The sequence below is a fragment of the Marinomonas phaeophyticola genome (assembly GCF_026966905.1).
GTDB classification, from domain to species: Bacteria; Pseudomonadota; Gammaproteobacteria; order Pseudomonadales; family Marinomonadaceae; genus Marinomonas; species Marinomonas phaeophyticola.
In genome coordinates, this window is the sequence record NZ_JAPUBN010000024.1 from 57,672 (window position 1) to 115,342 (window position 57,671).

The window sequence follows — 57,671 nt, forward strand, 5'->3', positions numbered from 1 at the left end:
TTGCAATAAAGGTAAGATGACATGTCCTCCTCCAAAAACCAAACTGCCCGCTTGGTAATAATCAAAAAAGACAGTCAAAATGAGAGATGAGAAGCTAACAAAGCTTAGCAGAAACAAGACAATAGCCAATAGCCCAGATACATTAGCAAAACGTACCTCTAAGCGTTCTGCGGCCACCTGTTTTCCCTGAACAGGTAGCAAGCTACCCACTATTCCCATAATAAATAGCAGTATGACGGCCCCATACCCAAACGACCACACAGTTAGAAAGACTACAGAGACCATAGCTATTATGCGGGTAGTCATGTCCTTACAAAATTGCTTCCACATGGAATAACACGCATCAGCGACAACCACTGTCGCCAGCATGGTTAAAGCATGCATCCAGAAAGCTAAAAAAGCATTCGTTTGTAAGTTAATATTCCCCCAGACTAGCAGCAACATCAGACACACGGAAGGTAGGGTAAAACCAATAAAAGCGGCCATGGCGCCACACCACCCCGCTCTATGGTAACCAATAGCGAATCCCACTTGGCTTGAACCAGGCCCTGGCATCACCTGGCTTAACATCACAAATTGCGCATAGCTTTCCTTAGATAACCATTGTCGATTTTCTACAAACTCCTTATGGAAGTACCCTAAATGCGCAGCAGGACCGCCAAAGCTAGTACAGCCAAGTATAAAAAACCGTGTAAACACCTCTAATATCAAAGTCATGGGAGTTGACCCTACCTTTATAGACTTAAATAGCTTCTATTAGATCAAATAAATATGTCAGTTTTATGATCCAGCATTGACTCTGCCATATTAAGGCATGGAGACTAAAATTTGCCTAACAGGAGCAGGTAAACCTAGAGCTAATGCGGCTTCTTTTGAATACCATTGATACTTACCACTCTCAAAAACAGCGCCATCAAAATCGGCTAGAAAGCACATAGGCTGGATCATTAAATGATAGTGACTAAACGTATGTCGAAACGGCTCTAAGCGCTCTTCAGAAGTCAAACGACAATGAAACCGTTGCTCTGTTTCTAAAATAAGCAGATCCTCTGCATTCGATTCAGGCAAGCTCCATAGCCCTCCCCAAATACCAATAGATGGACGCTTCTCTAATAACACTTGCTGTTCAGTATTCTTCATCACCAACATGGATATCGCTTTTGTTGGCTTTTCTTTTTTTACTTTTTTGATAGGAAAATTGGTTGGTAAACCCATTTTCAAGGCCGCACAATCTTCTTTTATAGGACACAATAAGCACTGAGGTTTACTGCGAGTGCATAAAGTAGCCCCTAAATCCATCATGGCCTGAGTATAATCTCCCGGCCTGTCTGCAGGAACATACTGTTCTGCCACATCCCACATCATGGTTTCTGTTTTCTTTTCTCCGGGCCAAGTCGATACCGCATGGAAACGCGCTAACACTCGCTTCACATTGCCATCAAGAATAGCCGCTTGTACGCCTCTAGAAATAGACAAAATAGCCGCCGCGGTAGATCTGCCAATTCCAGAGAGCTCACACACACCTTCTACCGTTAAAGGGAACTCACTATCATATTCATCGACCAGTTTTTTTGCGGCTTTATGTAAATTTCTCGCTCTTGCGTAATATCCCAAACCACTCCAATGGGCAAGAACTTCATCTTCAGATGCTTTCGCAAGATCTTCCACGGTCGGGAAGGAAGTCATAAAACGTTGGTAATAAGGAATCACAGTAGTGACTTGAGTTTGCTGTAACATGATTTCCGAAATCCAAACTCGATAGGGGGTTTTATTTTGTTGCCAAGGTAAATTTTTACGACCATGTAGGTCAAACCAGGATAAGACTCGTTCCGAAAAGTGTTCAGCAGGGATCATTTCACTCTCACAGCAAAAGGGAAGACTCACTTCCCTTTTGCGACTTAGTATTTGAATAGGTTATTTATTTAATAAACAAGGAATTAATCAAACAGACCTTTAAGGCTGTTTTTTAGTTTTTCTTTGGCTTTATCTTCTTCCTCTTTTAGTTTTGCTTTGGCTTTTGCTTTCTCAGCATCGAGCTTTTCTTGAGCTCGTACTTTCTCGGCATCTAACTTTTCCTGAGCACGCGCTTTTTCAGCGGCTAGCTTTTCTTCTGCTCGAGCTTTCTCCGCCTCCAGCTTCACTTTTGCTCTGGCTTTTTCAGCATCCAATTTTGCATTAAGTTCGATTTTTGCAAGATCCGCAAACACCTTACCAAATCCCGCTAAATCAGGGCCACATAAACCAGCGGGATCATCACTAAAGTTACCTTTGCAAACAACAGGAAAAGCCAATTTGGTAAAGGTGTCTTTTACTCGACAGGCATTATCCAGCTCACTACCCGCAAACGCGATATTAGTACGATAGTCTAAAGATTTGTTTGGTAAGGAGATCACACCATCCCCCGTTACTTTCAATGTAACCGCCGCAATCGTTAAGCCCGGGGTTGAGATCTCCCCATCAACGATATGTGCCGGAAAGGTTAATCGTTCAAAGGGGGTATTTTCTCCAAAAGAAGATTTAGCAAGCGACTCATTGCGCGTAACCGCAATCCCTTCACAGACAGCCTTGGTTAGATTCATACCAACCAAAGCGCCGTCATTCACCTCAACCAGCAAATCACCACTTAATGACCCCATCAGACTCTCAATAGAATTGCCTGTAAGATCCAAGTTACCATTAATAAACGTACTACCCGCTATTTTCTCTAACTCCATAAAGTCATTCAATAAAGGTTGGATTTGCACATTCTTCACATCTGGATAAACGCTGATTCTCGGCGTGTTTTGACGAGCATCTAGATTCGCATTCAACATAGCGCTACCAGAGTACAAATTCACATTAAGAGGCTCTAGTTTTACTAATCCATTGGATTGCGTCGACTTAGCGGTGATTGAATCAAGTTTCAAATTCAATACTTTTAGGTTTTCTAACTCAATACTGACACGCCCATTCAACTGTCTAATTAATTCAATAGGAAGCAGTTCGGCCACCTCTGAAGACGTTGGTGCTGGAGTTCCTGAAGGGACTTCTGTTGCCACTTCATCAGACTTTGTTGGCAAATAACGATCAACATCTAATGCGTTACCTTTTACTGATATATCCCAATACAGTGGATCGAGATTCACCTGAGCAGTCGTATTTAACGTGGTTTGATCCAGGTTCAAAGTCAACGGACTAATTTGAATCTTCTTGGATGAGCCTGATACAGCCAATGAGGCAGACACATTCGTCAACGCCGATTCATCACTCATTTCAGGCAACGCAATGGCTAACTTAGCTAGCAAAGTACGTGGATTCATATCCGCCAACTCAAGCGATCCATCAAAAACAGGCTCACTCAATATTTGATAAGCATTGATAGACGTCGAAACCGTCGCTCCCATACTGGTCAACTGAGCTTTTTCGATTAATATATTTTCTTGGGGTAAATCAAAATCAACTTGCTTAACGGTAACGGAAGCAACCAAAGGAGATACGGGTAAAAACGCCGCTTTGGTTTCTGTTTTTAAAGTTAACCCTTCTAAAGAAAACGCTTCTTTTTCTGGAAAGATAGATAAATTTGCACCGAGGGTAATGTTGGATTGTATTTTTTCTTGTCCAGATAAATCGCTTTTCTCTACCGCCACGTTGAGCAACATTGGCCAAGCTTCATCCCAGCGAACATTGTTCAATTCCAGATCAAGCGCGGTTTTTAATAGCATATTATTTTGTTCATCACGATATTGTAGCTGCGCATTCTGAACCAATAATTGATCAAGCTGAATATTGGGTAAAGATAAAGGTTCTGATGGCGATTGAGAGCCATCTGTACTCGTTGAAGGTACATTTTCTACGGCGACATCACTCTCTGTAGCGGCATTACTCCAGTTCGGATTACCTTGTTTATCCACCGATAAATTGGCTTCTAAATCAATAATTTTAACCCTGTCTACTTGAACTGTCTGGTTTAATAAAGGCATGATAGCCAAACCAAATTCCACTTTACCAAACTTCACTAACTCAGACTGAGAACCTAGAGCCACACCGACATCGGCCAGTTCCAACCCTAGCCAAGGGAAAAACGACCAGCTGATATCACCGTCTAATCGTAAAGTGACATTCGCTTGCTTACTCGCAACGTCTTGTAGCTCCTGTTTAAAATCATTAGGGTCAATAAAAACCACAACATAAATAATGGCTACCACGAATAAAGCCACTATGGCTGCAATCCCTAAACCTAACCGCTTCAACCAAACCATGTTATTCTCCACAAATCATTAAACGCATTTTTAAAGGTCTATTACGAAACATACTGGGACCTATTTACTACAATATTTGTTTATTAAAGCATATTGAAAACATCCTCTGCACCCACAAACACAAGAAGAGTTCAAAAGAGAGTCACTTTAAGATAGAAGCCTAGAGAGCTCCGTTCTATAATAGCGCTATTATTGTAGGCTACTTATCGGAACTTTTATAAAATAGCTTCACATTACCTTATTTTAAACACGGAGAATCCATTCATGTCCGACCGTATTGCCAGTGTTGAACGCAACACTCTTGAGACTCAAATTAAAGTAACCATCAACCTAGATGGCACAGGTAAATTCAATTGTGAGACAGGAGTGCCTTTTCTTGATCATATGCTTGACCAAGTAGCGCGTCACGGTTTAATTGATATGGATATTCATGCTGTAGGTGATCTACATATTGATGCGCACCATACGGTAGAAGATTTAGGTATTACACTAGGCCAAGCCTTTGATAAAGCCGTTGGTGATAAGAAAGGCATAAAGCGTTACGGACACGCTTATGTCCCTTTAGATGAAGCGTTATCTCGTGTTGTCATCGACTTTTCTGGCCGCCCAGGCTTAGAAATGCACGTTCCCTTTACACGTGGCTCCGTAGGTGGCTTTGATGTAGACCTATTTTCTGAATTCTTCCATGGATTCATTAACCACGCCAAAGTAACTCTGCATTTAGATAATCTACGTGGAAAAAACACGCACCACCAAGCCGAGACTATCTTTAAAGCATTCGGTCGTGCCTTGCGTATGGCATTAGAAGTCGATGAGCGTATGGCTGGACAAATGCCATCAACTAAAGGTTGCTTATAAAGGTTTTATCATGACAAACCCAAAAAAATCCGTTGTCGCCGTTATCGATTATGGCATGGGAAACTTACATTCTGTCGCCAAAGCCCTCGAACATGTTGCTGACGAAAATACCCAAGTCATAGTAACGAGTGATCCTGCTGTTATCGATGCGGCGGATAGAGTTCTGCTTCCTGGCGTTGGGGCCATTCGTGATTGCATTGGTGAAATGCATAATACGGGGCTTGTACCTAGTATTCGTAAAGCCATGTCAGAAAAACCCTTTCTCGCTATTTGTGTGGGCATACAATCATTAATGTCTCATAGCGAAGAAAATAATGGCGTTGAATGTTTAGATCATTTCCAAGGCAATGCTCTCTTCTTTGGTGAAAGCCATGTTGACCATGACGGCAGCAAATTAAAAGTGCCTCATATGGGATGGAATCAGGTTTCACAAAAAATGGCTCACCCTTTATGGGAAGGCATTCCAGACAATGCCCGCTTTTACTTCGTCCACAGCTATTATGTTGTACCAAAAAATAAAGATGAAATCGCTGGCACCTGTGATTATGGATTAGAGTTTTGTGTTGCCTTAGCAAAAGACAATGTTTTTGCCGTGCAATTTCACCCAGAAAAAAGCCATAAAGACGGTTTACAGCTGTATAAGAACTTTATCAATTGGGACGGCAAACCGTAACGGTTAATCATCCTTCTTTAAAACCATTTTAGGAGCCGGAAATGGGCTTAGCAAAACGCATAATTCCTTGTCTTGATGTTGATAATGGTCGAGTCGTTAAGGGCGTGCAATTCCTAGACATTCGCGATGCGGGTGATCCAGTTGAAGTTGCCAAACGTTATGATGAACAAGGCGCAGATGAAATTACATTTTTAGACATCACCGCCAGCTCTGATAACAGAGAAACCACAGTACACATGGTAGAAGCCATTGCCAGTCAGGTATTTATTCCGCTAACCGTTGGTGGCGGCATCCGTACCTGTGAAGATATACGACGCATGTTGAATGCTGGTGCTGATAAAGTCGGCATTAATACGGCAGCGGTGTTTAATCCAGACTTTGTCCGTGAAGCCGCACAACGTTTTGGCTCTCAGTGTATCGTCGTCGCAATTGATGCCAAAAAAGTCAGTGCTGAAGGTGAAGCCGACAAATGGGAAATATTCACCCATGGTGGCCGTAAACCTACCGGACTGGATGCCGTTGAATGGGCAAAAAAAATGGTGGCCTATGGCGCAGGAGAAATCCTTCTTACTAGCATGGACAGAGATGGCACCAAAAACGGCTTTGATCTTGGCGTAACTCGCGCTATCAGTGAAGCCGTTCATGTTCCTGTTATTGCTTCTGGTGGCGTTGGCAACTTAGAGCATTTAGTCGATGGCGTCATAGAAGGGAAAGCAGATGCGGTACTAGCGGCCAGCATTTTTCACTTTGCTGAATACAGCATCCAAGAAGCAAAAGAAACCATGCAAGCAGCAGGCATTGAAATGCGCTTGTAGAACCACATTCTCCGATCAGTTAAGGTTCATTAAAAAAAGTACTTACTCTTAACAGTAGGTGCTTTTTTAGTGCTTCCACTCAAGTTTCTTCAGTAAAATACCAATAAATACCACTTTATAAAAGTGGCGCTAAAACGAATGTCGTCTTCTGAAGTGTCATTTTTTATCCCCTCACCCTGACACTTCTTACTTATTAAAACCTTAGTTCTTTCTCAGAGCGCAAAAAACAAGACAAAACCTTGAATAAGAAAAGCCTCATATTGTGTGCAACGCATTTTCTTTTAGAGTACTCCGCTCGCTCATTAAGACTATCTACTATTACTAAGCGAAATATCTCTTAAAAATCATTCTTTAAGCCATATGGGGTTTTGTTATGAATACTGTTTCCGTACCACAAGAAAAGCTAAGCTGGGTATTATTTGGTATCCGCGCGAGTGTTTTTCTTGTCTTAATCATGTGGACCTTGGATAAATTAATAAATCCAGGGCATACAGCTGCTGTTTTCAAAACCTTCTACGCCATCTCAGATATTGGACCATCCTTGATTTTAGCGATGGGAATAGTACAAGCGGCGATTGTTATCAGTTTCTTAATTGGTTTTCAAAAACGCTGGATGACATTGATTATTTTAGTTCTGCATTTAGGGTCAACTTTGGCGCCAATGGCTCGCTATTTTGACCCATTTGCGAACCTATTATTTTTTGCCGCTTGGCCTATTTTAGCCGCCATTGTTGGGCTTTATGTTTTACGGGATTTCGATACAAAATTCTCAATAGATAAGCCAGCACAATAACGCGGAGATAAACAAAAGAGTGACTTTATTTACACGGATAAATTAAATCACTCTTTTATCGATAAAAATACATTCACATTTAAAGTCGTCTTTTCTTAATATTCTCACCATACAATGAATATCCTTGTGCCAAAACGATGGCCAAAAGAATAAATAACCTCGCGTAATCAGCAATGAATGTGAAAGCGATGGCTTACACTCTTGCCGCTTTGATTCACTCAAGAGTACAATCGGCAAAACTAATATTAAAATGCCTTACCTAAAAAGGAATATGATTTGACTACTCCGCTGTCCACCGCCTTAACGGCACTCGATGCATTCTGTCAACAGAACAAAAATGCAACACCACTCACTTTTCACCGAGGAGTCGAGCGCGAAGCACTGAGAGTCAAGAAATCAGACGGTAGAATCTCCCACCTTCCCCATCCCAAAAAACTAGGCTCAGCATTAACACACAGTTCCATAACCACAGACTATTCTGAATCGTTAATGGAATTTATCACTGGCGTTCATCCAAATGTTGAAGGGGTGATGTCTGAGCTCAATACCATCCATCATTTTGTAAACCACACGTTGGCAGAACAGGATGAATGTCTTTGGCCAGCCAGTATGCCTTGCTACTTGGAAAGCAACGCCGATGTGCCAATTGCAGACTACGGTACATCCAATGTAGGCAAATTGAAAAAAGTATATCGAGAGGGCTTATCAAACCGTTATGGCCGTATCATGCAGTGTATTGCCGGTATGCATTATAATTTCTCTTTTGATAAAGACTTTTGGACTTTCTTACAGTCCTATAAAACAGGTTCTGTTAACAGCAACACGCTTCAAGACTTTAAATCAGACAGTTACTTTGCCCTAATTCGTAACTTTAGACGTAATTCTTGGCTGTTGTCATATCTCTTTGGTGCATCACCAGCCGTTGATAAAAGCTTTTTTCAGAAAGGTACAGACAGACTCAGTACATTAGCGGAGCATACCTATTTTGGAGAAAATGCAACGTCCCTTAGAATGAGTGATCTAGGTTATCAAAATAATGCCCAAGCCGATTTGTTCGTCTGTTACAACGAAGTAAGCACCTACATTCAAACCTTAAAAAAGGCATTAAAAACGCCCTATCCGAAATACCAGCAGATCGGTCTCAAAGTTGATGGGCACTATCAACAGCTAAACACCAATATTTTACAGATTGAAAATGAATACTACAGTGACATTCGACCTAAGCGTGTAACGGAATCTGGAGAACACCCAAGTACCGCATTACAATCCAGAGGCGTTGAATACATAGAAGTCAGGATTATGGATATCGACCCCTTCTCTTCTATCGGTATGTCTAAAAATACCTTGTACTTTATGGATGTATTCTTAGTTTTTTGTATGCTAGATAGCGACAACCCTTTGCTTGAAGAGGAATGCCATGCACTCAGAGAGCTACAACAGGAAATTGCGACACACGGCAGAGATGAGAGTTACCTCTTTGATTTTGGAAATGGCAATGTCTCACTGAAAGATCAAGGTCTAACTCTACTTGAAAAATTACAACAGGTTGCGCAGTTCTTAAGCCAACAAACAGGCAACGAAAACTACATTAAAGCCATTGAAGTCGAAATGCAGACCTTTAACGAGACGAGCTCATTACCTTCAAATAAACTGTTATCGTTAGCTGAGGGCGCTGGCAGCTATACTGACGCCATGCTTGAGTTAGCAAAAAAACAACAAAAACAATGGCTTAGTATCCCAGTATCAAAAGAAGAAAGTGACCTATTTGCACAACAAGCAAAAGCATCGTTAGAAAAACAAGATGCAATTGAGGCGGCAGATACACTGGATTTTGATACTTACCTAACCGAGTATTTAACACCTCAGTAATAGCAGAAAAGAGACGCCTGAAGGGATACAGTTTATCTTATCCCTTCAGAGACAAAGCGAGATCATTTGGCTAAATAAAGCTAAGAGGAACGCATTGACTACTGCTGTGCTTCTTTTGCTTCTTTGGTAAATTGGCTAAGGTCTAACCATTCACCTAATTTATTTCTTAACGTATCCAGTCCATCGCTAGACAAGCCAGAGAAGGTTTGTACCGTTCCAATTACACCACGTTCGTTGAGGTTCTTTTGAACTTGTAACATGGTCGATTTAGCTGGTCCACGTTTAAGTTTATCTGACTTAGTCAGCAAAACATGTACTGGCATTTGGTTCGCCTGAGCCCAATCAAGCATTAGCTCATCAAACTCTTTTAATGGGTGGCGGATGTCCATCACCAAAACAAATCCTACTAACGAACGTCGGTTCATTAAATAGTCTTGCATATGGGCTTGCCAGTTGACTTTCATGGCAACGGGTACTTTTGCAAACCCATAGCCAGGTAAGTCAATGAGTCTGCGTTCATCAACATTTAGACCAAAACAATTAATTAATTGTGTTCGTCCAGGAGTCTTAGAAGTTCGAGCTAATTTCTTTTGGTCGGTTAATGTATTTAATGCCGTCGACTTACCAGCATTGGAGCGGCCAGCAAAAGCCACCTCCAAACCTTGGTCAATTGGGCATTGAGAAAGTTTTTCAGCACTTTTAATAAAATAAGCTGAATGAAAAATAGGATCAAAGGGTGTCATAAGTTGATATTCGTCAATAGAGTCTGATTAGCGTTCACGTTTTTCATTTGGTTGTATATAATGCCTATTAAATTGTTTATTTACCATGCTTTAACTCGGTACTTCTTGATTAGTCTACTGCAGTAGGTAAGTATACAGGTCATATATCGTGTTGTTTTGTCATGCCAGTCAAAACAAACACATTTTTATTGATATGTCAGGGGCAGTAAATGAAAAAAGTATTAGTAGGTATGTTGGTCGCAGTTGGCGCAACATCAGTAGCAATGGCGCAAGGCAATGCCGATGCAGGGAAAGAATTAACAGCCGTTTGTGCAGCATGTCATGCCGCCGATGGTAATAGCCTAGCACCTACCTTTCCAAAACTTGCTGGCCAGCAAGAGAAATATCTTCTTAAGCAATTAACGGATATTAAATCAGGGAATCGTAAAGTTACTGAAATGACCGGTTTACTCGATAATTTAACCGATCAAAACCTAGCAGACATCGCCGCTTATTTTGCCAATAACTCCGTTGTAGTTGGTCAAGCTGATGCCGCACTAGTCGAAGCCGGTAAAGCAATCTACCGTACGGGTAACCCTAAAACAGGCGTACCAGCATGTACGGCATGCCATGGACCTACAGGACAAGGGCTTGGTTCTGCAGCATTTCCTGCTCTAAGTGGTCAACATGCGGACTACACCAAGTCACAGCTAAAAGCATTCCAGACACAAGAACGTTCAAACGATCCAGCAAATATCATGCGTGGTATTGCATTTAAGATGAATGATCGTGAAATAGAAGCCGTAGCGAGCTACATTCAAGGTTTATATTAAACCGATCGATACGTAATGCATGCGATTTTCAGAACAAACACCTTTAAATGAAGTGCCATTGAGGGTGTTTGTCGTAAGCATTACGTAAAGTTAACGAAAACACGTGCTATAAACTCCTATGGCAAGTCATATTTTAGGTAGAATTTTATAAATAATTAATACACTATTTATTGACATCATTTGGAGAATTCAATGAAAAAACTGTTTTTATCTTTCGTGCTTACATTTTTATTACCAACGCTGGCTATGGCGGCGGAATACAGTCCTGGTAACGGTTATACTCTTATCAAATCCCCAGTAAGAACCGCTTCTCCGGACAAAGTAGAAGTAGTCGAAATTTTTTGGTATGGCTGCCCTCACTGTTTCGCTCTTGAACCATTAACTCAAGCTTGGTCTGCAGATCTTCCTGAAGACGTTGACTTCAAATTCCTACCCGCGGTATTCGGCCGTAATTGGCTAGCACACGCAAAAGCGTATCATGTAGCCGACATATTAAATGTTGTTGATAAAACTCACGTAAATTTATTTAATGCTATACATCTAGATAAGCGTCGTTTGAATTCAGAAGACGATCTTGCTGAATTCTTTGCTCAGTACGGAGTAAGTGAAGAAGAATTCAAAAAGCAGTATGATTCTTTTGCCGTTAATAGTCGCTTGAAACAAGCTGATGCGAAAATTCGAGCGTATGGCGCACGTGGAGTACCTGGCTTAATCGTAAATGGAAAATATTTAGTGACGGCAGAGACGGCAAATGGTAGTAATAACATCTATAATGTCGTTGACTATTTAATAGAACAAGAACGTAAAACAATGTAGTTAAAGTGAGGAATAATGTCAGATCCAGCAACAACACAGCTGATAGAGACGCTCCGAAAAGCCGTTTCTAGAACAAGTATGATGGCAGAAGGAACGGACCCTCAACTGGATCTGGCGTTAAAAGAAATACGACAAACCATTACGTCTAACTCTGATGCAAATGCCATAAGCGCTGTTTTAAAAGCATCAGAGCCCAAATTGATAAAGGCGGATGAGGCGCGAGACTTTCGAGCTAAAAAGCTGCGAGATACGCTGCACGACCTTATCGACCTTTTAGAACGTTTGCCCAGTCACACGGTTCCTCAGAAACAAAAAAAAGACCTCTTAACAAAAATACGTAGTCAATGGCAGTCTATTTCGCATTGGCCGGAATTAGTTGAATCGTCTATATCTCTTATAGAAGCAACCCTACTCGTTGATAACGAAGCAAAAAACGGAAAACGCTCTCTATTTAAGAAACTCTTTTCAAAAAATGGCAATGAAAGTACGATCGCAGAAAAAAACGTTTCTGGTATTTTGCTTGATGTTTCTCAGACACTGACGTCACTGTTAGATAATTTATCCTTGCCAGAGAATTTTGATGATCAAATAAGTGATGTGAAACTGTTTTTAAATGACTCTAGAAGTTTAGAACACATTCCAAAAATGGTTGCAGAAACAACCAATTTAGCCATGATAGCCCTTGGTAAGAATCAACAAGATCTGACATCTTACCTTAGCCAGCTCAACTCTCAACTTGCCTCCATTAACGCCGGAATCGTTACCAGTTATAAAAGTCAACGAACACTGACCTCTACTCGTCACGATTTTAATTCAGAATTGCAAAAGCAAGTTTCAGAAACCACGACGGCCGTCACTCAAGCAACAGACCTTGGCAGCTTGAAAAATTTAATAGAGACGAAACTAGAAACCATATCGTCTACTATGGATACCTATCAGAAACAAATGTTAGATCAAGAGAAACAAGCTAGCCAATCTATTTCTCAATTAAGAAATAAAGTTAGCAGAATGGAAAAGGACGCATCTACGTTACGGTTGAACCTCCAACAAAAATTGGCCCAAGCTATGACAGATAGTTTGACCAACCTACCAAATAGAGCGGCCTATCAAGATTCAATTTTACCCATCTGCAATATGAACAAGAAAGCAAGAACCCATTTAGCGCTTGCCGTATGTGATATAGACCACTTTAAAAGCGTTAACGACACTTGGGGTCATCTGGCTGGCGATAAGGTTCTAAGATTGATTCCTAGGCAAATACGCAGTGCGCTAACAGAAAAAGATATGGCGTTTCGTTACGGTGGTGAAGAGTTTGTGATTCTACTCCCAGATACCACACTAGAAACGGCAAAAATGAAAATGGAAGCCATTCGTCAAGCGGTTGAAAAGATGCCATTTAACGTCCAAGGCGTTCCCGTTCCTATTACTATTTCAATAGGAATCGCATTATTAAAAGCCGATGAGACTCACGAAGGATTATTTGAAAGGGCGGATAAGAGTTTGTACCTAGCAAAAGAACAAGGTCGGAACAGAGCCATTTTTGCCCAAACTTAACAAAACGCCAGGTTTCTAGGTAGGTTTTCCCATAAAGCAAAAATAGCTATCTGATTCGCTAACAGATTAAGGTATCCTATTAATATTATTTACCTATTTATTTAAAGACTGCGTTTTTACCAAATATTAAACAGCGCATGAACGCAATACAGCCATAGGATTGAGTTTAGTTATGCAAGATTCGTCAAACAACACTACCCACTTTGGATTTAAAGAAATCCCAACAGACGAAAAAGTGGATGCGGTTGCTCAAGTATTCCATTCCGTAGCGGCCAAATACGACATAATGAACGACCTTATGTCTGGTGGCGTCCATCGATTGTGGAAAATGCACACTATCAATCAATCTGGAGTCAGAGCGGGCAATAAAGTACTTGATATTGCTGGCGGCACAGGTGATTTAACCCTTAGATTCTCTCGAATCGTTGGCTCTACAGGGCAAGTTATTCTTGCCGATATTAACGACTCCATGTTGAAAGTAGGCCGTGATAAACTGGCTAATAAAGGCGTTGTTGGTAATGTAAAGTTCGCCCAAGCCAATGCTGAAGCCTTACCTTTCGCAGATAACACCTTCGACTGTATTACCATTGCCTTCGGTTTAAGAAATGTGACCGACAAAGACGCCGCGCTTAGGTCCATGTACCGAGTTCTAAAGCCCGGTGGCAGATTACTGGTATTAGAGTTTTCTAAACCAGAGTCCGAATGTTTATCAACTATTTATGATCAATACTCTTTCAGACTGCTGCCCTTTATGGGGAAAATCATTGCGAATGATTCAGAAAGCTACCGCTATCTTGCTGAATCTATCCGCATGCACCCAGACCAAGAAACATTAAAAGGCATGATGGATTCTGCAGGATTTGAACGCACCTCGTACCAAAACCTCACTGGTGGTATCGTCGCTTTACACAAAGGGTTCAAATACTAACTATGTGGCAAAACCTTATACGAACATGGCGAATTTTTCATGTCATTATTCGCTATCGACTAGATACCTTTATCCCTGTTGAAAAACTACCTTGGTTCCTGAAATACACCTTTGGCGTACTATCAAGTAAAGGAAGGGGCAATTTACAAGGTTCCAGAGGGGAACGCCTCCGTCTGGCACTCGAATCCCTTGGCCCCATATTTGTTAAGTTTGGCCAGCTGCTATCCACTAGACGCGACCTTTTAGATGACGATTTAGCGGATCAGCTGGCTAAATTACAAGATAAGGTTCCGCCTTTTTCTGGAGAGCAAGCACAAGATATCATTGAGCACTCTCTCGGCGCGCCCATCGCAGACTGTTTTGACGAATTTGCGCTAACACCTCTAGCGTCTGCCTCCATTGCTCAAGTGCATACGGCTAAGCTAAAAACCGGTGAAGATGTCGTTATAAAAGTGATTCGTCCTAATATTGAGCCTACCATAAAGCAAGACATTGGTTTGCTGTATACCCTCGCAAAATTACTCAACAAATACAGCAAAGACGGTCGCAGGTTAAAACCGATTGAAGTCGTCAGTGACTATGAATACACCATCCTTGATGAATTAGATCTAGCAAAAGAAGCGGCTAATACCGGTTTATTACAACGTAACTTTCATGAGTCTGATTTACTATACGTCCCTCAAGTTTATTGGGATTATTGCCGCCACAACATCATGGTTATCGAACGCATCGAAGGCATTCCAGTCGCTAATATTAATGACCTCAATAACGCTAACGTAGACATGAAATGCCTTGCAGAAAGGGGCGTAGAGATTTTCTTCACGCAAGTTTTTGACCACAGTTTTTTCCATGCCGATATGCATCCAGGCAATATTTTTGTGGACCCAAGCAAGCCGGAATCCCCCAAATACATTGCCATTGATTGCGCCATTATGGGCAGTCTCACTGATGAAGATAAAAACTACCTAGCACGTAACCTCCTAGCCTTTTTCGATCGTGATTACCGAATGGTGGCGCAACTGCATGTAGAAAGTGGTTGGGTACCAAAAGACACCCCCGTGCATGCTTTTGAAACGGCGATCCGTAGTGTTTGCGAACCTATGTTTGCTAAGCCGTTAAAAGACATCTCATTTGGTCAGGTGTTAATTGGCCTCTTCCAAACCGCTAGACGTTTTAATATGGAAGTACAGCCACAGCTTGTTTTACTCGAAAAAACGCTATTAAATATCGAGGGCTTAGGTAGACAACTGTATCCAGACCTAGACTTATGGGTAACCGCAAAACCTTTCTTAGAACGTTGGATGAAACGCCAAATAGGGCCACAACGGGTCTTTGATGAGATAAAAAAACAAGCACCTGAATGGGCGGGACAACTGCCTCAAATCCCTAACCTTATTTACTCCGCGTTAGCGCAAGCCAGTAAACAAGAAGAAAGAGCGATTGCGCAAACGAATGCTATCTTGAGTCTAAATAGAGAATTAAAACGTAATCGCCGCAATACTCCATTCAAAGTATTAGGTATATTAAGCATTATCAGTGCATGGATTGTGTCTGACCCAGTGGCACTAAATCATCTAGCCAGTGCCGATATAATGGGCTTAGGACTTTTTATTGCAGGAATATACCTGTTAGTATTAAAACCGTAACATTTGAGAGACTATAATGAGCACCGATATTTTAACCGAATTAGCGAAGACGCTTGAACAACGAAAGTTAGCATCATCTGATTCATCTTATGTTGCTAGTCTGCACGCTAAAGGTTTAAATAAAATTCTAGAAAAAGTGGGTGAAGAGAGTATTGAAACCATTCTTGCCGCCAAAGACGCCATCAACTCTGATGACAAGACTCATCTTGTTTACGAAACAGCAGATCTGTGGTTCCACACTTTAGTTATGTTATCTCATTTAGATTTAGGTCCTGAAGACGTCTTAAATGAGCTAGCTCGTCGATTTAACTTATCTGGCTTGGAAGAAAAAGCCAGTCGATCTCAGTAGGAGAAACGTTATGCTTGGTGGAATTAGTATTTGGCAACTGCTTATTGTTTTAGCCATTCTTATCCTTATTTTTGGTACTAAGAAATTAAAAAACTTAGGATCGGATCTAGGTGGGGCGGTAAAAGGGTTTAAAGAAGCCGTGAATAAAGAAGACATGGATGAAGAGAAAAAAGCGGACACTCAAAGTAAAGTCATTGAAAATGACAAAAACGATAAGAGTGCCTAATCTGTGTTCGATATAGGTTTTTCAGAACTTCTCATCGTATTTATTGTGGGCCTACTTATTTTAGGCCCAGAACGACTGCCCCATGCAGCCAAAACAGCAGGTTTATGGATAAGGAAAATTAAACGCAGTATTGGCTCTGTTCAACGTGAAATCAATGAACAGCTTGATAAAGAAGAATTACAGCAAAAAATTCAGGAAACGAATCAGCGTATTATGGCGGAGTCTAATGCCATTCAAAATACCATAACACCTCTTCCTGAAACGGCAAACCTAGACCAAGAGCCGACAGCTCCAGAACCAACGACTACAGAAAATAGCTCTGCGTCTAACGTCGAGGCAGAAGTCAAAAATGACGCCGCTACTCCGTCAGAAGCATCTGCCGTAGAAAAACGGGTAGAAACCGAAAAAAGTTAATTTTTTATTAGACATTCATTACAGGATGCCTCTCTAATGAGTCAGAACACTACTGCTACTACACAGACACCTTTAGTTGCGCATTTAATTGAATTACGTAATCGTTTATTAAAAATTGTTGTTGTTATTCTGGTGCTGTTTTTAGGCCTATACGTTTTCGCAAATGACCTTTATTTAATGGTGTCAGAACCTTTAAGATTGTTATTGCCTGAAGGCAGTTCTTTAATTGCTACCGAAGTGGCCTCCCCTTTTCTGGCGCCTTTAAAACTGACATTTGCAATTGCGGTGTTACTGTCTGTACCTTTCACCTTGTATCAAGTTTGGGCCTTTATAGCACCCGCGCTTTACAAGAATGAAAAACAAATCGCCATCCCTTTATTAATCTCAAGTATTTTTCTTTTCTACTCAGGCGTGGTTTTCGCGTATTACGTAGTCTTACCATTAATCTTTGGTTTTTTCACTTCCGTTGGTCCAAGTGAAGTCACCGTAATGACAGATATCAATCACTACTTGAACTTCGTATTAAAGCTATTCTTTGCCTTCGGTGCGACTTTTGAGATCCCGGTTGCCACCTACTTGCTGATTAAAGCGGGGGTCACTACCGTAAAATCACTGTCTGCAAAAAGGCCTTATATCATCTTAGGCTGCTTTGTTATGGGCATGTTATTAACCCCCCTGATATTTTCTCGCAAACATTATTAGCCATTCCAATGTGGTTGCTATTTGAAGTTGGACTGATTGCTGGACGCTCTGTTCCTGTCGAGCAGGACGAAGAAGAGTCCACGGAAACACCACCCGCGCCCTAAGTCGTCATTCTAACAAGTTATAAAAAAAGGGACCCTGTGTCTCTTTTTTTATAACTGCACTTATCTAGCCTATTCGATTTGAAATTACTATTAAGACGGCGCTTACAGACAAAAATTAGTCGAGTACATATCACAGATAACCGCATTCACCATTATAAGATGATTCCACGCTTTCTTTGAAAACCGTTGAACTCTTATTTAGGATAGTCTAATGCAAACACTTGATAACCCTATTGAAATAGCCTCTTTCACCCCTTATCCAATCAAGCATTTACCTTTGGATATCCGTTTAAATGATACCTCATTGAGTATTATCTGGGACGATAATCATCAGAGTGAGTTTCACTATCTTTGGTTACGAGATAATTGTCACTGTAGCGAATGCATCACCCAATTAACAAGAGAGCAAATGTTTGAAATTTGCGATGTGCCATTAGACATCAAACCAACTGATGCCTATCTCACTGAAGAAAATAGATTAGTGATTAACTGGGACAATCCTTCTCATACCAGTCAATTTCACCCAGGTTGGTTACGCAGCCATTGCTATAGTGAAGCCAACTTAAAAGCGAAACAATGGTCAGCCAAAGTATGGGATAAAGAACGTATTAGTACAGAGTTAGCGAGCTATCAAGCGCAAGACATCTTACAAGATGACAAGGTGTTATTAAGTTGGTTAAGACAGCTAAGAGACGATGGACTGACCTTGATCAAACATGTTGCTACAGAAAGCGATTCACTGATTGAAATAGCCAATCGTATTTCATTTATTAGAGAAACGAATTTCGGTACTGTCTTTAATGTACGAGCCAAAGCCGATGCAAACAGTGCCGCCTACACAGATCTTCGCTTGCCATTACATACGGACTTACCTACTAGAGAGCTGCAGCCAGGACTACAATTTCTCCATTGTTTAGTAAACGATGCGACTGGAGGAGAGTCTATTCTAGTGGATGGCTTTAAGATTGCTGAACATATGCAAACTTACTACCCGGAAGAGTTTTATAGCCTTAGCACTTTTCCTATGTCCTTTTACAATAAAGACAAACACAGTGATTACCGTTTTCGAGGCACTGCGATAGTGACGGACTCTGATAATAAGGTGGTCGAAGTTCGCTTAGCCAATTTTTTAAGAGGCCCTATCGATGTTCCCGCTCAACAAACCCTGCCCCTGTATCATGCCTACAGACGCTTTATCGAATTAACTCGAGACCCTAAGTTCCAGTTCTTTTATCGTCTTAATGCAGGCGACCTCATTGTTTTCGATAACCGTCGTGTATTACATGCCCGCAATGCCTTTAATTTAGAGCAAGGGCACAGGCACCTTCAGGGATGTTATGTCGATAGAGACGAACTGCTTTCACGTATCCGAGTACTTGAAAGAGAATAAGGCCCCGTCTTAATATCCGATCAAATAGCATAGTGCTCTTTGAACACCTCAAAGGCACATGTTATTTGATTAATAATCGATAACCAGAAGCGGTAATACCGTAACACTCTTTATAGCGACGGCTAAAATGAGCAGTAGAACTAAAGCCACTTGCCATCGCAATTTCAGAGATACTCAAGCTGCTATCGGCCAATAATTGCTTTGCCTGTTCCAGGCGTAGCCCTAAATAATAGGCAGAAGGAGAACACTTAAAGTACTGGTTAAAAAGCCTTTCTAATTGCCGAACAGAAAGACACAATACAAGCGCAATGTCTTTTGACGATAACGGCTCTTCAATATTTTTGGACATTAACGTTAATGCTTTCAACACCTTAGGATGGTGAATATTCATTCTTTTCATCCAATCCATTTTTTGATTGTCAGATGGCTTCCGCACTCCTGTTTTTATCAACTGATCACACACTAATTTAGCCAACTCAGCACCACAGTACTCCGTAATCAAATACAGCACCATGTCACTTGCCGCCGCACCACCAGCACAGGTAATGCAGTGACCATCTATCTCAAATAACTCATGGGTCACTTCTATTTGAGGATACGTCTCTTTAAACGCCGGTAAGGCTTCCCAATGAAGTGTGACTTTACGTCGCTCTAACAACTTAGCCCGCGCCAATAAATAGCAACCGGTATCTAACGCGCCAATTACCCCAGTTTTATGTTGCAGACGTTTTAACCATTGAATAGTGTCTTCGTTAATATGGTGCTCTGGGTGGAAACTGGCGTTTACAAATAAATTCCTAGGTCGATCCACCAAATGCAAATTTTTACAGGGCTGCAATGCCATGCCATTGCTGGCCGTAACTAACGCATCATTTTCACTTAAACATTGCCAACGAAAGACTTGCCTCTGGGCCAAACGGTTAGCAATACGTAAAGGCTCAATGGCAGACAGCAGAGACACCATTGCGTACTCAGGCAAGAGCAAAAAGGATAAGGTGAAAACACCGTCATCATCGGCAACCAAGGATGAAGTCTCACTTGGAGCATCAATAGTCATGTATTTTTCTCTCCATAAAAAATACGACACACCAGAGCAGCATGTCGTATTTATTAGCAAGCTTCAATATCCGAACATGTTCATTCAAGCCTATGATTTTGCTGTTTTTTATTGCTTATTAGCGTTCCTAGTTTCTTCAAATAGAGATTTCAAAACCCCCAAGGTCATAATGATAATAATAAAACTTAAAGGCAGAGCAGCCGCAATATTGGCTGTTTGCAACGCGCTTAACCCACCCGCGACTAACAGTGCCGCCGCAACGAAGCCAATAATTACCCCCCAGAAAATACGGAATGTTTTAGGTGGCTCTTCATTACCCAAAGATAAAATCGTCGTTAGTACCAAGGTACCAGAATCCGATGAGGTCACAAACCAGCTCATTAACAAGAACACCATCATGGCGGAAACTAACCAACCCACAACACCATCACCAAAGATGCCATCAGAACTGGCAAACAAAGCCGCTGGGAGGTTCCAAGCATTAACCAAATCAATAATGCCTGCGGTACCCACACCATTTGTCGCCACGAGTTCTTGATACAGAGCCGTTCCCCCAAAGATGCCTAACCATACAAAAATGATAACCGTTGGCACAAGCAATACCCCGATAATAAACTCTCTCAAAGTACGACCACGGGAAATACGAGCAATAAACAAACCAACAAACGGTGCCCAAGCAAGCCACCACCCCCAATAAAATACGGTCCATCCATTTTGCCAATTTGCTGGGCCTTCCTCTTCAGGAAACCATAACCCCATAGGCACAAAATTCACCAGATAGTCACCTAAAGAATCAGCGAAAACCCCTAATAACCAAGTGGTTGGCCCCCCAAACAAGAAGAAGGCAATAACCACAATAGAAATGACAATATTCCATTGAGAAATAATCCGAATCCCTTTACCCACGCCCGAAAGTGCCGACAAGATAGACACAATAGAAATAATAACAATCAACAACAGCTGGGTCGTAATACCAGAATCAACACCGATAAGTCGTTCTAAACCAACGGACATCTGACTCACGCCTAATCCTAAAGACGTTGCAACGCCGAAAACACAGCCGAGCACACCGAAAATATCCACCGCGTGGCCAATTGGCCCATAGATGCGATCACCAATAAAAGGATATAAAGAAGAACGTAACGCTAATGGCAGTTTTTTACGATAGGCAAAATAAGCAAGCGACATCCCCACAATCACATAGACAGCCCAACCATGAAATCCCCAGTGAAAAAAGGTCACTCTTAATGCATCCACCGCTCGGTCATAATTTATCTCACCCGCGCCAGCCATATCAGCATAGGGGTTATTGGGGTAGCCAAAAGCCCCACTGTTATCAAGATAGAAAATGGGTTCTGCTACCCCAAAGAAAAGAATACCAATACCGATACCCGCCGAAAACAGCATGGAAAACCAAGCAAAATTACTAAAATCAGGTCGACTGTCATCGTCACCGAGTCGAATACGGCCAAAACGGCTAAACACAATGACAGCGCACACAGCGATCAGAAAAACAATCGTCACCATGTAGTACCAACCAAAAGTCACTTCAATCCAAGTTCTTACTGCGCCAAAGAGTGATCCAGCCAACTCAGTATTTGTCGCTGTAAATAAAACAAACAATAGCACCAATACGGTAGACGAGATGGTCATACCTTTGTGCATGCCTTTAAACAGTCCAGATTTTGCTAATTTCTCCGCTTTAAATACCCCCGACTCAGATGACTCAAAACCGGATTTCAAATTAGACGACATAAGCATGTTCCCCATTTATAATAATTGTTGTATTTCTTTTGTCTGTATAGCAAGGCTCCATTATTAAAAGCGTCCTTGCTTTTAATGCTTTTTTACCGCGATTAAAACCGCGCCATTAACGCTGTATCCCCTTTTCTTCACGGTATTCTTTCAGTGTCTGCATAATCCGAATTAAGCAGTCATCCCTCTCTTGAATCAAATCATTGATGGAAGCACCGTTCGCCTGAGTGAGACAACCGGCAACCATGTCATCTTTCAACTGTTGGGTTAATTTTGGGGCTTTTAATCGGGTCCAAGGGGCTTCTAATGATTCTTCAAAATGATCCAATAAATGCGCCATGCCGCCTTGGCCGCCACCTAAGTGATACGTTAAGCAATGTCCCATAATGGCCCATCGTAAACCCGGTCCATAGGCAATCGCCTTATCTATGTCTTCCACAGAGCATTCATTGTTTGCCACCATATGCAGCGCTTCTCTCCATAGCGCTTCTTGCAAACGATTGCCAATAAAGCCAGGCAGCTCTTTATCCATTTTCGCAACTTGTTTTTCGGTTGCTTCATAGAAGGCCGCCGTCCAGTCCACGACATCTTGACTGGTTCTTTCGCCACCACAGACTTCACAAAACGGAACTAAATAAGGAGGGTTAAATGGATGTCCTACCACAAACCGCTCTGGTTGTTGAGTAAGATCGACGGCCATATCCGTCATGGCAAACCCCGAAGTGCTCGAGATAATGACAACTTCAGGTGGGGCAATGCGATCAAGCTCAGCAAATAAGTTTCGCTTCGCATCCAGTCTCTCCGGTGTACTTTCTTGTATTACCTCAACCCGATGAACCAAGTCTTCCAAGGTATCAACAAAGCTCAAATTTTGCTTACTTGCGCCTTCTCTAAGCCCTAGCTTAGTCATCGTTGGCCAAATAAGATCCACCATTTCTAGCAGCTTTGCTTGCGAATTCGGACCAGGATCATACGTGACAACCTGCATTCCCATGCGCAAATAGTGCAATGCCCAGGCACCACCAATTACGCCAGTTCCTATGACACCCACTTTTGTTACTTCATTTGGATTAGGACGAGTCATTATCTATCTCCTAGCTAAATCGTTATTGAGTGCCGCGTAAGCGTAATTTTTCACGAGCTTGAGTAGGGTTAAGAATGCGCCCCCCCATATTTTCAATGATATTTACTGAACGCTCGACTAATTGACCATTAGTGGCTAATACGCCCTTACCAAGATACAAATTGTCCTCTAATCCAACCCGTACATGTCCACCCAGTAAGGCGGATTGCGCCACCCAAGGCAGTTGATTACGACCCAAGGCAAACGCCGTCCAATTTGTATTTGCTGGCAACATGTCCACCATTCCCTTCAGTAACGCAAAATTAGGGGGAGTTCCCCATGGAATCCCCTGACATAACTGAAACATAGCGTTATCGTCTAATAGGCCCTCTTTCATCATTTGCAATGCAAACCACAGATTACCGGTATCGAAGATTTCTAATTCAACCGTTACCCCAAGCTCCTTAATGCGAGCCGCACCGATACGAAGCATGTCCGGTGTTGATACATAAACAAGGTTACTGTCGCCAAAATTCAAAGAGCCACAGTCTAATGTGCAAATTTCAGGCTGTAATTGTTCCACATGAATTAAGCGCTCATGGGCACCCACCAGATCCGTGTCTTGAGTAAAGGCCGTTGGGTTCTCTTCAGGACCAATGTATAAGTCTCCTCCCATTCCCGCGGTCAAGTTGATAATGATGTCGCAGTCAGACGCCCGTAAACGTTCACAAACTTCGGCATACAATTCAACGCGTCTTGAACCCTGAGTCGTTTCAGGATCTCGAACATGTATGTGGGCAATAGCCGCTCCAGCATTCCATGCTTCAATAGCCGAGTTAGCTATTTGTTCAGGGGTAACGGGGACATTGGCATTGCGTGCGGCGGTATCCGCTGCGCCATTGACAGCGCAAGTGATAATGACGTCTTGATTCATCATTTAAGGCTCTTTTATTAGTTCAATACATACTAAAGCGACAACATAGCGATCGCTCTAACCATCAACGCTAATAGAAGTTACAGATTAAATAAGTTAATTTTTGCCTAAAATCGATGTTTCTTAGCCCAAAAAACCTTCGTCTTGTTTAAAAAAACAACAAAGCCCAAAATGGTCTGACATCCTAAAAATAGAAAAAACATAACGATAGGAAAACGTAACAATAGGAAAAAAAATAACAAGAGAAAACATAAAATCGCGTTCTGAAACTGCACTAACGCTCTTGACTTGGTTTCTTTGAAAACGCCTGTTGATAACTACGAGTAAAATGAGACACGGAAACAAAACCACAGGCAATCGCAATGGACGTCACGCTGTTTCTTGTTTGTTGCAGCATCCAGCGGGCTTTTTCTAGCCGAAGATGACGATAGAATGCCTTCGGCGTTTGCTTTAGATGGGATTTAAATAAGCGCTCTAACTCTCGTCCTGAAACCCCAACATGCGCCGCCAATTCAGCAATAAGTAATGGCTCTTCAATGTTTTGTTCCATAAGCTGCACGGCTTCAATTAAATTTGCATTACGGCTATCTAATCGTATTTGTAACGAACGCCTTTGAGGTTCCGTATGAGCCCTTTGATGGGTATAAACCAGCTCATCAGCCACCAGAGTTGATAGCGCTTTACCATATTGAGTCGAGATCAAATAAAGCATCATATCCAACCCAGACAATGCACCTGGGCAAGAAAAACGCTTTCTGTCTATCACCAACAACTCTTGCACAAACGTTACCTTAGGAAACGCGGCCACTGTACTTTCGTAATTTTCCCAATGCATAGTGGTTCTATAACCATCCAATACCCCAGCCGCCGCCGCAATATAGGCCCCCGTATCTTGACAGCCAATATCGGCACCATAATTATTTTGTTGCCGAATAAAGCCCAGTAAAGCGGCCGTAGTCCATAACCAAGGATCACCACCAGAACAAATGATCAAGGTTTCACAGCGGTCAACCTCTTTAATACTGGCATTGGTCATGATCTCTATACTGTCACTACTGCTGATTAACCCTCCCGTCTCAGAGACCAACAACCATTCATACAAGACGCTATCACTGGTGCTATTCGCATGTCGCAAAGGGTCTAACATGGACGTCAAGCCAAACAGAGAAAAGCCAGGAATTAATAAAAAATGAATCCTTTGCGGCCCAGACTTTAAACGATCTCCAAACACTTAACCCCCTACCTTTGATGATTGAGCCTATTCAACTCCGTCTAAAAAAATCAATTAGTATACGCATTTAGACAATTGGTTTTTCATTTTCAACTTATGATTAAGTTCCTAACACCCACTTTTCACTCTCTAGGAACCCAAATGCCTCAAATGATCAATTTATTTGAAAGTGATGTACTCACTGACTGGATAGACTATAACGGCCATATGAACGATGCCTACTACGTCGTCGCTTTTAGTAAAGCAATTGACGCTTTCATGGTTCACATCGGCCTCAACGAAGACTTTCGATCAGAACATCAAGTCTCTATCTACACACTGCAAAGCATGGTGCAGTATTTAAAAGAAGTTATGGAAGGCGAACCTATCATTATCAAAGGCCAGCTTTTAGAAAGCGACAACAAGAAACTGCGCCTCTATATGACCATGTACCACGGTAAAGCCAACGACGAGCTCGCCACCATGGAAACCTTACTCTTACATATGAATATGGAACTTCACAGAGCCGCCCCCTTCCTACCCACCACAGCCACCCTAGTGGAATCAATGCAAGACAGCCACAATGCACTGGAAGCACCAATGAACGCAGGTAAAGGGATTAGTTTAAAGCGTAAGTGAAAATGCTAACTGAAGATAAGGAAGGAATAAACCAAGCTCTCAATACTTCGTAAGTGCTTGGTTTAAAAGAATGTCAAATATAGAGAGCTTAAATATGAACCTAGTCTACTCTGAATAATAAAGACTATTACAGATAAGCTTTTATAACATTCAAATGAATGAAACACCTAAAGAAAGAAAATTTGTTGTTACTTTCTGTTTTATGTATATTCAGATTTATAACTCTTAAAATAAGAACGCTATGAATGCTGAACAATTCAAATTACTTATAAAACAGGTAAAAACAGCAAAAAAATTGCCTGATGCGATCTATTTTCATAAAGATGCCTTTATTGATGTACCTGCTGACTTAGTCAAATTTATTAAAGTGGTCGCACAAGCCTTAAAAGTAAATGAAGAAGACTATGACCTTATAAAATTATTTAAAAATGAGTTCAGACTTTCTCTTTTAAGTTATCCTGCTTTCTATACAGATTCATACCCATCATTAAAACAAAGCGTCAGTGTCGACCTAGTAAAACTCAGTCATAAAGTCACTAGGTATGAAAATACTGACAACCCTCCTATTTTGCATCGCAAAGAAACCATGATTTCTCCTAGCAGCTCCTATTATCAGTTGTTCTGTGATATTACCAATGAAGGAGAACATGCAGGGTTGTATGAAAGTACACGCATGATAGGCTTTAAAAACTCATGGGAACGTTTAATAACTAAAAAGGGGTACGAACTTCTCGATGGGCGATTATTTCGCTGTTCAGCGATTCAGACGACAGAGAACAATAAAGTAATAGACCGTCATTTAACCGCGATTGTGCGCCATGAGCTTTCATCACCATTAAAAACACTCGCTAAGAATGGGTTTCTATCAGGAAACTATTCTATTTTTGATTATGGCTGTGGTCGTGGCGATGATTTAAGAGAGCTAGAGGCTCATGATATTGATGCTTTAGGCTGGGACCCAAACTATAGGCCAGATGCAGATAAAGTAAGATCTGAAATTGTAAACCTTGGTTTTGTCATTAATGTTATAGAAGATAGAGATGAGCGAGTTGAAGCATTAATTAGCGCTTGGGAACTTACTGAGAGACTGCTTGTTGTCTCAGCTATGCTAGGAAACGAGTCCCTCATCAGCCAATTCCAACCCTATAAGGATGGTGTAATAACTAGTCGTAACACCTTCCAAAAATACTATACGCAGGCTGAGCTTAAAGCCTTTATAGAGATGAGTCTTGATGAAAGTGCTATAGCCGTTGCGCCTGGTATTTATTACATATTTAAAGATAAACAGCTTGAACAACACTTTCTACAAAATAGACATCAACGTTCCTATAAGTGGCAGTACTTAACAGCGCCAGAACCTGTAAATGAAGAACAAGCTCGTATTTTATTCACTCAACATCAGGCACTTTTTGAATCCTTTTGGTTAGCCTGCTTAAAGTTTGGTCGCTGTCCTGCTAATAATGAATTCGCTCAAAGCGACAAAATAAAAGAAGTCATTGGCTCAAATAAAAAAGCACTGAAACTCATTTTAAACTGGTTTGAAAAGGATGAGCTAGCAACAGCGGAAACGATGAGAAAAGAAGATTTACTACTTTACTTTGCACTTGCCATGTTTGAAAAACGCAAGCCTTACACACAACAACCCGACGATTTAAAACGCGATATAAAAGCCTTTTTCGATACATACAAAATAGCGCAACACCAAGCAGCAGAGCTGCTCTTTCAGATAGCTGATAGTAAACTGATAGAATCTTTGTGTTTAGAGGCGGCAAAGCTATTACCTGCTAGTAAAATAGACTTCGAAAATGAACAGCCACATTCTCTGACCTTACATAAAGACTTTATAACATTACTACCATTAGTACTTCGTGTTTATATTGGCGCAGCACTACAAATGTATGGTGAGCTTGATGATATTCAACTTATTAAAATTCATATACATTCAGCTAAAGTAACACTGCTTGGTTATGAAGGGTTTTATGATACCCCTCTTCCACAGCTTAAAGAGCGTGTGAAAATAAAAATGGCAGATCAGGATGTAGATTTTTTTGATTACTTAGTTGAAGAAAAACGACCGCTACTACTTAATAAAATTGACTATATTGATGATACGTTTGAAGATTACAAAAAACAAAAGGCGTTTAATAAACGCCTTCAATTAGAACTCAGTAACTCCAGCAATACTGGTGAATTTTTAAACCAAGCTAGCCTTTATGCAATGTTAGAGACGAATCATATGTCGTTGAAGGGGTATCGCTTTTATCATTCCAATAAGTAATAACTAGTCCAACAAGCTCATCAAAGATATGAGGCTCTGTAAAACCTACTTGAATTGCGTGAGTTTCGCCTTCAGTTTTGACAATTCCATGACCATAGCCAAGCAAGTTTTCGGCTCCAGATTCGCCTAGTATTATTTCTGAGTTTTGATCTCTATCTACCTTAAGAGCTATCTTTGTATCTAAATTTGCCCTTAATAGAGGAAAGACCACATCAGCACTAGGACGCTGTGTAGCTAAAACTAAGTGCACTCCCGCAGCCCGTCCTTTGGAAGAAAGTCTAACAATAATGTCTTTGGCTTCTGCTTTAAAATCATTATCTAAGATCCAATCCGCCAATTCATCAAAGAAAACAACTTCTCTAGCCATCCTGGCATTTGGATACTTTCTATTATAAGCCTCAAAATCCTTCAGCCCTAGACTCATTAAATGCCTATAACGCTCATTCATTAAACTTTCTAACTCTTTGAGCCTCGAAACCGCATCATCTTTATCCAGAACTACAGGATGGGCAAGATGCGGAGTGTTTGAGTAGGCTGCAAATTCAACTTGCTTAGGATCAAAAAGTCTTAAATGTAAATTATTTGGCGAATTTGTCATTAGGAGATCAATAATCATATTATTCATCAATATAGACTTACCTGACTTAGTTTGACCACCTATTAATGCATGTGGGCTTGCGCCATCGAGTTTAAAAAACACTCCGTTTTCACTATATTCATCCTGACCCAACATAATTTTATTATTAAAATCATTTTTAATAGTGCTAATTCTAGAAACCAAAGTTGAATTAACCAATCTACCAAAATAAACAGTTTCTCTCTTTTCTCGATTGAAAATCAAAACCATTACTCCTGGTGCAGGATAAACCTGACGTAGAGATAACCCTACAACAGATAAAAAGTTGTCTTTTAACTTCAGAACCTTAGATGGGTTAAGGTTTACGTCTCCATGAAGTTTTATAACAATAGAATTAGGAGTAACAAACGTATCTGAAAAATTTGAAGGCAAATTTGCATGACCAAATATTTTTCTTATATTCCCCTTTATTGTAGAGATATCTAGTTCCTTTATTATCTCCTGACTAGTGTTAGTTTCTAAAAAATCAACACAAATTCTAATTAACTGCAAAGCATCACTATCATGTGAAGTAGGATCTTTTACGTTATTGGCTAAATGCATGCTTTCACTGCTTTCAACTGAGTTATCTGTTTCAGACACATTCTCTGCATTATTTTTAATCGTTGATAAGCCTAACTCTGCTGATAATGTTTTAGATGCCTTTTCGCGATGGTCGTCAGTAAGGCAATCTTGATTTTTCCTATTTAACTTCAAGGGAGTAAATTGACAATCATTGAATAAATTTACGGTTTTACTATGATCTAGTATCGAGTCAAAAATAGATTTTGTATCATCCGTACTAACCTTCAATTGAAGTAAATGTTTACTGTCGTAAACAGGATCAGAGGTAGTTTCCATATGAACATTATCATAATGGAATACTACAGAAATCCCAGAAACGTTTATTTTAACTTTACTTTTATCCAAGGATATTAAGTCTTCAAATTCAAACTCATTAGGAACAAATTTAAAATTACCTACAATAAATTCATAAAATTTATTTAACCAGTATTCAAAATCTAGATCTTGTGAAGAACTTAGCATTGAAGCAATCAAATCAACTGTAGATTTGATTTGTTTACACGACTTAGTAGATTGCTCCTCAGAGCCTTTAGTTAATTTAGATTCACTAATTATTAAGTTAATTTCTGCTGTACCATCTTCACCTTTTGAAATATAAATTCCCAGTAGATCAGAAAGATAATTAACAGTTCGCCCAATTGATTTAAATGCATCATCTTCTATTGATGACTTAAACCAAGTCAAGTAATCATCTAAGTGAACCCAAAAAATTGGTGATATTTTATCTTGACGCTCATAAAGAGCCTCTAAAAGAGAAGCAGCTCCAGCGGTTCCAACTAGATCGTGGGAGAAGTTTCCATTGCCTACAGACCTAAGTAATGTATCGCTGCTAAATGAATTCGATAAAGTAAATATTTTCTCTACTAAAGCAGGCACTTTATCTGGATGAACCAACTGCCACGATCTAAGGTCAGTATTTAAGTTTTTAGTAATATACTGAGTTTCTTTATCAGTAATAATAGCGAGGGAACGTTTACTTCCCTCACCCTGTATATATCTTAAGACCCTTCGGTTATTCGGTGTTTCTTCATTACTACATGCAGCTAAAGTCTCTTTGCTTAATAAGAAATCATAAATAACTAACCAATTACATTTATTCAACCCCTTTGAAATTTCTCCCTTCAATCCAGTTTGGCTAACTTCCCTACAAAAAGAAGAGTTTTCATCCAAATTATTAGACTTCATGAAAGCAGAATGAAAAATTTTTCCTGTTCTATCTAGGATATGATTATTCAAAGAAAATTGTGTTTTTCTAGAAACAGGATCTGAAGGTACTTTTCTAGAAGAGCAGAACTCCCAATTCAAACCTCCGAATTCTCTTTCTATATACTTAGGTGGGACAGTCGCAATTTTATTATGAGAAAATAAAGGATCAAAATTATAAATTAAATCTATTTCCCCATTTTCAACTTCATTAATATTGCTTACTATTTTAATAGTGATATTAGAATCTACTTTTGAAGAATCAAAACTTTCACAAATAGTTTGATAAATTGAATCAAGTGCACCTCTATCACTACAATTAAATGCTAGTGAAATAGACAATTCTTCCTCATGATTATCAGAAATCTTAAGAAGCTCATCATAAACAGCTAAGAGGTGTTGATATGAGAATAAGCCTATACATAAAATTTGTAGATGGTGTCTTTCGTTAGGATAAGTTTCTAAAAACTTAAACGCTGTAGCATTGATTACTGATTTTATTTCCGAATCACTTATAGCATTTTTCGAAGTGCTTAGCTTACCGAATTCAAAATACCCAGAATTAGATTTTGTAGAAACTAAATCTTCAAAAGTATTCTCTTTTGTTTTCTTTAAATAAAAGCTTTTCCCATTATTTTCCAATAGCTCTTTAAATAACTTTGCTAGTACACCATCACTTTTATTAGCAATACTTAATGTTCTTTCTTTATATTGCTTAGCTATGTTATTCAGCATCGAGTTTCTTTTAAACTGTGCTAAAAGACTGAAAGGAGACCAAGGTAGGTAAACACTGTAATTTGAATTTTCAGTAATGTTAATTGTATGAGCGGAAATCAACTCATAAACTAATTCGTTGGACTTTTCCTTATTAATATTTAATGAGTTAATACTATTAAGGAGAACTTCTAGGGCTTGCTCTAATTTTGTAAAGCTTCCACAAATGGGATGTTGAAGTAGCTCTTCGATAGAGTTTAACCATTCTGTTGTAAAGCTTTGGTAACTAGCCTGAATAAAATCAAACTCTTCACTATTCACGTATTTATGACTTTGAAGCTCCGATAACAAATCAAAAAACAAAGTAGATTCTTTATCCAACTTTCTCACTACAGCACCCTTTTTCATACTAGTGCTAACAGCTAAAAACATATGGATATTATTAATTGTCGGTATATTTTCAGATCTTTTTATAAAAAGTGGATCTAAAGATAATGAATGCCTATGAAAGAATCCTTTACGACCTGAGACTTTTTCATAATCTAAATATTTCGAAGACTCAAATCCAAAAGGGTTAAAAACCCACTTTAATTCCCAACTATCTATCGGAGTCTCATCTTCTTGTGAACGTCTAATAATTCGAAAATGAAGCTCGTTAGCAGCTTTTCCATCACCATACTTTCTGTTATTACGATCAACAGAGGATGCAAACTCGTCATTAAATGCCTTACCAAATTTAACTTTAAAGTTATCACCAAACATTGACCAAAAGTCCGCTAAGTCTTTATATTCATTATTAAAGTAATTTAAGGCGTACCAGTTTTTTCTTTCTAAGCTTTTTCTCGTTCTATCTTTTGCTAAACTCAACTCTACAATGTCATCACCGATATCTTTTAATAACAGAGATTTTGATAAGACACCTAAGACACCTTCAATCAAATCATTACATACATTTTCTTTTGAGTTAGTTATTTCTTTAAGCCAAGCTTTATCTAATTTGGAACTTTCTGATATATCCTTTGAATAAATAAAATAAAACTTTCGCAATTCATTTATATCGGGCTTTTGTGCAGGTTTATCAACTAAACCCAACAGCTCAGTGAAATCTTCTGACAGAGAAATATCATTATCAGCAAAAAAGGAAATTGTTTCTTCACCTAAATAAAATTTAGGTTTAACATTCTTTGCTTGAAGGACTGAACCGTATGGATATAAACAATCAAAATTATTTTGTAGCTCATCTCTTTGTGTCTTTTCATCGATTCTATTTCCTTGATAATAAGCTTCAAAATATTTATCTACTGTTTCACAGAATTCATTAAAATCGGGATCACTCTCCCTAATACTGTTTAAATTCTCTTTAATTTCATCAAGCTCAACTTCTTTATTTTTATGAATAGCCCTCCAAAATTCGATATCTTTCAATAAAGTTTTTGTGACTATGCTTCTAAAGATTCTTCTATACGCGCTACCAGAGGTTTTTAAAGGTAGAAAATCACTCAGCCGATTGATACCACCAAGGTTAATACAACTTTTCCCTAGGGCATCATAAAACAAGCCATCTTTTATAGTTGCCTTAATTACCCCCTCTATAAATGCATTTATTTTATCAATTTCAATAAACGGTCTGTTACTCCATTTGGAGTTTGTTAATTCGGAGACAAACCTGGCTAGCTCTTCAATATACTCATCTACGAATGCTTGACCATCTTGTTGTTGGTTTTTAGCTAATGCTACCCATCTTTTTAGTTCTGTTAGCTCAAAAACAGTACTCTGATCAATACCCGAAACTTGCTCAAGAGTTGGCTTTATTTCAGCAATAAACATTAAACAGAAAAAATTTCCTTCTCTGTTTCTTTCATGCGCAAGGTCTGCAAAAGTATACTTTTTAACATCAACATTTTGATAGTGTTCATGGTCTTCTACAGCAATAATAAAGCCGTCAGGAGATCCTATTTCAACAATAGGAAAATCACCAGATTCACTAATATTTAAAAGAATTTCTCGAACTAATCTAGTGTCAAATTCCTTTAAAATTAATCGTCCAGGGATACCATTACCACTATTTGAATTTAGCCAATCGTTATATTCTTTCTTGATTATCTCATAAAAATACTTTGCTAATGATCTCATACCGAGTCCTCCCTGTACGGATTTATTACGTAACTACATGCGTCAGATAAATGTCTTAACATTCCCATTTGATAGAGCAAACTCGCCAAGTTTTTTGAATTTCGATTTAAATCCCTCTGAATCAATTCACGTTCATTATCGGGTGAAGTATCTACATAGATTGAATACTGAACTCTTAGTTGTTTAACGAAATTACTAAACTCTACTCGTTTCTCATTCCCAAGAATGGTAACTACAAGAGAGTGGAGAAAATCTTCAGTTAAAACATATCTATAGCTACGAGTATTCTTTTTTGACAAAAAGCCAATTTGTCTAAAACAAACATTAGAGTAATTTGAAATATGGCTAGCTAAATAGGACTCAGCGTATGACAACTCTTCCTTAGATTTGTTTATCCTCTCAGTTTCTTCCTCTAAATCTATAACGTCTTCGTATAAATCTATTATTTCATCAGCTCGAAGTGTCAAACTTCTTTTTAACTTATTACGTTGTGCTGAGATACTCTGAATAGATGATTTTCGTATACTGTTGGTCGCCTTAGAAAGTACCTCGACAAGGTAAGAAGGTTTTTTCAATTCAGCCGGATTTGGGGATTTATGGTAAGTTTCACCTATAGATAGAACATAATTACCAATGTGATATCCTACCATATCAATCATAACTTTAACTTTATCTAACCTTTCTAGTTCAAGTGATAATACCTTTGAAAGATCATTCGCAAAGTCTGTAAAAATAGGAAGTTTTTGATAAGGTAAATAACCTAGATCTTTTCGGCTTTCCTCACGTAATTGAATCCTTTCTTCTTCACGAACTAAAAGGTTAGCTAGTTTTGCGAAAGAATTATCCTGCTTATCTAGCCATAGCTCAAAATACTTTTCTAACTCTCCACAAACTTCATTTCCTGCTCTACAAAGCATTAAATACGCTAATTCACCACCCCGACAAAAGAACCTTCTATCTTCTGTTGACTTTCTATTATCAAAATCACACCAAATATAGTCAGATGAAATCGGATAAATAAATTTTGATGTCCATCGTTTATTTGATAATGGGTCAAAAGTTAATGAGCTTAAAATTTTTATAGCATTATAGAAGCTTTCAAAAGAAGAAAAGCTGCTTTTCAAATGCTCTATATCCTCATCTTTAAATTGGAATAACTCGCCATTTATCCCTCTAAGATACTTGAATTGACGCTCCCACCTATCTTCCTCTGAAAGGTCTGAGTTAATGAGTGTTTCTAATATTTCATTCTGATAAATTAAAATTCTTAATTTAAAAAACTGCCTATGTTTAAAATATAGAGTTTTATTGTCTGGAGAGAAAATTGAGCTTATTAGCCCTGCGCGTTTAGCCTGAAGTTGGCTTTCAATAACGCATAATAACTCAAAGAAAATTATTGAAGGTGTTTGATCTGTTCTGAACCTATGTCCCCACATATTTTCAATAATTGGAATATGCTTGATTCCGTATTTTTTCATCAATTCTGAAGAGTATGTGTGTAAACTATCCATGATTCACCTTTAGGGTTGAGGTTCTAAACTCTCCATCCTTTATCGTATATGTTTCAATTCTTTTTCCACTTAATTTACTAGTATTGCTAATTTGTGATGCTAATTTTGATCTAAAAATCAGTAGTTTTTTGTAAAGTCTGGGGTTGGTTGTGTTTGGCGGGGACCCTTTAGATATTCTGTATAAAAAGTCAAATAACTCAACTGTCAAAGAAAGCTTCAAAGAAGTATTCCTATCAATATCAAATACAATAACAGGTTCAATTCGTGATCCTGTCAGCTCAAAATCACCTTTTACTTTAGTAATATAAATATCTCTATCTCTTATCTCATCTCCATGAAATATTGATATAGGCGTGATAGAACCTTGGTCTTTTTCTGGTATATAAAGTCGATCTTTACCTGTATTTTCAGAAATATACCTCCCATGAAAGATTCTATTAAGTGCTAATACAATGAGGGAGATTAAATCAATATTATGACAGTTATCGCGTTCTTGAAGCTCATCAAAAACCATGCTTTTGAAGTATGAAAAACTTGAAAACTTTTGTAAATCTAATGCCTTATTATCACCATTTTGATAACAATAAAGTTGGATTCTGGAGCGTCTAACAATTGCTCCCCATAATTCAGAATCAATATCCAAGTCATTAGCTTTTTTGGAATTAAATAAATCATTAAAGTCATCTAGAGGTATTGCAATTTTTCTTTCTGATTTATTTTTAAGATAATTATCCCAATGGTTTGTAGATAATTCACCGAACATTAATTTATTGATTTCAGAGTATGGTCTTGCATTGTTCATCTTATGCTGTCCAAGATTCATACCCCAAAAACCAACTTCTACTGTTGATTCGTAATCAAATTCATCAAAAGAATTAGCTTTGCTGACTCGCGTACAATTAAAAATAGGATAATTTGTATCTTTCTTAGTTGCTCTTAAATGCTTAGCCTTAGGAGTAGATGCTAAAATTGTATTAGTGGCTAAATTTAGTAACTCTCTAATTGTAAAGTGTTCGTTATTCAACTGAAGTAACAGAATAATATCACTTAAGTTATCCCTTATGTTTTTTTGCGTTTTTAAAAGGTTGTATTTGTTATAAATTGGGCAAGTAGTCGTAATCTTCCCTTCACATGAGTCGCAGCCTTCCCAACCAGAATGTTCGATAATCTCATCTAATATTAGAGAAAAATTTTCCTTTGCATTGAGCTTAGATAAATTAATTAGCTTAATTAGCTCTTGTTGCTCACAATTACTAAAACCAAGATTAATTTTGTCTTCAATGATCTCTTTTAGCTGAGAGGCTCTTTTTTCAGACTCTTCATTTTGAGAGGTTAAGATAAAATTGTCGATTTCTTCTACTAAAATCCCATCATTAACAGCAATTAGTATCGGTTTATTTGAAACACCATTAACTAAAACGTTTAATAGCTCTTGAATTACTAACGACTTCTCATCTTGCAATTCTGAAAAATCTTTGACTATAGTGCGTTCCGAAGAACAAAAATAGCTTTTAGCATTCCATTTATCCTCATCGAAGGAATCACCATCTATTTGTTTGACAATATCTCTACATAACTTAGTTTTTCCGTCACCGGCTGTTCCTGTGAGTATTATTACTCCGTGAGCATCTTCAGGTTCAAACTGCTGAGTAATTTGTTTTTGCCATTCAAATTGTATATCTAAGGGCTCACCAAGTCCTAAGCTTGATGCAACCTTTCTAACATATTCATCTTGAATCTGATTCTTTCCCTGACAATACCCCTCTAAATATTTAATCCACTTATTTTGCTTCCAAATCATAATTATCCCTATTCTGAATCTAAAACTTAATGCATTGCATAATATGGCGTCATAAACATATTAAATTAAATTATCAAGGGTTTAAATATAAACTTACACAGCCAATACTGTATATAAAAACAGTTAAACAAGAAAAATAGCTTTAATCAATCAACTTAACAATATATCATTGCCTCTGGACAAGTTCTCCAGGAGTAGTCTCAAGCATGAAAGCTAAATTTACAGGACATGACACCTTCCCTTTACGTTATGGATGGTTATTTAAAGCTATTAATCATTTGAATTCAAACGGCAAGTTTTCGAGCTCTGACGAAGAAAATATTCGTCATTCAATTGTTGAGCTAGGTGTCGGGAAAAATATGGTTAAGGCTATTCAATATTGGGCTGAATCAAGTAATATAATTAAAAATGAAAGAGAAAATGGCTCATATAGTCATGTCATATCAGACAATGGTGTATACCTTTTTGGTAATGGACTTGATGAGAGTGGAAAAGACCCTTACCTAGAATTAGCTGGTTCAATTTGGCTACTGCATTTTTGGCTAAATTTTAACAGAGATCAACTCACCGCTTACCGTTACTTTTTTAATTATGCGAATGTACAGCACTTTGAAAAATCAAAGCTTGTAGATGACTGTTACGAAGATGCAAAACGCTTAGTAAAAAATGAGATTGGAAATAGCTCTACAATTAAAAAAGATATCGATTGCTTTTTGAACACATACAGTAAAAAGCTTAACACCGGAACATCTAAAAAAAGTACTAAGGTGGATGAAGACCACTTTACCTCTCCGCTTTCAGAACTAAATTTAATACAAGAAAATGGGGGCGGCTTCTATATCAGCAATTTAAGTGAAAGGCCTGAATTGCCTGTTGAGGTTTTCACTTTTGCTTTATTGGAATTTTTTAAAATTGAAACAGAAGAGTCTAATGTAAGTACAATTGATTTTGATTCGTTACTCACTAAACCCTGCTCACCTGGAAGAATATTTCGTCTTTCAGAGTCTGGCCTAGGTCAAAAACTAGATGAAATTCAAGAATTTACAAATAAAGAAGTATCGTGGGTTGACTCTCTAGGGTTGAGGCAGGTAAACGTATCAAATACCGCTAAAAATAATACCATCAATTACCTAAATAACTATTATGGTAAGTACAATGTCTGACTCTATGATCTCAATAAATCAACGATATAAAAGCTCTACTCGCATCGATATTGATAGTCTCGATTTCAAACCTTTTATTGATGATTTTATCTTCCATGGTACAGCAATAAATACTCTTGACACTATTAGCAGGGAATATAACAGCAGTAGTCAACGCTCTTATACCATTACCGGTCCATATGGCTCAGGCAAATCAACTGTAGCGTTATTCTTATCTTGCCTGTTGTCCACTGACACAGAATTAAGAGAGCATGCATTACAGAAACTTATCAACTCTCAAGACATTATTACTAATCTCGAGCAGAAATTTAATATTACTCACGGGTGGAAAACAATAAATCACGTTTGTGGTCTTGAAGCACCTGCAAACAGTATTCTAGAAAGCCTACTCACTGCCTATAACATTCCCTTTAATTTAGAAGAAATTTCAATACTAAACGACGATGAATGTTTAACTAAAATCAAAGATCTTCTTCAAAGAGATACGGACGGCGAAGATGGCGTTTTAATTCTATTGGATGAAATGGGCAAAGCGCTAGATCATCAGTCTCGTTCAAATAAAGACCTTCATTTATTCCAGTCTCTAGCTGATATAGTACAGCAAGCTAAACACCCAGTTTTATTAGTCGGTTTTTTACATCAAGCTTTTTCTGAATATGCAAAAAATAAAGATCTTAAAACCCAACAAGAATGGAGTAAAGTTCAAGGACGCTATCGAGATTTAAGCTTTAACCCGTCAATTGATGAGTCTCTCATTCTAGTAGGCGATTCAATCCATCGGTCACCTAATATTACGCAGGCCATTAAGACTAAACATAAAAGTTTAGTTGACGTTGTTAGCTCAGCCTTCGCAAATCAAAATAGAAACGTTAACGCTCTCAGTAACATTCTTCCATTAGATCCTATTGTAGGGCTACTACTTGGCCCTGTTTCTCGTCGACGTTTTTCTCAAAATGAGCGAAGTTTATTTGGTTTTTTAGCGTCTCATGAAAAGTGTGGTTTTCGTGAATTTTTAGAAAACAACTATAAAGAAACTCATGAAGAGCTAAGCTTATACCGCCCAGAAATGTACTGGGATTATCTCTATCACAACTTACATCATCTTATTGTCACATCTCAAGACAGTAAAGCTTGGCTAGAAGGATGTGATGCGATTTATAGGGCCGAACAAAATGGTGATCAACTTCATATTCTTATTACAAAATTAATTGCCCTACTTACGATCTTTGGCTTTCATCATCAGCTCCATGCGAAGCGTGATTTTATTAAAGAGTACTTTGTTCATAGAGGCTTCAACTCTAACGACATTGAAAAAGCTATTACAGAATTAGAAACAAGCACAGTTATCATCTATCGTCAGAAACATGATGCCTTATTTATTTTTCAGGGCAGTGATATAGATATAAACAACCTCATAAATGAGAGAATCGAGTCCATCAGTCATGGTATTGACTGGACTGAAACCTGTAATATTCCACAAAGTATTTTAGCTACAGCGCATTATCACAAAACAGGCACAATGCGCTGGGCTACAACTAAGTTACTAAGTAAATTTAACGAGCAAACAATTGATAATATCGTATCAATACCAAAAACTGGTGAAGCTTTCGCGACGTTTATTTTATGTGCGAACGACTCTCTAGCTAAAACTATACAAGAATATGCAATCAACACTCCCTTTGCAGTGATAGGAACAGCTAAAGATCTAAACGCTTTAAAAAATTCAGCTATTGAACTAATCGCTTTAAAACAAATTATTAAAGAAGAGCAAAAAATATCTCACGACTTAATCGCTAAAAATGAGCTTGAAAATCGTATTAAGTTTACGCAAACAAACGTTGATGCAGCTTTACAAGATGCATATGCAAATGCAAATTGGACTTATTGTGCAAAAAAATTACCGTCTTCTCCATTAACTAAAATAGCATCTGATATTGCGGATTCCATATTTTTTAAATCGCCTTCCGTAATAAACGAACTAGTCAATCGCTCAAAACCATCAGGTAGCGCCAATAGCGCTATCCGTAAGTTAATGAATGCTATGTTTGAGTACGGTGACAAACATGATTTAGGTTTTGACGAAAAGACATTTCCACCAGAGAAAGGTTTATATTTATCATGTTTAAAAAGTAAGGGATGGCATTGTGAAACATCTGAAGGCTATTTATTTCCAAATAGTTGGAGTCACGATGCAATCGCAGCAAATCCAAAGATGCATGCATTATTTGAAAGTGGTTTCGAGTTTATAAAAAAACACTCTACTCACAAACAAGTAACAATGGCAGAACTTTATGACATGTGGATGCTACCGCCTTACGGGTTAACAGCGGGTCTTTGCAGGATTTATGGCTTAGCGCTTTTAAAAGCCCTTGAAGGCCAAGTTGCATTTTATGACTGGGACTCTACTAACCAGTTTATTTTTATACCTGAACTTGATGAAGAGCTAGTCAACAAAATATATAAGCATCCTAATGAAGCAGGTGTAAGGTATTTTGAAATTTCTGAAATACAAAGTCACCTACTTGATAATCTGGCACAAGCAACTCTTGGAGAGACTAAAAATGATGCCGTCATTTTAAATATAGCCAAACATATCGTCGGTATTGTTCATAAACTCCCTACTTGGGTTAAAAAAACCAGCGGTGAAAGTTTCACAAATAGCAAAGCAAACGGTCTAACAAAACAAGCAAGAGACTTTAGAAATAAAGTGATTGCAGCCAATGACCCATATAAATTAATACTTGATGACCTACCTGCAGTATTTGGTTTTCAGAAAGACGACCCTACTCTAGAAGATAAACTTGGTCACAATTTAAAAACTGCAATTGAGGATTTAAGTGCCCAACACGAAACATTACTTACAGGGTTTCAAGAAGTTATAAAGAACATGTTGGGAGAAGATTTTAACGATCAGTTAAAAGAACGCTGTAATTTTGTAGAAAAAATAGCTAAACGTCCAAAAGTAAAAGATTTAGCCAAACGTATATCACAATACATTGAAGGCAAAGCTAAATTTGAATTTGTGATCAATATACTGACAGGTGTCCCTGAACGAAATTGGACGGATAAATTTTTACGTAATGGATTCGACGAATTACAAAACTTGTGTGTACAATTTAGACGCATTGAGTCGTTTGGTAACTTACAAACACAAGGCACATCGAAGCCACTCTCATTTATTACCACCGATAAAAATGGCAATCATCAAGAATTCGGTAGTTTTATAAAACATAACTTAGATAATGATAGTGATGTGCAAGACGCAATAAATAGTATTAAAGTATCTATATCAAATATACCTAAAGAAAAGCAGCTTGCAGCACTGACGCACTTATTAGCTAACTTGATGGATCAAACAGAATCAGAGGTAATTGATGACTGAAAAAGTTAAACATGTATTGGGACTTTCTGGAGGCAAAGACAGTAGTGCCTTAGCCCTATTCGTTAAAGAGACATATCCAGAATTAGATGTAGAGTATTTTTTTACTGATACAGGCTATGAGCTACCCGAAACAAATGAGTTTATAGATCAACTTGAAGAAAAGTTAGGCTATATACACCGTTTAAATGCACGATCTTTAAATAATATTGAAGGACGTGGAGAAAAAGACTTCGCTCACCTTTTAAAAGAGCATGGGAACTATCTACCATCTCAACGAGATAGGTGGTGTACAGTTCAAATGAAACTAAAACCATTTGAACAATGGTTAGATAGTTTTATTAAAGACGGTTACAAAATAAAAAACTATGTTGGTATTAGAGCGGATGAGCCTGAACGCTCTGGTTACATGACGATAGAAAAACCCATTGAATCAGTCTTTCCATTCAGAGAGCATGGCATCGTAAGAAGTGATATTGAAAACATTCTTCAACGTAATGGATTAGAGCTTCCGGAATATTATAAATGGCGCTCTCGATCGGGTTGTACTTTTTGCTTTTACCAAAGAAAAATTGAATGGGTAAAGCTTATGGAGAAACACCCAGATTTATTTGAGGAAGCAAAAGCCTTCGAAAAAGGCGATGCTAACAATACAACAGTAGGAGAACGTTTTTATTGGATGGGACAAGGGCAGCCTCTTGAGACTTTAGAGGAACCAGCTGTACAAATACGCATTATTGAGAATCATGAGAAAAAAGTTGAACGCTTTAATAAGAAAAAGCGTCGCAATGCTCTTCTAGACGACAAAGAAGGTTATTGCGAATTCAGTGAGCTCGATGATATATACGATGAAGCTGAGGGCGGTGGGGCTTGTGTAACATGCTATAAATGATTAGGATGAATGTTGTATTTTTTTAGTTCAATATTCATTTTTTCGCCTTTTTTATAGATGCAACCAAACTATCGATGTCCGTTTTTTGGATATCATTTGTAAAACTAATACGAAAAGTATGTTCTGCTTCTTCCCTGCTTAGCCCTAAAGCCATTAGCACATGAGACGCTTCTATTTCTTTAGATGAGCAAGCAGAACCTTGAGCCAAACAGAAAGCTTGTTCATTATCTCTTACAAGTACTCCAATATTTGTTTTAGGCAAAGAGAGCGAAATAATATGTGCTAGCGTATTACTACCATTTATTATAAATTCAACTCCAGCATTACTTAGTTGTTCAACCAGATAATCTCGTATCATTTTTTTCTCGAAAGACTGATAGCTTTTATGAAAAGTAGACATAGCAACACCAAATCCGATAATCAAAGGAGTAGCGACAGTTCCTCCTCTCACCCCTTGTTCTTGACCTGCTCCATGGATTACAGGAACTAAATCACGCTTTCGTAAATCACGAATGTAAATTGCACCAATTCCTTTTGGTCCACCAATTTTATGGCCTGAAAATGACATCAAATCCACATTCATATCATCCACATGAATAGAAGTCTTGCCAAAACTTTGTGCCGCATCACTATGAAATAAAATTCCTTTTTTAAAACAAAGTTTACCTATTTCAGCAATAGGATTAACAGTTCCTAGTTCATTATTAACATGCATAATTGAAACAAGAACAGTATCTTCTGTTAAAACATCACTAACGCTTGAGGCATCAATAACACCATGTTTATTTGGCATAACTATGGAGATTGAAAACCCTTGGTCCTTTAAAAAGTCACAAATAGCAAAGATACATTTATGTTCCATAGCGCTTATTACTACATGCTTCTTCTTAGAGGATGTACTCAGCAATAGGCTCTTAAAAGCAATATTATTTGATTCAGTCGCTCCGCTAGTAAAAACGATCTCACTAGGATACGCACCTATCATATCGGCCAACTGCTCTCTAATCATATTCGTTTCTAGTAAAGCTTTTGTACCTAGAAGATGACTGGAAGCTGAATTTGCGTAACACTCTTCGAACGCCTTCATTAAAGATATTTTCACTTCGGGCAGAAGTGGGTATGAAGCAGCTGAATCAAGATATATCATTTTATTAATCCTTAACGTTGAGTATCAATAATAACATAAAGTCCCCACCTATTAGTCCAGCATAAAAGTAACGGGGCCATCGTTGATTAGGCTCACTTGCATGTCGGCACCAAATTGTCCGGTGGCTACCTTATCGTGCTGTTTGCGTACCATCTCAACGAAGAGATTGAATAATCGTTCTGCTTCGGCAGGGATGGCGGCCGTGGAAAAGCCGGGTCTTAAACCTTTCTTGGTTTCTGCGGCTAAGGTGAATTGGGATACCAGCAGTACACCGCCTTCTACCTGCTTTACATTTAAGTTCATTTTTCCTTCTTCATCACTGAACATACGGTATTTTAGTAGCTTATCAGCTAACCGTTGTAAGTCGGCTTCTGTGTCGGCTTTTTCAATACCAACCAACACCATCTGGCCATGATCGATAGCGCCAATCACTTCTCCTTCCACGGTAACATTGGCTTGTTTGGCTCTTTGGATAAGCAGTTTCATTGCGATTCCTATGTTTCACTTAAATATAGAATGTTGTGTGCTTTACACCATAAATCAAGCACAGAAAAAAAGCACCCGAAGATGCTTTTAGTCTGTATAAAATTATTGTCTATAACACTGCTATCTATTTGATTTCATTTGAAAGATAAACTCTATTTGATATCAATTCTCGATAGCTGTTTAGCACATTAGTTAGACGCTTCACTCAATATCATTTGAGCGCCTTTTTCACCAATCATCATTGAAGGAGAAGAGGTATTACCGCTGATTAACGCGGGCATAATAGACGCGTCTATGACTCTTACATTTTTTAACCCTTTGACCTTTAGCGACTCAGGATCCACCACGGCCATATCATCTATTCCCATTTTACACGTGCCTACAGGGTGATATACCGTACTGGCTGTTTCACGTAGATAATGCAGAATTTCGGCGTCCGTTTGTATGTCTTTGCCCGGAGCCATTTCTTCCCCGCGAATACCATCAAACTCAGGAGACGCTAAAATTTCCCGAGCTTTTTTAATGCCTTCCACCAGCACCTGTTGATCTCGTTCATCGGCAAAAAAGTTATGGTCAATTAAGACATTGCGATGAGTACCATCTTGCGCCAACTTAACCGTCCCTTTACTTCTTGGGCGCAGTACGCAGGTAAAGACAGAATACCCATGCCCAAATTCAAACTTTTTACCACGATGGCTGCGATACAAAGGCGTAAAATGGAACTGAATATCAGGGTCAGCCTCTGCGCTTCCTGGCTCTGCGGTTTCGGCTAATTTTGTTTTGGCAAAACCACCCGCTTCCACATAATTTGTCGTCAGCCAGCCTTTGCGCTGTAATGCGTATTTGATCGGTGCCAATACCACATGTGGCAATAGAGAAGCCAAAGAAACCCCTATTGTCGCTGGCGCTGTGGCTCTTACCGTCACCATACTGTCAATATGATCTTGTAGATTTTCCCCGACGCCCGGTAAATCAACTTGGCATTCTATGCCCAAAGCCTCTAGCTCCGCTTTATTCCCAATACCAGAAGCCAGTAAAATTCTTGGCGACACTATGGTTCCTGCCGATAAAATCACTTCTTTATTCGCGAGAATCTGTTGCGTTTTGCCTTCCGATTCAACATTCACCCCTTTAGCCAGGTCGCCTGCTAAGACAAGAGATAGGACATCGGTGTGAGTCAATATTGTGAGGTTTGCACGTGACTGCACAGGCTTTACAAACGCACTGTAGCTGCTGACACGCTGACCTTCATTTTGTTTGACATCATACACACCTAAACCTAACTGAGACGCGCCATTAAAATCGGTATTCTCCGGTAGTCCAGCCGCCGCTCCCGCTTTTATAAAGGTGTTGCATACGGAGTGAGGGTCTTGCTGCTTAGTCACCGTTAGCTCACCCTCAAAGCCATGATATTCAGCCGATTGATGGCTTTTATTGGCTTCTAATTTTTTAAAGACAGGTAGGACATCCTGATAAGACCAACCTTTACAACCTTGCCTTTCCCAACCATCGTAATCATTCTGGTTACCGCGGATATACACCATACTGTTAATGGCCGTTGACCCACCTAAAGCTTTGCCTCGGTTCACCATCATTTTACGATTATGTAAATGCGTCTGCGGTGTGCCTTCAAAAGCATAATCGTATTTTTTATTGCCATAAAGACCAAAAATACCAGCAGGAATATTCACCCAGGGACTGTTACTGTCACCACCCGCCTCAATAAGACAAACACTGACTTTAGGATCCGCACTTAAACGATTGGCAACAACGCAGCCAGCCGCACCGGCTCCAACAATAATATAATCGTAAGCTTTCATCGCATCACTCCTGCTACTCTTGCCTGATCAATTAGTTGACGTTTTAAAATGAAAGCTTTTCGGTCTTGTTAACGCGTCAAAGCCCATTTTAGACAATGAACAACCTCGGCCTGTATTCTTGACTCCCGTCCAAGCCAAGGCTGGATCTAAGTAATCACAACGATTCATAAACACAGTGCCCGTTTCTAATTGTGGCGCTATTCTCTCCGCAGCGGCAAGGTCTTCTGTCCAAATACCCGCCGTTAACCCAAATTCAGAATCGTTCATTAAGGCAATGGCTTCTTCGTCACTCGATACTTTTATGACACCGACAACAGGGCCAAAGCTTTCCTCTGTCATCACGGACATGTCATGGGTAACGTTTGTTAATACTTGCGGTGCCATGTAGGCGGAACCTGGCTTATCTAAAGTAAATAGACTGGTATCTACGTGGGTTTTTGCACCAGCCGCAACGGCATCCGCTACCTGTTGACGTACAAAATCGGCCGCGGCGGGTTTTATCATAGGCCCTAGATTGGTTGCCGTATCTAATGGGTTACCCAAAGTATACGCCTGACCTGCAGCGGCTAACCCGGCCACGAGCTCATCATGAACACTTTCATGTACGTAGATTCGTTCGATACTGCAACAAGACTGGCCGCTATTGAAAAAGGCTCCATCGGCCAGGTTTTCAATGGTGTAAGCCATATTGCAATCGGCTCGTACATACGCCGGGTCTTTACCACCAAGCTCCAAACCTAAAGGAATAAATTGACCTGCGGCTGCTTGCTCCATGGCTTTACCACCCCCAACAGAACCCGTAAAGCACACCATATCCACATTACCGGAGGCAATTAACTCACTGGTGGTCCCATGGTCGAGGACGATATTTTGAAATAAGCCCTCAGGCAGCCCAGCTTGATCGAAAGCATCTTGTATACGTTCAGCCACCAACAAAGTATTGGAAGCGTGTTTAAGAACAACCGCATTGCCGGCAAGTAACGCTGGAATAACTGAGTTCAGCGCCGTCATAAAAGGAAAATTCCAAGGGGCTATGGTCATCACCACACCTAATGGCTCACGGCTGATTTTGCGTTTGAAGCCTTCTTTGAACCCCGGGTCATAGGGCTCTAATGAGGCTTCAGCAATAGCAATCATATGACGAGCACGTTCTTCTAAGCCCTTCACTTCACCTGCACCTTGACTAATTGGGCGACCCATTTGCCATGCTAACTCTTCGGCTATGCGATCCGTCATCGCAATCATGGCATCCACCGCTAGGGTGCAATATTGACCTCGTTCAGCCACACTTTTTTCGGCCCAAAGGTGCTGTGCCGCTGACGCTTTGGCAAAGGCGGTTGCGATTTGATCTTGAGTGGCAACATCACGTTCTGCATAAACGCGACCATCGACAGGTGATACACATTGAATTTTCTTCATTTTTTTACCTAAAACTTAAAATACATGGAATTCAAATCGCCGTGTTGTTTCTGCTCTGTCTAGTTAAGCAGCAAACAGATGAGGCCTCAGAGCCTAAAACCCTGAAGCCTCATAAGATACGACCATTCATTTAATTAACAGCGCTCAAAACCTCGGGCCACTTCCCAGTCGGTAACCTGTTGGTCATAGGCTTGCTGTTCCCAACGGGCCGCTCGCACATAATGATCAACCACATCATCACCAAATGCCGCTCGTAACATGCTGGATTCATTTAATTTTTCAACAGCGACACGTAAAGTGTTTGGGACTCGATGAGCGTTTTCCCCCGCATACGCGTCACCAACAAACTCTTCTTCTAACGGTAATTTATTCTCTATGCCCGCCATACCCGCCGCGAGCTGTCCAGCCAAAGCAAGATACGGATTTAGATCAGAACCACCAATACGACATTCAATACGAATACCCTTTGTGCCAGCGCCACATAAACGGAAGCCTGCCGTGCGATTATCCAAGCTCCAAACGGCTTTCGTTGGTGCAAACGTACCTTCTTGGAAGCGTTTGTAGGAATTTATATAAGGCGCCAATAGACACGTTACCTCATCCGCATGAGCAAGTAATCCGGCTAAATAATGACGCATCAATTCCGACATACCATGAGGTTGAGTTTCATCTAAAAATAATGGTTTGCCCTCTTTGCTCCATAAGGATTGGTGTACATGGGATGAACTCCCTGTGGCTTCTTTGTGCCATTTCGCCATAAAGGTAATGGCTTTACCGTTCTGCCAAGCAATCTCTTTACAAGCATGTTTGGCAATGGAGTGGTGGTCAGCGGTGTTTAAGGCTTTGTCATATTTGATGTTTAATTCTTCTTGCCCTGCACTGGCTTCCCCTTTGGAACATTCCACCGAAATACCCGCACCGTATACACCGTTGCGTATCGCACGAATGACGACTTCTTCTTTAGTCGTTTGGAAGATATGGTAATCTTCATTATAGGAACTGGCTGGCTGCATGTCTTTGTAGCCAGCCGCACACGCCTCTGCATAGCTTTGATCGAACATGAAAAATTCTAATTCTGTCGCCATCATAGGCACAATACCCATGGCGTCTAAGCGATCAATTTGCTTTCGTAAAATAGCACGAGGGGAATGCGGGACCGGATTATAATGATGGTCTAGTACATCACATAGCACCAAAGCCGTACCCTCTAACCAAGGTACTCGGCGTAATGTTGTTAAATCCGGCTTCATGACATAGTCACCGTAGCCCGCCTCCCAGCTAGTCGATTTGTAACCTGACACGGTTTCCATTTCTAGGTCTGTGGCCAGTAAATAATTACAGGAATGGGTTTCATTAACCGCATGATTAATAAAGTAGTCAATATGAAAACGCTTTCCCATTAAGCGGCCTTGCATATCAACTTGGCAAGCCAACACAGTATCAAGGCTACCAGCCGCAAACTCTTCTTTTAATTGTTCCAGCGTTAACATTCCGCTCATCGGTGTTCCCCTCTACATTTAATTTTTATTAACGTGATTGTTGGATGTTAGTTTACTTACCTAAGCATTCACTTGATTTAATACTTTACCAATAAGTTGCGCCCATTCGAGCTGTCCATCGGCTTGTTCAATTAAATCATTACGGACTTCTAACATCACATTGTCTATTTGATTGTTACGGCCGTGTCGAGTCACCATATGCAATACTGGATCAGAAGGGCCATAGGGCTCATTCATGCGAATATCGTAATGACTCAGTGCCTGAGCTTGATCATAAAAACGCTTAGCAAAGACATTATCAAGATCACAAATCACACCTAACTCAACGGTTCGCAACTGACCTTTATAAGTCGGTGTAAAACTATGAATTGTGACCAGAATCGTCTTCCTACCGGATTCTTCACGGGCGTTAATTTGCGCTTCTATCTCTCTATGGAAAGGTTGGTAGATTTGCTGTACCCGATAATCCCGCTGCTCTGCTGTTAACTCACTGTTTCCAGGAATAGCCGTCACTTCACTTAATGGCGGAATCGCACTTAATTCACTCGGAGGTCTATTGCAATCGTAAAGCAACCTTGAATAGCGTTGTAAAATCAAACTGGCATCCAGCTGTTTACTCAGCGCCTTGGCCATATCGGCCGCACCAATATCCCAGCCAATATGACTTAAGCATTCGGCTTTCGTTAGACCCAAGTTATTAAAGTTCTCAGGTATAAAGTGACTGGCATGTTCACAAACCAACAATATGTCTGATTGGCCGGCGCTATTAACCAGTTCGGCTGGCGATTGTTCTAATCCATGCATCACCACAGTGACACCTCTCCTTTTGCTAAAAACATAATTTTAAACATGACTGTCTCGCCTGTTTTTTCCCGTGCTTTTATACTCTCTTATTGACCAAACACAAGTTCAGGCAACCATAAAGTAATTTGCGGGAAAACCATAAATAAGATCAACGCAAACACCATGATCATTACAAAAGGAATGATGGATTTATAAATATCAACCAATCCTACTTCTTTCGGTGCCATGGCTCTCATTAGGAATAAATTGTAACCAAAAGGAGGCGTCATATAGGCAATTTGGCACGTTACTGTGTACAGCACACCATACCAAATCGGATTAAATTCAAGCGCAATAATCAAGGGAATATATAAGGGTGCCACAATGACTAACATCGCTGTATCGTCAAGGAACATTCCCATAATGATATAAGACACTTGCATCAGCACGAGTACTTCCCAAGGACTTAACCCCCACTGATCTAAGAACAAAGCCTCGATCGCTTTTACGGCACCCAAACCATCAAACACAGCGCCAAAACATAAGGCCGCCATAATGATCCACATAAACATACAACTGATGCCTAGCGTTTTGCGGAGCGTAGTGTGAATTAAGCGAAAATTCAGGCGACCTTTTACTAATGCCGCTAGCATGGCAACGGATGCACCGACAGCAGAACACTCCACTAAACTGGTGTAACCCATTAGAAACAAACCAATAACAGAGAAGATAACCATTAAAGGCAAAACACCGGCACCTAATAACATATACTTTTCTTTGCGGGTTATTAGATCTCGTTCAGCTTGTGGTAATGGCGGCCCAAGCTCTGGTTGTAGACGACAACGAATGACGATATAAGCAATGAACATCACGGCGAGAATCAAACCAGGAACCGCACCCGCAAGCCATAATTGACTAACCGGCTGACGAGCAATCATTCCATATAACACCAACACAATACTCGGTGGAACGAGAATGCCTAACGAGCTCCCCGCCTGAATCACCCCCGTAACCATGCGTTTATCGTACCCCCGTTTAAGCATCTCAGGCAGAGCGATACTGGTACCAATCGCCATCCCAGCCACGCTTAATCCATTCATCGCAGAAATGGCTACCATCAAGACTATGGTTCCAATACCCAAGCCACCTTTGAGTGAGCCCATCCACACATGCAACATTCGATAAAGGTCACTAGCAATGCCGGACTCAGATAGCATGTACCCCATAAAAACAAACAAAGGCAGAGTGAGTAGAGGATACCAATTCATCAGCTTCATGCTGGCATTAAACGCCATTTCAGAGCCACCATCGCCCCATAAAAAGAAGGAGGCGGTAACAGCAACGAACCCAACAGCACCAAATACCCGTTGACCGGTCAGTAACATCAGCATTAATGATGAGAACATCAAAATCGCGATCATTTCGTAATTCATATTGATAAATCCTCTGGGTTACGCTTCACGTCGAATGGCTTACCTATCGCTTCAGCAACATTTTGTGCAAACGTGGCTAATACTTGCAGTAGCATTAAAAAGATACCAATCGTCATCAGGATTTTTACTGGTGCTAAAGGAGGCCGCCATGAAGAGTAATTTTTTTGTCCGTACTCTATTGCATAAGCAGTACTGGAAACGGCGCCATAAAATAACATAATTAAATAAGTGATCAGGCAAAGGACGGTGAAGGCATCGGTAATAGCCTGTCTTCTGGCCGACCAATTACCGTAAAATACATCCATTCGGACATGGGAGTCCATCTGCATAGAATAGCCGCCGCCAAGCAGGTAGTAGGCCGCCATAGTAAATTGCGCCATTTCAATGACCCAAATTTGAGGTGAGCCAACGCCTTTGGAGATGGAGGAAAACAATAAGATCCCCATCATCACCAGCACTAAATACATAGCTAAAACACCTACACCACGATTAAATTTATAGATAAATCGTATGTATGCTTGAATTGCGTTATACACAATAACGTCCCCAGAATAGAGATTTTATAGAGAGACGCTCTCCGTTAAGAGAGCGTCATTACATTGTTCAAAATGCACACTTGCTCATGACATCTTGGCCTTTTTGCTCATCCACAAAAAAACCAAGAGACCAAACAACAAGTTAACTATAGCGGTAAGGTCTACCTGCTTTCGACATGGTGTCATTATACTTTTTGAATATATCGACAACCTTTTTGGTACGCTCACTGGTTTCAGCAATTTCATCCCAGAACTTATGCGCTTCGGCTTCAACTGTTGCCCATTCTTCATCAGAAATAGACGTCAGTTTCATCTTAGTTCCTTCTGTTCTCAATTTCGCTTCACCACCCCAATACCAATGCTGGCGGTAGTAATGCGAGCTATCCATGCACAGTCTCCATAGCTCTTTTAAATGCTCTGGTAAGGCATTCCAAGAATCATTGTTGGCAAAGAAAGAGCCACTCCATGCACCGGAAATATTATTGGTTAAGAAGTAGTTTGTCGCATCGGCCCAACCGACTGTGTAATCTTCGGTAATACCTGACCAAGCAATACCATCAAGTTCGCCAGTTTGTAAGGCAACTTCAATGTCTTCCCAAGGTAAAGTAACTGGAATGACACCAAAACGGTTTAAGAAACGGCCCGCGGTTGGGAAAGTGAAGATCCGCTTACCTTTTAAATCAGCCAAACTGTTAATTGGGTCCTTGGTGGCGAAATGACACGGATCCCATGCACCCGCACTTAGCCATTTAACACCCACTTCGTCATAGGCTTCTTCCCAGATTTCTTTTAAACCGTACTGTTCGAATAAGACAGGCACGTCAAGGCTGTAACGGGTAGCAAAGGGAAAGTATCCACCAAAAACAGAAATATCAACAGGCGCGCCCATGGAATCATCATCACTTTGAACCGCATCAATGGTGCCATTTTGTAACGCACGGAATAACTCTGGCGTTGGTACAAGCTGATCGGCGTAATAAAGTTCGATCTCCATTTCACCATTAGCCGCTTTATTGAATGCTTCCACAGCCGGTTTAATCACGTGCTCACCGAGCGCTGCGCCCGCGTACGTTTGTAAACGCCATTTAATCGGGGCTGTTTTAGCTTGAGCATTAGACGCACCTAACGTGGCGGCCGCAGCACTACCAACGACGGCTTTTTTAATAAAATCGCGTTTGTTCTTATTCATTTTCTTTCCTCTCCATAACTACCAATAGTTTTAGGCTTCTGCATTATGAAAAACAGTTTATTCAAATAACTTGTATAAATTGCTTACACAAAAGACGCTTTGTATTACGAACTTCAAGAAACTTTTCAGATCTTCTACTGCTTTTTATTGATTGTTTTTTCTATCAACCTAATCAATATAGAACAGTAAAAAACAATTGCGTAAATATTTATACATTATTTATTTAACCTGTCAATTTTTTTACATAAGATAAAATTCGTCTATACTTTGAACAGTCTATTAAACGTTAAGGTATGAGTGATTTAGGGAAAAAATACTGTATAGATGAGATTTATAGGTTTATAGTGCGGCGCTCGAATGACGCACACACATAGACAGATAGAAGAAAACGGCATACCATTTGAAGCGAAAATAGAGTGATCCTTATGAATAACACACCAATACATACCGATAGCCACACCATCGCTGAACTGTTTCGCTCCGAGCTCAACCTCTTTAGCCCTGCCGAGCTGAAACTCGTTAACTACTTACTAACGAACTACCCAATGTCCGGTTTGGTGTCCATTACTGAACTATCAGAGAACTGCGGCGTATCCACACCGACCGTCATGCGGACATTGAAACGTATTGGGTTTGCAAGCTTTACGACTTTCCAGAAAGAGCTCAAAGAAGAGCTGCAACAAACCTTATCCGACCCTATTGCCAAACATGATCGATGGGCCGCAGACGCACCAAAAGAACACGTCTTAAATCGGGTGGCCGATACGGTAACAACCAACTTACGACACAGTCTCAATCAAATAAATCACGAGCAATTCGACGCTATCATCGACTTATTAGCAAACCAAGAACACGCACTCCACCTTCTTGGAGGCCGTATTACCAGTGCTTTTGCTCGCTATTTAAATACCCATTTAAATGTCATCCGCGAAGACGTTCATCTGTTTCCTGAAACCGCCTCTTTATGGCCACACCATCTATTGAAAATCAAAGAAAACGATGTGGTGATCATGTTTGATGTGCGTCGCTACGAGCAGGACCTCATTACAGCAAGCCGTTTATTAAAAGCACGCGGAGCCAAAATCATTTTATTTACCGATCAATGGTTATCCCCCGTTGCCGATTATTCGGAACATACTTTACCCATTCGGATAGAAGGTAAATCAGGTTGGGATTCTGGAGTTGTGACGCTGTTTTTTGCGGAATCCATGATCGTCGCGCTTGAAGAAAGACTCTGGTCGCAAACCTCAAAACGCATGCGTGAACTGGAAGACATGTTCGATTTAACCGAGCGATTTAAAAAGAAAATCAAGTAAGAGAGCTCAAGATTAATAAAACGAATTATGTATGAACAACAACATTCATGAACAGCGACAGAAATTGTTGTCAGCTAAAGGAAACGGGTAAAAGCAGTAATGTAATGACAATATGGAGATACAATAATATCGTTTTTTATATGAGTAACCATTTGATGCCAAAGAAGATTATTCGCCAATCTATTTTTATTTCTATGGGCTGTCTATTATTGACATTGACAGGCTGTAAATCCGTTTCCTCCGTGGAAAAATTATCTGAGCAAATAAAAAACATTGAAGATATTAATGATATAAAAGCCATTGCCAAACAAGCAAAAGAAAGCCGAGATTTAATTAAAGAAGAAATCCAAGTCGTAAAAACCTTATTTAAAGAACTGGATGAAAAAGTGAATAAAATATGGGGGAAAGGGAATAGTGAACTGCCCGAAAAGAAAAAATATGTAAAATACACAAATGACTATCAGGCAAGAACGGTTGTTGATTTTGATAGTGGGTTAGTGAGAGTGGAAACCATAGCGAAGGACTCGCCTATTGAGACTCTAAAAAAAGCGGTCACTACCACTCTGCTCACAACGTCCGATCCCAGTAAAACGGATATTTTTTCTAGTGCTGAGCCCAATACCGATGGCGTACCTTTTTTATATCCCCAAGTTATGGACCATGATGGAAAGCTCGTGCAATTTCGCTGGCGAGCACAGCGTTACTCAGAGTACCTTGTGAGCAACAAGCTCACCAAATCCAAAGAAAACAACACAACCATCTACGCCGTTGAATTCAAATTAGTAGCCCAGCATCAACATCTTCGCCAAGAAAAATACAGTGACTATGTTCTGGCCGCAGCGAATCGATACAACTTATCACCCGCGCTCATCTACGGCATCATTGAAACAGAAAGTTCATTTAATCCTTATGCCGTCAGCCCTGCAAACGCCTACGGTTTAATGCAAGTCGTCCCCTCCACCGCCGGTCGGGATGTCTATAACCTAGTTAAGAACAAATCAGGACAGCCAACAAAAGAAATCCTTTTTTCCCCTGAAAATAACATCGATATAGGCAGTGCTTATCTCTATATTTTACAAACTCGTTACTTAGTTAAAGTGGCCAATAAATTAAGTCAAGAATATTCAATGATCTCCGCTTATAACGGCGGTACTGGCAATGTCTTAAAAACGTTTGATAGCAATAGAACGCGAGCGATGGACAAGATAAACCAGACATCCACCAGCAATGTTTACAAAAAACTCAGATACGACCACCCTAGATCTGAATCGCGATACTATTTAGAAAAAGTCACCAAAGCCAAAGCCAGCTATGAGAAGTAGTCTTAAAATACCTAAAGAGAGAGTTTTAGCCTATTCTCCAAGGGGAAAGAAAAGAGAAACATTTTAGTTTTATGATGTTTCGACTGTCTCACTTTGACATTAAACAATTGAAACACATAAATTAATTACAAAACTCAGTGGTCTTAATCTTCATTTTTTTCAAGGTCTTTAATTTGCTCTAAGAACCACTCTTTAAAGGCGGCTATGTCTTTTCTTTGAGCAACGGCTTTTCGTATCAACAAATAATGATCTCGTTTAGGCAACAACGTTTCCTTAACAGGCTTAACCAAGCTTCCATCGCGTATCAAATCATTTACTAAATGCTTCCACCCTAAACAAATACCGTGTCCACTTAATACCGTATTGATCATCATAGGGTAGCTATTGTAACTCAACCCGTTAAGTGCAGTATAAGGCACATCATTCTGCTCAAACCAGTAGTTCCAATCAATTACCGTCCATGGAAGATTTTTCCAGTGATTATCATCTGTGTTTAATAACGTATGTTTCACTAAGTCTTGTATCGATTCAATTTTTGAGTTTTTCTCTAAATATCTAGGGCTGCAAACTGGAAAGATTTCTTCCGAGAAAAAGTAGGTACTTTCATAGCTCGATGAGGGCTCCTCTCCCATGGTGATCATAATGTCAAAGTGATCCTTTTGAGGGTTCGGGCTACGCTCTAAACTAACAACATACATATCAATTTCAGGATAAAGCTTTTTAAAATCGCCAATACGTGGAGCAAGAAACAGTCCCGCAATAGAACTCATTAACCCAATGGTCATGGTGGACAGTTCATGCCGGTTTCGTAACTGATTTGCCGCGGTTTCAATATGAGATAAACCTAGGGATACCGCATCTAAAAAGAGCTTACCGTTAGAGTTTAAGCTAACATGCTTATGATTACGGTCAAATAGCTCACCTCCTAAGTTTTCTTCTAGCAGGCGAATCTGTCTGCTAATTGCGGCTTGACTAACACACACTTCTTCCGCTGCTCGCTTAAAACTCTGATATCGAGCCGCCGCTTCAAAAGCCACCAAAGAACTAAAAGAGGGTAAGTCTTTTTTTCGCATAATACGCCTTTCTTATGTACCTATGTTTGCTAAAGCATCGACGCTATAGACGAATACTAAGATCAATTATTACGTCATGCTGTTCTACCACGCTTTTTATTTCTTAGCTAGAAGCTCATAAATCAAAGCATCGCATATAATCCGTAGAGAGCCAAACACCTTCTTAATTAACTTTTAGTTAAGTGAGTCGTATTTTTGTCATTTGATAAAACACGTAAACCCATTGATATTAAGTTGTGTCCACGAATGATTGTCACTGAAATAGTGCAGCAAAAAACTTAATTAAACATTTACTTGATACGAATAAATGAAACCGGAAGCTCATGCTTGTTCATTTTGAAGTAGATAAAAAAGAGGTTCTTATGTCTTCAGTAAAAAAAGTATACCACTCGGCGATTACTAGAAATGTTCATGGCACTATCAAGGTTAAAGACAAGATAAAGGCGCTTTCTTTAGGGATAATCATAATGTCATCCAGCCTGCATGCATCAGAAAGTCTGCCTGGGGAAGGCGTGACAGTAAGACCTATGGATTTTGGAAATCAAAATACCCAGTTTCAAAGCGAAATTATCAGAATCGGATTAGAGACGCTTGGCTATAAAGTAAATAAAGCATTAGAAGCAGATCCAACGATTGCTCATGTCTCTGTAGGTCAAGAAGATGCAGATTATATGGCGGTACACTGGGAGCCATTACATAACGATTATTTTGCCCGTGCTGGGGGTGAAAACTCAAACACTAAACTAGGTACATTAGTAAAAGATGCCGCTCAAGGTATTTTAATTGATAAGAAAACCGCCGATGCTTATGGAATAACAAGCCTATCGCAGTTAAAAGACCCTAAAATCGCCGCACTTTTTGATATGGATGAAGATGGTAAAGCGGACCTTACAGGTTGTAACCCTGGCTGGGGTTGCGAAGAAGTCATTGAAACACACCTAGATAACTTAGGACTGCGCGATACGGTCACCCATAGACAGGGCGTTTATGTTGCACTCATGGCCGATACGATTACTAGGTTCCGAGAAGGCAAACCCGTCCTGTATTACACTTGGACTCCTATGTGGGTCAGCAGCCTTTTGGTTCCTGGAAAAGATTCGTCTTGGCTGACTATCCCAGAAAAAAATCAAGTCGCATCTAAAGACGATGGCTTAGGGTTTGTTGTAAATACGGTTCGTATAATGGCTAACAATCATTTCTTAGAACAGAATCCTGCCGCCAAACATTTTTTTGAATTAGTAACGATCGATATTAATGATATCAATGCACAAAATGCGTTAATTCAAGCTGGGGAAAAGAGCAGTCGCGATGTTACCCGCCACGCAAAAGCATGGATATCTAATCATCAAGACCTCTTTAATCATTGGATTACTCAGGCCAAAGAGTTCAAGCCAAAATCATAATTCGTTCGCTTTATTTCTAAGGCATACCCTCTCTTCATGTGCATTTAAGTTCTATTTTTTACTAGAGGCTTAATGCCATCACAAGGAATCCCAGCAGCATGAGTAGTCCAACCAATAAACAGCCCAATATTATTTTCATTATGGCAGATCAAGTAGCTGCCCAAGCATTACCTATGTACGGACACAGTGTGGTAAAAACCCCACACCTCACGGCATTAGCAACAGAGAGTACTGTATTTAATCGTGCTTATTGTAATTTTCCACTGTGTGCTCCCGCTCGCTACGCTATGCTCTCAGGAAAATTATGTTCAAGAATAGGAGCGTATGACAATGCAGCAGAGTTCAAGTCGTCTACTCCTACATTCGTTCATGGCTTGCGAAA

General features: G+C 39.7%; 45 protein-coding genes and 1 pseudogene (2 of these 46 cut by a window edge). 24 read left to right on the forward strand and 22 right to left on the reverse strand.

Annotation, left to right across the window (positions count from 1 at the left end; genetic code table 11):
* The 3 genes from chrA to O1D97_RS18615 form a co-directional block, all read right to left on the reverse strand.
* Positions 1–717 carry the 5' portion of a chromate efflux transporter gene (chrA, locus tag O1D97_RS18605; protein ID WP_269127700.1) on the reverse strand. Its footprint begins 453 nt before the window's first position, so 717 of the gene's 1,170 nt are visible here — the first part of the coding sequence; its start codon is at positions 715–717; its stop codon lies off the left edge, out of view.
* A gap of 90 nt (positions 718–807) precedes the next feature.
* Complete coding sequence (mutY, locus tag O1D97_RS18610; protein ID WP_269127701.1) at positions 808–1,854, reverse strand: A/G-specific adenine glycosylase; 1,047 nt, start codon at positions 1,852–1,854, stop codon at positions 808–810.
* Positions 1,855–1,937: 83 nt separating this feature from the next.
* On the reverse strand, positions 1,938–4,238 hold the full coding sequence (locus O1D97_RS18615; RefSeq protein WP_269127702.1) for an AsmA family protein: 2,301 nt from the start codon (positions 4,236–4,238) through the stop codon (positions 1,938–1,940).
* Between the two features lie 264 nt (positions 4,239–4,502).
* Here O1D97_RS18615 and hisB point away from each other — a divergent pair, with 264 nt between their 5' ends.
* From hisB to gshA, 5 genes are all read left to right on the forward strand, one after another.
* Positions 4,503–5,096: an imidazoleglycerol-phosphate dehydratase HisB gene (hisB, locus tag O1D97_RS18620; protein ID WP_269127703.1), complete on the forward strand. Its 594-nt coding sequence runs from the start codon at positions 4,503–4,505 to the stop codon at positions 5,094–5,096.
* 10 nt (positions 5,097–5,106) lie between these two features.
* On the forward strand, positions 5,107–5,769 hold the full coding sequence (gene hisH / locus O1D97_RS18625) for an imidazole glycerol phosphate synthase subunit HisH (protein WP_269127704.1): 663 nt from the start codon (positions 5,107–5,109) through the stop codon (positions 5,767–5,769).
* Between the two features lie 41 nt (positions 5,770–5,810).
* Complete coding sequence (hisF, locus tag O1D97_RS18630) at positions 5,811–6,584, forward strand: imidazole glycerol phosphate synthase subunit HisF (RefSeq protein WP_269127705.1); 774 nt, start codon at positions 5,811–5,813, stop codon at positions 6,582–6,584.
* Positions 6,585–6,957: 373 nt separating this feature from the next.
* Entirely contained in the window at positions 6,958–7,377 is a 420-nt protein-coding gene (locus O1D97_RS18635; protein WP_269127707.1) for a hypothetical protein, read from the forward strand.
* A 276-nt stretch (positions 7,378–7,653) separates the two neighbouring features.
* Positions 7,654–9,246: a glutamate--cysteine ligase gene (gene gshA / locus O1D97_RS18640; protein WP_269127708.1), complete on the forward strand. Its 1,593-nt coding sequence runs from the start codon at positions 7,654–7,656 to the stop codon at positions 9,244–9,246.
* A 98-nt stretch (positions 9,247–9,344) separates the two neighbouring features.
* On the opposite strand, the gene yihA is transcribed toward gshA, so the two are convergent.
* Positions 9,345–9,989: a ribosome biogenesis GTP-binding protein YihA/YsxC gene (gene yihA, locus O1D97_RS18645; RefSeq protein ID WP_269127709.1), complete on the reverse strand. Its 645-nt coding sequence runs from the start codon at positions 9,987–9,989 to the stop codon at positions 9,345–9,347.
* Between the two features lie 209 nt (positions 9,990–10,198).
* Between yihA and O1D97_RS18650 the strand changes: the two genes are divergently transcribed.
* The 10 genes and pseudogenes from O1D97_RS18650 (at position 10,199) to O1D97_RS18695 (ending at position 18,930) form a co-directional block, all read left to right on the forward strand.
* Positions 10,199–10,801 (forward strand): c-type cytochrome, encoded by a 603-nt coding sequence (locus O1D97_RS18650; RefSeq protein WP_269127710.1) that lies wholly within the window; start codon positions 10,199–10,201, stop codon positions 10,799–10,801.
* 192 nt (positions 10,802–10,993) lie between these two features.
* A complete protein-coding gene (locus tag O1D97_RS18655; RefSeq protein WP_269127711.1) occupies positions 10,994–11,617 on the forward strand; it encodes a thiol:disulfide interchange protein DsbA/DsbL in 624 nt (207 codons plus the stop codon).
* A 15-nt stretch (positions 11,618–11,632) separates the two neighbouring features.
* The gene (locus O1D97_RS18660) at positions 11,633–13,171 is read left to right on the forward strand and encodes a GGDEF domain-containing protein (RefSeq protein WP_269127712.1); all 1,539 of its coding nucleotides are present in this window, start codon (positions 11,633–11,635) and stop codon (positions 13,169–13,171) included.
* A gap of 172 nt (positions 13,172–13,343) precedes the next feature.
* The gene (gene ubiE, locus O1D97_RS18665; RefSeq protein WP_269127713.1) at positions 13,344–14,099 is read left to right on the forward strand and encodes a bifunctional demethylmenaquinone methyltransferase/2-methoxy-6-polyprenyl-1,4-benzoquinol methylase UbiE; all 756 of its coding nucleotides are present in this window, start codon (positions 13,344–13,346) and stop codon (positions 14,097–14,099) included.
* Positions 14,100–14,101: 2 nt separating this feature from the next.
* On the forward strand, positions 14,102–15,745 hold the full coding sequence (gene ubiB / locus O1D97_RS18670; RefSeq protein WP_269127714.1) for a ubiquinone biosynthesis regulatory protein kinase UbiB: 1,644 nt from the start codon (positions 14,102–14,104) through the stop codon (positions 15,743–15,745).
* Between the two features lie 16 nt (positions 15,746–15,761).
* Positions 15,762–16,094 (forward strand): phosphoribosyl-ATP diphosphatase, encoded by a 333-nt coding sequence (locus O1D97_RS18675; RefSeq protein ID WP_269127715.1) that lies wholly within the window; start codon positions 15,762–15,764, stop codon positions 16,092–16,094.
* A 10-nt stretch (positions 16,095–16,104) separates the two neighbouring features.
* Entirely contained in the window at positions 16,105–16,320 is a 216-nt protein-coding gene (gene tatA / locus O1D97_RS18680) for a Sec-independent protein translocase subunit TatA (protein ID WP_269127716.1), read from the forward strand.
* 3 nt (positions 16,321–16,323) lie between these two features.
* On the forward strand, positions 16,324–16,734 hold the full coding sequence (gene tatB, locus O1D97_RS18685) for a Sec-independent protein translocase protein TatB (protein WP_269127717.1): 411 nt from the start codon (positions 16,324–16,326) through the stop codon (positions 16,732–16,734).
* Positions 16,735–16,770: 36 nt separating this feature from the next.
* Positions 16,771–17,540 (forward strand): annotated as a pseudogene (gene tatC / locus O1D97_RS18690) (twin-arginine translocase subunit TatC).
* A 211-nt stretch (positions 17,541–17,751) separates the two neighbouring features.
* Complete coding sequence (locus O1D97_RS18695; RefSeq protein ID WP_269127718.1) at positions 17,752–18,930, forward strand: TauD/TfdA family dioxygenase; 1,179 nt, start codon at positions 17,752–17,754, stop codon at positions 18,928–18,930.
* 61 nt (positions 18,931–18,991) lie between these two features.
* On the opposite strand, the gene O1D97_RS18700 is transcribed toward O1D97_RS18695, so the two are convergent.
* The 5 genes from O1D97_RS18700 to O1D97_RS18720 form a co-directional block, all read right to left on the reverse strand.
* Positions 18,992–19,987, reverse strand: a complete 996-nt coding sequence (locus O1D97_RS18700) for a GlxA family transcriptional regulator (protein ID WP_269127719.1) — start codon at positions 19,985–19,987, stop codon at positions 18,992–18,994.
* A gap of 108 nt (positions 19,988–20,095) precedes the next feature.
* Entirely contained in the window at positions 20,096–21,742 is a 1,647-nt protein-coding gene (locus tag O1D97_RS18705; RefSeq protein WP_269127720.1) for a BCCT family transporter, read from the reverse strand.
* A gap of 115 nt (positions 21,743–21,857) precedes the next feature.
* Positions 21,858–22,826 (reverse strand): 3-hydroxyacyl-CoA dehydrogenase NAD-binding domain-containing protein, encoded by a 969-nt coding sequence (locus O1D97_RS18710; RefSeq protein WP_269127721.1) that lies wholly within the window; start codon positions 22,824–22,826, stop codon positions 21,858–21,860.
* Between the two features lie 22 nt (positions 22,827–22,848).
* Positions 22,849–23,739: a beta-keto acid cleavage family enzyme gene (locus tag O1D97_RS18715; RefSeq protein ID WP_269127891.1), complete on the reverse strand. Its 891-nt coding sequence runs from the start codon at positions 23,737–23,739 to the stop codon at positions 22,849–22,851.
* Between the two features lie 274 nt (positions 23,740–24,013).
* Positions 24,014–24,970, reverse strand: a complete 957-nt coding sequence (locus O1D97_RS18720) for a GlxA family transcriptional regulator (RefSeq protein WP_269127723.1) — start codon at positions 24,968–24,970, stop codon at positions 24,014–24,016.
* A gap of 96 nt (positions 24,971–25,066) precedes the next feature.
* Here O1D97_RS18720 and O1D97_RS18725 point away from each other — a divergent pair, with 96 nt between their 5' ends.
* Both O1D97_RS18725 and O1D97_RS18730 read left to right on the forward strand, forming a co-directional pair.
* Positions 25,067–25,588: a thioesterase family protein gene (locus tag O1D97_RS18725; protein ID WP_269127725.1), complete on the forward strand. Its 522-nt coding sequence runs from the start codon at positions 25,067–25,069 to the stop codon at positions 25,586–25,588.
* Between the two features lie 241 nt (positions 25,589–25,829).
* Complete coding sequence (locus O1D97_RS18730) at positions 25,830–27,866, forward strand: DNA phosphorothioation-associated putative methyltransferase (RefSeq protein ID WP_269127727.1); 2,037 nt, start codon at positions 25,830–25,832, stop codon at positions 27,864–27,866.
* Here the strand turns inward: O1D97_RS18730 and O1D97_RS18735 are convergent.
* The 3 genes from O1D97_RS18735 to O1D97_RS18745 are packed head-to-tail and all read right to left on the reverse strand — an operon-like array spanning position 27,793 to position 36,429.
* Positions 27,793–33,117, reverse strand: a complete 5,325-nt coding sequence (locus O1D97_RS18735) for an FtsK/SpoIIIE domain-containing protein (protein WP_269127728.1) — start codon at positions 33,115–33,117, stop codon at positions 27,793–27,795. The genes O1D97_RS18730 and O1D97_RS18735 overlap by 74 nt on opposite strands.
* Positions 33,114–34,628 (reverse strand): methylation-associated defense system protein MAD7 family protein, encoded by a 1,515-nt coding sequence (locus tag O1D97_RS18740; protein WP_269127729.1) that lies wholly within the window; start codon positions 34,626–34,628, stop codon positions 33,114–33,116. The genes O1D97_RS18735 and O1D97_RS18740 overlap by 4 nt, the downstream gene beginning before the upstream one ends.
* Positions 34,621–36,429 (reverse strand): hypothetical protein, encoded by a 1,809-nt coding sequence (locus tag O1D97_RS18745; RefSeq protein ID WP_269127730.1) that lies wholly within the window; start codon positions 36,427–36,429, stop codon positions 34,621–34,623. The genes O1D97_RS18740 and O1D97_RS18745 overlap by 8 nt, the downstream gene beginning before the upstream one ends.
* A 206-nt stretch (positions 36,430–36,635) precedes the next feature.
* Between O1D97_RS18745 and O1D97_RS18750 the strand changes: the two genes are divergently transcribed.
* From O1D97_RS18750 to O1D97_RS18760, 3 genes are read left to right on the forward strand one after another with little or no spacing between them, the layout of a single operon-like run.
* On the forward strand, positions 36,636–37,592 hold the full coding sequence (locus O1D97_RS18750) for a DUF4007 family protein (RefSeq protein WP_269127731.1): 957 nt from the start codon (positions 36,636–36,638) through the stop codon (positions 37,590–37,592).
* Positions 37,585–40,974: a DUF6079 family protein gene (locus tag O1D97_RS18755; protein ID WP_269127732.1), complete on the forward strand. Its 3,390-nt coding sequence runs from the start codon at positions 37,585–37,587 to the stop codon at positions 40,972–40,974. Before O1D97_RS18750 ends, O1D97_RS18755 begins: the two co-directional genes overlap by 8 nt.
* Positions 40,967–41,863: a phosphoadenosine phosphosulfate reductase family protein gene (locus tag O1D97_RS18760; RefSeq protein ID WP_269127733.1), complete on the forward strand. Its 897-nt coding sequence runs from the start codon at positions 40,967–40,969 to the stop codon at positions 41,861–41,863. The genes O1D97_RS18755 and O1D97_RS18760 overlap by 8 nt, the downstream gene beginning before the upstream one ends.
* 34 nt (positions 41,864–41,897) lie before the next feature.
* On the opposite strand, the gene O1D97_RS18765 is transcribed toward O1D97_RS18760, so the two are convergent.
* The 9 genes from O1D97_RS18765 to O1D97_RS18805 all read right to left on the reverse strand — a co-directional run bounded on the left by O1D97_RS18765 (position 41,898) and on the right by O1D97_RS18805 (position 52,175).
* On the reverse strand, positions 41,898–43,010 hold the full coding sequence (locus tag O1D97_RS18765) for a cysteine desulfurase family protein (RefSeq protein WP_269127734.1): 1,113 nt from the start codon (positions 43,008–43,010) through the stop codon (positions 41,898–41,900).
* A gap of 51 nt (positions 43,011–43,061) precedes the next feature.
* Positions 43,062–43,496 (reverse strand): D-aminoacyl-tRNA deacylase, encoded by a 435-nt coding sequence (dtd, locus tag O1D97_RS18770; RefSeq protein ID WP_269127735.1) that lies wholly within the window; start codon positions 43,494–43,496, stop codon positions 43,062–43,064.
* Positions 43,497–43,684: 188 nt separating this feature from the next.
* On the reverse strand, positions 43,685–45,316 hold the full coding sequence (locus O1D97_RS18775) for a GMC family oxidoreductase (protein ID WP_269127736.1): 1,632 nt from the start codon (positions 45,314–45,316) through the stop codon (positions 43,685–43,687).
* A 27-nt stretch (positions 45,317–45,343) separates the two neighbouring features.
* Positions 45,344–46,735: an aldehyde dehydrogenase family protein gene (locus tag O1D97_RS18780; protein WP_269127737.1), complete on the reverse strand. Its 1,392-nt coding sequence runs from the start codon at positions 46,733–46,735 to the stop codon at positions 45,344–45,346.
* A gap of 134 nt (positions 46,736–46,869) precedes the next feature.
* Positions 46,870–48,234, reverse strand: a complete 1,365-nt coding sequence (locus O1D97_RS18785; protein ID WP_269127738.1) for a glutamine synthetase family protein — start codon at positions 48,232–48,234, stop codon at positions 46,870–46,872.
* A gap of 60 nt (positions 48,235–48,294) precedes the next feature.
* Positions 48,295–49,038: an N-formylglutamate amidohydrolase gene (locus O1D97_RS18790; RefSeq protein ID WP_269127892.1), complete on the reverse strand. Its 744-nt coding sequence runs from the start codon at positions 49,036–49,038 to the stop codon at positions 48,295–48,297.
* A gap of 86 nt (positions 49,039–49,124) precedes the next feature.
* A complete protein-coding gene (locus O1D97_RS18795) occupies positions 49,125–50,450 on the reverse strand; it encodes a TRAP transporter large permease (protein WP_269127739.1) in 1,326 nt (441 codons plus the stop codon).
* The gene (locus O1D97_RS18800; RefSeq protein ID WP_269127740.1) at positions 50,447–50,986 is read right to left on the reverse strand and encodes a TRAP transporter small permease subunit; all 540 of its coding nucleotides are present in this window, start codon (positions 50,984–50,986) and stop codon (positions 50,447–50,449) included. Before O1D97_RS18800 ends, O1D97_RS18795 begins: the two co-directional genes overlap by 4 nt.
* 142 nt (positions 50,987–51,128) lie before the next feature.
* Positions 51,129–52,175: a TRAP transporter substrate-binding protein gene (locus O1D97_RS18805; RefSeq protein WP_269127741.1), complete on the reverse strand. Its 1,047-nt coding sequence runs from the start codon at positions 52,173–52,175 to the stop codon at positions 51,129–51,131.
* A gap of 425 nt (positions 52,176–52,600) precedes the next feature.
* On the opposite strand from O1D97_RS18805, the gene O1D97_RS18810 reads away from it, so the two are divergent.
* A complete protein-coding gene (locus O1D97_RS18810; RefSeq protein ID WP_269127742.1) occupies positions 52,601–53,491 on the forward strand; it encodes a MurR/RpiR family transcriptional regulator in 891 nt (296 codons plus the stop codon).
* 155 nt (positions 53,492–53,646) lie between these two features.
* Complete coding sequence (locus O1D97_RS18815; RefSeq protein ID WP_269127743.1) at positions 53,647–54,813, forward strand: murein transglycosylase domain-containing protein; 1,167 nt, start codon at positions 53,647–53,649, stop codon at positions 54,811–54,813.
* A 143-nt stretch (positions 54,814–54,956) separates the two neighbouring features.
* Here the strand turns inward: O1D97_RS18815 and O1D97_RS18820 are convergent, their stop codons facing one another.
* A complete protein-coding gene (locus tag O1D97_RS18820) occupies positions 54,957–55,886 on the reverse strand; it encodes a LysR substrate-binding domain-containing protein (protein WP_269127744.1) in 930 nt (309 codons plus the stop codon).
* Positions 55,887–56,248: 362 nt separating this feature from the next.
* On the opposite strand from O1D97_RS18820, the gene proX reads away from it, so the two are divergent.
* The gene (gene proX, locus O1D97_RS18825; protein ID WP_269127745.1) at positions 56,249–57,289 is read left to right on the forward strand and encodes a glycine betaine/L-proline ABC transporter substrate-binding protein ProX; all 1,041 of its coding nucleotides are present in this window, start codon (positions 56,249–56,251) and stop codon (positions 57,287–57,289) included.
* Positions 57,290–57,387: 98 nt separating this feature from the next.
* Positions 57,388–57,671: the 5' end (the start) of a choline-sulfatase gene (betC, locus tag O1D97_RS18830; RefSeq protein ID WP_269127746.1), read on the forward strand. The gene runs 1,252 nt beyond the window's last position; 284 of the gene's 1,536 nt are visible here — the first part of the coding sequence; it begins with the start codon at positions 57,388–57,390; its stop codon lies off the right edge, out of view.

Coding starts and splice junctions, on each gene's coding strand:
- mutY (WP_269127701.1), bottom strand. CDS start 1,854: ATGATCCCTGCTGAACACTTTTCGGAACGAGTCTTATCCTGGTTTGAC.
- O1D97_RS18615 (WP_269127702.1), bottom strand. CDS start 4,238: ATGGTTTGGTTGAAGCGGTTAGGTTTAGGGATTGCAGCCATAGTGGCT.
- hisB (WP_269127703.1), top strand. CDS start 4,503: ATGTCCGACCGTATTGCCAGTGTTGAACGCAACACTCTTGAGACTCAA.
- hisH (WP_269127704.1), top strand. CDS start 5,107: ATGACAAACCCAAAAAAATCCGTTGTCGCCGTTATCGATTATGGCATG.
- hisF (WP_269127705.1), top strand. CDS start 5,811: ATGGGCTTAGCAAAACGCATAATTCCTTGTCTTGATGTTGATAATGGT.
- O1D97_RS18635 (WP_269127707.1), top strand. CDS start 6,958: ATGAATACTGTTTCCGTACCACAAGAAAAGCTAAGCTGGGTATTATTT.
- yihA (WP_269127709.1), bottom strand. CDS start 9,989: ATGACACCCTTTGATCCTATTTTTCATTCAGCTTATTTTATTAAAAGT.
- O1D97_RS18650 (WP_269127710.1), top strand. CDS start 10,199: ATGAAAAAAGTATTAGTAGGTATGTTGGTCGCAGTTGGCGCAACATCA.
- O1D97_RS18655 (WP_269127711.1), top strand. CDS start 10,994: ATGAAAAAACTGTTTTTATCTTTCGTGCTTACATTTTTATTACCAACG.
- O1D97_RS18660 (WP_269127712.1), top strand. CDS start 11,633: ATGTCAGATCCAGCAACAACACAGCTGATAGAGACGCTCCGAAAAGCC.
- ubiE (WP_269127713.1), top strand. CDS start 13,344: ATGCAAGATTCGTCAAACAACACTACCCACTTTGGATTTAAAGAAATC.
- ubiB (WP_269127714.1), top strand. CDS start 14,102: ATGTGGCAAAACCTTATACGAACATGGCGAATTTTTCATGTCATTATT.
- O1D97_RS18675 (WP_269127715.1), top strand. CDS start 15,762: ATGAGCACCGATATTTTAACCGAATTAGCGAAGACGCTTGAACAACGA.
- tatA (WP_269127716.1), top strand. CDS start 16,105: ATGCTTGGTGGAATTAGTATTTGGCAACTGCTTATTGTTTTAGCCATT.
- O1D97_RS18695 (WP_269127718.1), top strand. CDS start 17,752: ATGCAAACACTTGATAACCCTATTGAAATAGCCTCTTTCACCCCTTAT.
- O1D97_RS18700 (WP_269127719.1), bottom strand. CDS start 19,987: ATGACTATTGATGCTCCAAGTGAGACTTCATCCTTGGTTGCCGATGAT.
- O1D97_RS18705 (WP_269127720.1), bottom strand. CDS start 21,742: ATGTCGTCTAATTTGAAATCCGGTTTTGAGTCATCTGAGTCGGGGGTA.
- O1D97_RS18710 (WP_269127721.1), bottom strand. CDS start 22,826: ATGACTCGTCCTAATCCAAATGAAGTAACAAAAGTGGGTGTCATAGGA.
- O1D97_RS18715 (WP_269127891.1), bottom strand. CDS start 23,739: ATGAATCAAGACGTCATTATCACTTGCGCTGTCAATGGCGCAGCGGAT.
- O1D97_RS18725 (WP_269127725.1), top strand. CDS start 25,067: ATGATTAAGTTCCTAACACCCACTTTTCACTCTCTAGGAACCCAAATG.
- O1D97_RS18730 (WP_269127727.1), top strand. CDS start 25,830: ATGAATGCTGAACAATTCAAATTACTTATAAAACAGGTAAAAACAGCA.
- O1D97_RS18735 (WP_269127728.1), bottom strand. CDS start 33,117: ATGAGATCATTAGCAAAGTATTTTTATGAGATAATCAAGAAAGAATAT.
- O1D97_RS18740 (WP_269127729.1), bottom strand. CDS start 34,628: ATGGATAGTTTACACACATACTCTTCAGAATTGATGAAAAAATACGGA.
- O1D97_RS18745 (WP_269127730.1), bottom strand. CDS start 36,429: ATGATTTGGAAGCAAAATAAGTGGATTAAATATTTAGAGGGGTATTGT.
- O1D97_RS18750 (WP_269127731.1), top strand. CDS start 36,636: ATGAAAGCTAAATTTACAGGACATGACACCTTCCCTTTACGTTATGGA.
- O1D97_RS18755 (WP_269127732.1), top strand. CDS start 37,585: ATGTCTGACTCTATGATCTCAATAAATCAACGATATAAAAGCTCTACT.
- O1D97_RS18760 (WP_269127733.1), top strand. CDS start 40,967: ATGACTGAAAAAGTTAAACATGTATTGGGACTTTCTGGAGGCAAAGAC.
- O1D97_RS18765 (WP_269127734.1), bottom strand. CDS start 43,010: ATGATATATCTTGATTCAGCTGCTTCATACCCACTTCTGCCCGAAGTG.
- dtd (WP_269127735.1), bottom strand. CDS start 43,496: ATGAAACTGCTTATCCAAAGAGCCAAACAAGCCAATGTTACCGTGGAA.
- O1D97_RS18775 (WP_269127736.1), bottom strand. CDS start 45,316: ATGAAAGCTTACGATTATATTATTGTTGGAGCCGGTGCGGCTGGCTGC.
- O1D97_RS18780 (WP_269127737.1), bottom strand. CDS start 46,735: ATGAAGAAAATTCAATGTGTATCACCTGTCGATGGTCGCGTTTATGCA.
- O1D97_RS18785 (WP_269127738.1), bottom strand. CDS start 48,234: ATGAGCGGAATGTTAACGCTGGAACAATTAAAAGAAGAGTTTGCGGCT.
- O1D97_RS18790 (WP_269127892.1), bottom strand. CDS start 49,038: ATGCATGGATTAGAACAATCGCCAGCCGAACTGGTTAATAGCGCCGGC.
- O1D97_RS18795 (WP_269127739.1), bottom strand. CDS start 50,450: ATGAATTACGAAATGATCGCGATTTTGATGTTCTCATCATTAATGCTG.
- O1D97_RS18805 (WP_269127741.1), bottom strand. CDS start 52,175: ATGAATAAGAACAAACGCGATTTTATTAAAAAAGCCGTCGTTGGTAGT.
- O1D97_RS18810 (WP_269127742.1), top strand. CDS start 52,601: ATGAATAACACACCAATACATACCGATAGCCACACCATCGCTGAACTG.
- O1D97_RS18815 (WP_269127743.1), top strand. CDS start 53,647: ATGCCAAAGAAGATTATTCGCCAATCTATTTTTATTTCTATGGGCTGT.
- O1D97_RS18820 (WP_269127744.1), bottom strand. CDS start 55,886: ATGCGAAAAAAAGACTTACCCTCTTTTAGTTCTTTGGTGGCTTTTGAA.
- proX (WP_269127745.1), top strand. CDS start 56,249: ATGTCTTCAGTAAAAAAAGTATACCACTCGGCGATTACTAGAAATGTT.